Source organism: Paraburkholderia hiiakae (genome assembly GCF_904848665.1).
Lineage (GTDB): Bacteria > Pseudomonadota > Gammaproteobacteria > Burkholderiales > Burkholderiaceae > Paraburkholderia > Paraburkholderia hiiakae.
Genome location: NZ_CAJHCQ010000002.1, coordinates 400,928 through 458,598 on the forward strand (window position 1 = coordinate 400,928; position 57,671 = coordinate 458,598).

Annotated in this window: 52 protein-coding genes (2 of these 52 running past the window's edge); 35 read left to right on the top strand and 17 right to left on the bottom strand. The window is 63.0% G+C overall.

Features of this window, described 5'->3' with window-relative positions:
- Positions 1–255 carry the 3' portion of a GFA family protein gene (locus tag JMY28_RS05740; protein WP_201694918.1) on the top strand. 153 nt of this gene lie to the left of the window's left edge, so the window shows 255 of its 408 coding nt (coding positions 154–408); its start codon lies beyond the left edge, outside the window; it ends in the stop codon at positions 253–255.
- Positions 256–280: 25 nt separating this feature from the next.
- Here JMY28_RS05740 and JMY28_RS05745 read toward each other — a convergent pair whose 3' ends face one another.
- The gene (locus tag JMY28_RS05745) at positions 281–691 is read right to left on the bottom strand and encodes a GFA family protein (protein WP_201694919.1); all 411 of its coding nucleotides are present in this window, start codon (positions 689–691) and stop codon (positions 281–283) included.
- Positions 692–792: 101 nt separating this feature from the next.
- On the opposite strand from JMY28_RS05745, the gene JMY28_RS05750 reads away from it, so the two are divergent.
- Entirely contained in the window at positions 793–1,533 is a 741-nt protein-coding gene (locus JMY28_RS05750) for a class I SAM-dependent methyltransferase (RefSeq protein WP_201694920.1), read from the top strand.
- A gap of 49 nt (positions 1,534–1,582) precedes the next feature.
- Here JMY28_RS05750 and JMY28_RS05755 read toward each other — a convergent pair whose 3' ends face one another.
- A complete protein-coding gene (locus JMY28_RS05755) occupies positions 1,583–2,146 on the bottom strand; it encodes a thioredoxin family protein (protein WP_201694921.1) in 564 nt (187 codons plus the stop codon).
- A 307-nt stretch (positions 2,147–2,453) separates the two neighbouring features.
- Between JMY28_RS05755 and JMY28_RS05760 the strand changes: the two genes are divergently transcribed.
- The 5 genes from JMY28_RS05760 (at position 2,454) to JMY28_RS05780 (ending at position 8,563) form a co-directional block, all read left to right on the top strand.
- A complete protein-coding gene (locus JMY28_RS05760; RefSeq protein WP_201694922.1) occupies positions 2,454–4,328 on the top strand; it encodes a cytochrome c biogenesis protein DipZ in 1,875 nt (624 codons plus the stop codon).
- A 268-nt stretch (positions 4,329–4,596) separates the two neighbouring features.
- Positions 4,597–4,944, top strand: coding sequence for a DUF4148 domain-containing protein (locus tag JMY28_RS05765; protein ID WP_201694923.1), 348 nt, complete (start codon positions 4,597–4,599; stop codon positions 4,942–4,944).
- Between the two features lie 51 nt (positions 4,945–4,995).
- Complete coding sequence (locus JMY28_RS05770) at positions 4,996–5,784, top strand: alpha/beta fold hydrolase (RefSeq protein ID WP_201694924.1); 789 nt, start codon at positions 4,996–4,998, stop codon at positions 5,782–5,784.
- 149 nt (positions 5,785–5,933) lie between these two features.
- Positions 5,934–7,124, top strand: coding sequence for an MFS transporter (locus JMY28_RS05775; RefSeq protein ID WP_201694925.1), 1,191 nt, complete (start codon positions 5,934–5,936; stop codon positions 7,122–7,124).
- A gap of 38 nt (positions 7,125–7,162) precedes the next feature.
- Entirely contained in the window at positions 7,163–8,563 is a 1,401-nt protein-coding gene (locus JMY28_RS05780) for an amidase family protein (protein WP_201694926.1), read from the top strand.
- 58 nt (positions 8,564–8,621) lie between these two features.
- On the opposite strand, the gene JMY28_RS05785 is transcribed toward JMY28_RS05780, so the two are convergent.
- Positions 8,622–9,068, bottom strand: a complete 447-nt coding sequence (locus JMY28_RS05785; protein ID WP_201694927.1) for a winged helix-turn-helix transcriptional regulator — start codon at positions 9,066–9,068, stop codon at positions 8,622–8,624.
- Between the two features lie 119 nt (positions 9,069–9,187).
- Here JMY28_RS05785 and JMY28_RS05790 point away from each other — a divergent pair, with 119 nt between their 5' ends.
- A complete protein-coding gene (locus JMY28_RS05790; RefSeq protein WP_407945469.1) occupies positions 9,188–10,432 on the top strand; it encodes an MFS transporter in 1,245 nt (414 codons plus the stop codon).
- A 37-nt stretch (positions 10,433–10,469) separates the two neighbouring features.
- Entirely contained in the window at positions 10,470–11,834 is a 1,365-nt protein-coding gene (locus JMY28_RS05795) for a pyridoxal phosphate-dependent decarboxylase family protein (protein ID WP_201694928.1), read from the top strand.
- Between the two features lie 72 nt (positions 11,835–11,906).
- On the opposite strand, the gene JMY28_RS05800 is transcribed toward JMY28_RS05795, so the two are convergent.
- Both JMY28_RS05800 and JMY28_RS05805 read right to left on the bottom strand, forming a co-directional pair.
- Positions 11,907–12,293: an MAPEG family protein gene (locus tag JMY28_RS05800; protein ID WP_201694929.1), complete on the bottom strand. Its 387-nt coding sequence runs from the start codon at positions 12,291–12,293 to the stop codon at positions 11,907–11,909.
- Positions 12,294–12,337: 44 nt separating this feature from the next.
- Complete coding sequence (locus JMY28_RS05805) at positions 12,338–13,621, bottom strand: sensor domain-containing diguanylate cyclase (RefSeq protein WP_201694930.1); 1,284 nt, start codon at positions 13,619–13,621, stop codon at positions 12,338–12,340.
- Positions 13,622–14,004: 383 nt separating this feature from the next.
- On the opposite strand from JMY28_RS05805, the gene JMY28_RS05810 reads away from it, so the two are divergent.
- On the top strand, positions 14,005–14,265 hold the full coding sequence (locus tag JMY28_RS05810) for a hypothetical protein (protein WP_201694931.1): 261 nt from the start codon (positions 14,005–14,007) through the stop codon (positions 14,263–14,265).
- A 452-nt stretch (positions 14,266–14,717) separates the two neighbouring features.
- Here the strand turns inward: JMY28_RS05810 and JMY28_RS05815 are convergent, their stop codons facing one another.
- Positions 14,718–15,284, bottom strand: a complete 567-nt coding sequence (locus tag JMY28_RS05815; RefSeq protein WP_236596714.1) for a hypothetical protein — start codon at positions 15,282–15,284, stop codon at positions 14,718–14,720.
- A gap of 42 nt (positions 15,285–15,326) precedes the next feature.
- On the opposite strand from JMY28_RS05815, the gene JMY28_RS05820 reads away from it, so the two are divergent.
- The 3 genes from JMY28_RS05820 to JMY28_RS05830 all read left to right on the top strand — a co-directional run bounded on the left by JMY28_RS05820 (position 15,327) and on the right by JMY28_RS05830 (position 16,980).
- On the top strand, positions 15,327–15,668 hold the full coding sequence (locus JMY28_RS05820; RefSeq protein WP_236596715.1) for a hypothetical protein: 342 nt from the start codon (positions 15,327–15,329) through the stop codon (positions 15,666–15,668).
- 99 nt (positions 15,669–15,767) lie between these two features.
- The gene (locus JMY28_RS05825) at positions 15,768–16,100 is read left to right on the top strand and encodes a hypothetical protein (RefSeq protein WP_201694932.1); all 333 of its coding nucleotides are present in this window, start codon (positions 15,768–15,770) and stop codon (positions 16,098–16,100) included.
- 1 nt (position 16,101) lies between these two features.
- Positions 16,102–16,980: a 4-hydroxy-tetrahydrodipicolinate synthase family protein gene (locus JMY28_RS05830; RefSeq protein WP_201694933.1), complete on the top strand. Its 879-nt coding sequence runs from the start codon at positions 16,102–16,104 to the stop codon at positions 16,978–16,980.
- Positions 16,981–17,139: 159 nt separating this feature from the next.
- Here JMY28_RS05830 and JMY28_RS05835 read toward each other — a convergent pair whose 3' ends face one another.
- From JMY28_RS05835 to JMY28_RS05855, 5 genes are all read right to left on the bottom strand, one after another.
- On the bottom strand, positions 17,140–19,632 hold the full coding sequence (locus JMY28_RS05835; RefSeq protein ID WP_201694934.1) for a CoA transferase: 2,493 nt from the start codon (positions 19,630–19,632) through the stop codon (positions 17,140–17,142).
- Positions 19,633–19,709: 77 nt separating this feature from the next.
- The gene (locus JMY28_RS05840) at positions 19,710–20,555 is read right to left on the bottom strand and encodes a class II aldolase/adducin family protein (protein WP_201694935.1); all 846 of its coding nucleotides are present in this window, start codon (positions 20,553–20,555) and stop codon (positions 19,710–19,712) included.
- Between the two features lie 451 nt (positions 20,556–21,006).
- Positions 21,007–21,717 (bottom strand): hypothetical protein, encoded by a 711-nt coding sequence (locus tag JMY28_RS05845; RefSeq protein ID WP_201694936.1) that lies wholly within the window; start codon positions 21,715–21,717, stop codon positions 21,007–21,009.
- Between the two features lie 461 nt (positions 21,718–22,178).
- Positions 22,179–23,489 carry an Nramp family divalent metal transporter gene (locus tag JMY28_RS05850; protein WP_201694937.1) on the bottom strand — a complete coding sequence of 437 codons (1,311 nt, stop codon included), beginning with the start codon at positions 23,487–23,489 and terminating at the stop codon, positions 22,179–22,181.
- Between the two features lie 118 nt (positions 23,490–23,607).
- Positions 23,608–24,594: a ferritin-like domain-containing protein gene (locus JMY28_RS05855; RefSeq protein ID WP_201694938.1), complete on the bottom strand. Its 987-nt coding sequence runs from the start codon at positions 24,592–24,594 to the stop codon at positions 23,608–23,610.
- 495 nt (positions 24,595–25,089) lie between these two features.
- Between JMY28_RS05855 and JMY28_RS05860 the strand changes: the two genes are divergently transcribed.
- The 6 genes from JMY28_RS05860 to JMY28_RS05885 all read left to right on the top strand — a co-directional run bounded on the left by JMY28_RS05860 (position 25,090) and on the right by JMY28_RS05885 (position 31,019).
- Positions 25,090–25,647, top strand: coding sequence for a sigma-70 family RNA polymerase sigma factor (locus JMY28_RS05860; protein WP_236596716.1), 558 nt, complete (start codon positions 25,090–25,092; stop codon positions 25,645–25,647).
- Positions 25,644–26,366, top strand: coding sequence for an anti-sigma factor (locus JMY28_RS05865; RefSeq protein WP_201694940.1), 723 nt, complete (start codon positions 25,644–25,646; stop codon positions 26,364–26,366). Before JMY28_RS05860 ends, JMY28_RS05865 begins: the two co-directional genes overlap by 4 nt.
- Positions 26,367–26,493: 127 nt before the next feature.
- Positions 26,494–27,075: a fasciclin domain-containing protein gene (locus tag JMY28_RS05870; protein ID WP_201694941.1), complete on the top strand. Its 582-nt coding sequence runs from the start codon at positions 26,494–26,496 to the stop codon at positions 27,073–27,075.
- A 643-nt stretch (positions 27,076–27,718) separates the two neighbouring features.
- On the top strand, positions 27,719–28,471 hold the full coding sequence (locus tag JMY28_RS05875; protein WP_236596717.1) for a GntR family transcriptional regulator: 753 nt from the start codon (positions 27,719–27,721) through the stop codon (positions 28,469–28,471).
- A 224-nt stretch (positions 28,472–28,695) separates the two neighbouring features.
- Entirely contained in the window at positions 28,696–29,754 is a 1,059-nt protein-coding gene (locus JMY28_RS05880; protein WP_201694943.1) for a BKACE family enzyme, read from the top strand.
- A gap of 50 nt (positions 29,755–29,804) precedes the next feature.
- Positions 29,805–31,019, top strand: coding sequence for a CaiB/BaiF CoA transferase family protein (locus tag JMY28_RS05885; protein WP_201694944.1), 1,215 nt, complete (start codon positions 29,805–29,807; stop codon positions 31,017–31,019).
- A gap of 136 nt (positions 31,020–31,155) precedes the next feature.
- Here the strand turns inward: JMY28_RS05885 and JMY28_RS05890 are convergent, their stop codons facing one another.
- Entirely contained in the window at positions 31,156–32,316 is a 1,161-nt protein-coding gene (locus JMY28_RS05890) for a BKACE family enzyme (protein ID WP_201694945.1), read from the bottom strand.
- A 201-nt stretch (positions 32,317–32,517) separates the two neighbouring features.
- Between JMY28_RS05890 and JMY28_RS05895 the strand changes: the two genes are divergently transcribed.
- Positions 32,518–33,888, top strand: a complete 1,371-nt coding sequence (locus JMY28_RS05895; RefSeq protein WP_236596718.1) for an MFS transporter — start codon at positions 32,518–32,520, stop codon at positions 33,886–33,888.
- Complete coding sequence (locus JMY28_RS05900) at positions 33,881–35,272, top strand: MFS transporter (protein ID WP_236596719.1); 1,392 nt, start codon at positions 33,881–33,883, stop codon at positions 35,270–35,272. The genes JMY28_RS05895 and JMY28_RS05900 overlap by 8 nt, the downstream gene beginning before the upstream one ends.
- Positions 35,273–35,291: 19 nt before the next feature.
- Here the strand turns inward: JMY28_RS05900 and JMY28_RS05905 are convergent, their stop codons facing one another.
- On the bottom strand, positions 35,292–36,326 hold the full coding sequence (locus JMY28_RS05905) for an AraC family transcriptional regulator (protein ID WP_201694946.1): 1,035 nt from the start codon (positions 36,324–36,326) through the stop codon (positions 35,292–35,294).
- 273 nt (positions 36,327–36,599) lie between these two features.
- On the opposite strand from JMY28_RS05905, the gene JMY28_RS05910 reads away from it, so the two are divergent.
- The 6 genes from JMY28_RS05910 to JMY28_RS05935 all read left to right on the top strand — a co-directional run bounded on the left by JMY28_RS05910 (position 36,600) and on the right by JMY28_RS05935 (position 42,203).
- A complete protein-coding gene (locus JMY28_RS05910; protein WP_201694947.1) occupies positions 36,600–37,442 on the top strand; it encodes a TauD/TfdA dioxygenase family protein in 843 nt (280 codons plus the stop codon).
- A gap of 88 nt (positions 37,443–37,530) precedes the next feature.
- A complete protein-coding gene (locus tag JMY28_RS05915) occupies positions 37,531–38,511 on the top strand; it encodes a quinone oxidoreductase family protein (RefSeq protein WP_201694948.1) in 981 nt (326 codons plus the stop codon).
- Between the two features lie 12 nt (positions 38,512–38,523).
- A complete protein-coding gene (locus JMY28_RS05920; RefSeq protein WP_201694949.1) occupies positions 38,524–39,141 on the top strand; it encodes an RBBP9/YdeN family alpha/beta hydrolase in 618 nt (205 codons plus the stop codon).
- Between the two features lie 100 nt (positions 39,142–39,241).
- On the top strand, positions 39,242–40,537 hold the full coding sequence (locus JMY28_RS05925) for an MFS transporter (protein ID WP_201694950.1): 1,296 nt from the start codon (positions 39,242–39,244) through the stop codon (positions 40,535–40,537).
- Positions 40,538–40,679: 142 nt separating this feature from the next.
- A complete protein-coding gene (locus JMY28_RS05930; RefSeq protein ID WP_201694951.1) occupies positions 40,680–41,801 on the top strand; it encodes a porin in 1,122 nt (373 codons plus the stop codon).
- Between the two features lie 27 nt (positions 41,802–41,828).
- The gene (locus JMY28_RS05935; RefSeq protein WP_201694952.1) at positions 41,829–42,203 is read left to right on the top strand and encodes a BON domain-containing protein; all 375 of its coding nucleotides are present in this window, start codon (positions 41,829–41,831) and stop codon (positions 42,201–42,203) included.
- 30 nt (positions 42,204–42,233) lie between these two features.
- Here JMY28_RS05935 and JMY28_RS05940 read toward each other — a convergent pair whose 3' ends face one another.
- Positions 42,234–43,562, bottom strand: a complete 1,329-nt coding sequence (locus JMY28_RS05940; RefSeq protein ID WP_201694953.1) for a D-serine ammonia-lyase — start codon at positions 43,560–43,562, stop codon at positions 42,234–42,236.
- Between the two features lie 102 nt (positions 43,563–43,664).
- Here JMY28_RS05940 and JMY28_RS05945 point away from each other — a divergent pair, with 102 nt between their 5' ends.
- From JMY28_RS05945 to JMY28_RS05970, 5 genes are all read left to right on the top strand, one after another.
- Positions 43,665–44,663, top strand: coding sequence for a LysR substrate-binding domain-containing protein (locus JMY28_RS05945; protein WP_201694954.1), 999 nt, complete (start codon positions 43,665–43,667; stop codon positions 44,661–44,663).
- 680 nt (positions 44,664–45,343) lie between these two features.
- Positions 45,344–47,062, top strand: a complete 1,719-nt coding sequence (locus JMY28_RS05955; RefSeq protein ID WP_201694956.1) for a LuxR C-terminal-related transcriptional regulator — start codon at positions 45,344–45,346, stop codon at positions 47,060–47,062.
- 139 nt (positions 47,063–47,201) lie between these two features.
- Entirely contained in the window at positions 47,202–49,787 is a 2,586-nt protein-coding gene (locus JMY28_RS05960; RefSeq protein WP_201694957.1) for an autotransporter outer membrane beta-barrel domain-containing protein, read from the top strand.
- Positions 49,788–49,789: 2 nt separating this feature from the next.
- Positions 49,790–50,497, top strand: a complete 708-nt coding sequence (locus tag JMY28_RS05965; RefSeq protein WP_201694958.1) for an HD-GYP domain-containing protein — start codon at positions 49,790–49,792, stop codon at positions 50,495–50,497.
- Positions 50,498–50,647: 150 nt separating this feature from the next.
- Positions 50,648–50,965, top strand: coding sequence for a hypothetical protein (locus tag JMY28_RS05970; RefSeq protein WP_201694959.1), 318 nt, complete (start codon positions 50,648–50,650; stop codon positions 50,963–50,965).
- Between the two features lie 118 nt (positions 50,966–51,083).
- On the opposite strand, the gene JMY28_RS05975 is transcribed toward JMY28_RS05970, so the two are convergent.
- Positions 51,084–52,220: a VirK/YbjX family protein gene (locus JMY28_RS05975; protein WP_328809376.1), complete on the bottom strand. Its 1,137-nt coding sequence runs from the start codon at positions 52,218–52,220 to the stop codon at positions 51,084–51,086.
- Positions 52,221–52,898: 678 nt separating this feature from the next.
- Here JMY28_RS05975 and JMY28_RS05980 point away from each other — a divergent pair.
- Complete coding sequence (locus tag JMY28_RS05980; RefSeq protein WP_201694961.1) at positions 52,899–54,101, top strand: MFS transporter; 1,203 nt, start codon at positions 52,899–52,901, stop codon at positions 54,099–54,101.
- Between the two features lie 356 nt (positions 54,102–54,457).
- Here the strand turns inward: JMY28_RS05980 and JMY28_RS05985 are convergent, their stop codons facing one another.
- Both JMY28_RS05985 and JMY28_RS05990 read right to left on the bottom strand, forming a co-directional pair.
- The gene (locus tag JMY28_RS05985; protein WP_201694962.1) at positions 54,458–55,078 is read right to left on the bottom strand and encodes a YitT family protein; all 621 of its coding nucleotides are present in this window, start codon (positions 55,076–55,078) and stop codon (positions 54,458–54,460) included.
- 123 nt (positions 55,079–55,201) lie between these two features.
- Positions 55,202–56,161, bottom strand: coding sequence for a GntR family transcriptional regulator (locus tag JMY28_RS05990; RefSeq protein WP_201694963.1), 960 nt, complete (start codon positions 56,159–56,161; stop codon positions 55,202–55,204).
- A gap of 156 nt (positions 56,162–56,317) precedes the next feature.
- On the opposite strand from JMY28_RS05990, the gene JMY28_RS05995 reads away from it, so the two are divergent.
- Both JMY28_RS05995 and JMY28_RS06000 read left to right on the top strand, forming a co-directional pair.
- Positions 56,318–57,082 carry an HpcH/HpaI aldolase family protein gene (locus JMY28_RS05995; RefSeq protein ID WP_201694964.1) on the top strand — a complete coding sequence of 255 codons (765 nt, stop codon included), beginning with the start codon at positions 56,318–56,320 and terminating at the stop codon, positions 57,080–57,082.
- 21 nt (positions 57,083–57,103) lie between these two features.
- On the top strand, positions 57,104–57,671 hold the beginning of the coding sequence (locus tag JMY28_RS06000; RefSeq protein WP_268960620.1) for a pyridoxal phosphate-dependent aminotransferase. It continues 593 nt past the right edge of the window; the window shows 568 of its 1,161 coding nt (coding positions 1–568); the start codon lies at positions 57,104–57,106; the stop codon falls past the right edge of the window.

Here is a 57,671-nt window from a genome sequence, read left to right on the forward strand (position 1 = left end):
CTTTCGGGCGAAAGCGATCTCACGCACTACGAAGGGAAAAACCCGGTCGCCCATCATCCGTTTTGCAAACACTGCGGCGTGCACGTATTCGACCGCGTCGATATGCCGAACGGAACGGGCTACCCCTACATCAACGTGAATATCATGTGTATCGACGACTTCGACTTGAACGAAGCCTTGAATGCACCGATCTCCTATGCCAACGGTCTCGCGAATGACTGGGGCAATCCGCCTCGGGAAACGCGGCATCTTTGAGTGTCTTCAGCGGGGCGGCGCAGCCTCAGGGCGCGCGTCCCGAATATTGAGCGATGCCGGGCTCGCGAGCGTCGAGCTGATGTCGTTCGGACGTGAACTGAACGAATTCGGCATGGAACCGTGAAGGGTCATCTAGCGTTCCCGCGTAGATCGTCACGATATCCGGCGCATGCTGCGGTGTGCCAAAGAGCAGGCTGCCGCAATGCGCACACGAATTTCGCGTGGTCGGCATGCCGCTGCCGCCGGTTATCGTATAAGCGCGGATTTCGCCTTCGAACGAAAATTCGGCGGCACTCACGACAACGACAGGCAAACCGCCCGATCCTGACGCGCGCTGGCAATCTCGGCAGTGACAAATGAGCTGCGTCAGCGCGGCGCCGCGAGCGTGGTAGTGCACCGCGCCACACAGGCAGCGGCCTTTCCAGGCATTCGACATTGGCCTTCTTCCTTTTTCGGGGTTGCGCGGAATATCGCATGGTACGCGCGCATGGTACGCGTATAGTCGCTCACGTCTGTCGAGAACGAGAAGAGGAAAGCATGGCGCAAAACATATACGACGATCCGGAATTCCTCGCCGGCTACAGCCGGATTCCGCGCCAGGTGCTGGGGCTCGAAGGCGCGCCTGAATGGCCAGCCATTCGCGCGCTGCTGCCAGACCTGCGCGGCAAACGCGTGGTCGACCTGGGATGTGGCTTTGGCTGGGCTTCGCGCTGGATGCGCGAGCAGGGCGCGGCGTCAGTGCTTGGTATCGACATTTCGCAGAGCATGATCGCGCGCGCGAGGGCGGATACAGCGGACCCAGCCATCGAATACCGTATCGACGATCTCGACACCCTGAGCCTGCCGGATCAGCGCTTCGACCTCGTGTACAGCGCGCTGGCCTTTCATTATGTGGCCGATTTCGGCCGCCTCGTGCGCACACTTCGCGGCGCGCTCGCGAGCGCTGGCCAACTGGTCTTCACGATCGAGCATCCGATATACATGGCGGCGGCCAACCCGCACTGGATCAGCGGCGAGGCGGCCGACCAGCGCGGCCGCAAGACCTGGCCTGTGAACGGCTACGCAATGGAGGGCGAACGCCGCACCGACTGGTTCGTCAAGGGCGTGCTGAAATACCATCGAACGCTGGCCACCACGCTGAACACGCTGATCGATGCGGGGTTTCGTATCCAGCGCGTGAGTGAATTCGCGCCGACGCCCGGGCAGGTGCAGCAAACGCCGTCATTGGCGGAAGAACTCGAACGCCCGATGCTGCTGCTGGTCTCGGCAAATACATAGCGCTTGCGATCGCCGCCGCCCCAGAATCCGCAGCGGCGGCGCAAGCCGATCATCCTTGCTTGCCCTGAATGCCCAACAGATCGCGAATCTTTTGTTCGGTCTGCGCGTAGTCCCCTTCGCCGAAGTGCGTATAAACGAGCTTGCCGTTCTGGTCGATGAGATATTCCGCCGGCCAGTACTGGTTGCCGTAGGCATTCCACGTCGCGTAACCGTTGTCCTGTGCGACTGGGTACGTAATGCCGTATTGCCTGATCGCCTTCTTCAGGTTGCCGGTGTCGTGCTCGAACGAATACTCGGGCGTGTGCACGCCGACCACCACCAGACCCTTGTCGCGATAGCGCGCGTCCAGCTCCTTGACGTGCGGGATGGTGTGCGCGCAGTTGATGCAGTCGAAGGTCCAGAAGTCGACGAGCACGACCTTGCCGTGCAACTGCTTGAGGTCGAGCGGCGGGCTGTTGAGCCAGTTGTTGATGCCGGTGAAGTTGGGCGCCTGCGCGCCGGTTTGCAGCGCGGCCGAGCCGCCCGAAGGTTCCTCGCTGGAGGCGTAGGCGGCGAGCCCGGCGGTGGCGGCGAGGCCGATGGCAACAGCGGCAATCCTGAGACGAGAGATCATGAGGGTTCTCCTTGTGTGGACGACGAGCGTATTGGAACGCTCCTACGTATCTGGCTCGTGTCCCCGCCGCGGCACTGTTGAAACGTAGTGTGTCGCCGCCGGGGCGCGATACGTAGAGATACAAATCGTTCACCGCTAGTCCACAGCCTCGGGTACGCCGCTGCACGTTTGTATCGTCATGTATCAAACCGCTTTCGCGATACATGACGATGCACGACGCACGCGTTCCAGACATTCCCCGGATACATGCTCGCGCTCAAATACGGCACATGGCAAGTCCGCCGACATTAGTCTGGAGACCGAACTCATGTTACTCATCGTCATCGCATTCGTGGGCGGTGTGTTCACCGTCCTGAGCCCCTGCATCCTGCCGGTTGTGCCGTTCGTGTTCGCGCGTTCCGAAGAGCCTTTCCTGACCGGCCGCCTGCCCATGCTGCTCGGTCTCGCGCTCACGTTCGCGCTGCTCACGGGTCTGGGCGCCGCGGGCCTGAACGGCGCGGAGCAGTTGAGCGAGTACGGCCGCTGGATCGCGCTCGGGCTCTTCGCGCTGTTCGGCGCGGCGCTGCTCTTTCCCGCGCTCTCCACGCGTCTTTCCGGGCCGCTCACGGCGCTTGCCGACCGCTTCATGGCGCGCTCTCAGGACGATGGCGCGTCGCGCCGCATCGGCTCCGCCGCGCTGCTCGGCGCCGCGACGGGGCTGCTCTGGGCGCCGTGCGCCGGGCCGATCCTCGGTCTCATCATCACCGGCGCGGCCCGTCACGGCGTGACCTGGCAGACGTGGGCCGCGCTCGCGGCCTATGCCGTGGGCGCCGCCAGTTCGCTCGCGGTGGTGGCGGGTCTCGGTCATCGCGCGATGGCCGCGCTCAAGCGCTCGCTCGGCGTGGGCGAGCATGTGCGGCGCGCAATGGGCGCGCTCGTGCTCCTCACGGTCGGCGCGATCGCGCTGGGCGTGGATACGCGCTTGCTCGCCCTCGTGCCAGGCGCGCCGACCAACGGCGTGGAAGCGCGCCTCGTCGATTTGCTGGCGGCGCCCGCCGCGAATCAAACGAAAGTGGCGAATCACGCCAAGCGCGCAGAGCCGGCGCCTCGTGTGGAACGAGCGGCGCAGTCGAGTCCGGCCCCGCAGTTGTCCACGCAGTTGGCACAGCAGTCGGCCGATCTGTCTGCCCACATCGTGCGCGTGTCCTTGCCGGCCCGCGCGGCCGCCGCCGATCTGCCGGTGGAAGGCCGCCTGCCGCCGCTCGATGGCGCGACCGCGTGGCTCAATTCCGCGCCGCTCACGCCCGAAGCGCTGCGCGGCAAGGTCGTGCTGGTCAACTTCTGGACCTATTCGTGCATCAACTGCTTGCGAACGTTGCCGTATCTGAAGACGTGGGCCGAGCGCTACCGCAATGACGGCCTCGTCGTGATCGGCGTGCATACGCCCGAATTCGGTTTCGAGCATGACACGGGCAACGTCAAGCGGGCATTGGCCAACCTGAACATCCGCTATCCCGTTGCCGTGGACAGCGATTACCGCATCTGGAACGCCTTCGGCAACCAATACTGGCCGGCGTTCTATCTCGTCGATGCGCAGGGTCGGGTTCGCTATCACCACTTCGGCGAAGGGGACTACGCACAGGCCGAGCAGACGATCCAGCAACTGCTGGCCGACACCGGCCGCGCCACGCCCACGGCCACGCCGCAGGCACCGCAGGCGAGCGGCGCGCTGGCTCCGGCGGACCCGCGCGACATCGGCTCGGGCGAAACCTATGTGGGGTATCGCGAGGCGCAGGGCAATGCGAACGCGGAGCGCGTGCAGGGCGATACGGCCGCGGCCTACACAGTGCCTCGGCGACTCGACGTGAACCAGTGGGCGTTTGGCGGGCAGTGGAACGTGGGCGCCGAGTCCGCCGTGGCGGGGGCGCCGCAGGCGAACATCGCCTATCGCTTCCATGCGCGCGACCTGCATCTGGTGCTCGCACCGGACGCCGACGGCAAGCCCGTGCGCTTTCGCATCAGCATCGACGGCGCGCCGCCGGGCGCCGCGCATGGCGCCGATGTCGCAGCGGACGGCACCGGCGTTGCCACCAGCGCGCGGCTGTATCAGCTCGTGCGCCAGCCCGGCCGCATCGAGGATCACACCTTCGAGATCCGCTTTCTCGACCCGGGCGCGCACGTCTACAGCTTCACCTTCGGCTGATACGCGCAACCTCATGCCACGCCGCCGTGCCCTCGCGGGCCCGGCGGCGTTCGCGTTGTGGCCCGCTCCGCGCTTCATGGGTTTTTTTGTAGTGCAATGTATCTGCGCGCAATCCGGACACGTTGATACGCAAACCGCGCCCCAAATGGAAACACGGCAGATACATCCGGGCGTTCAAATACACCTACGCCAGCTCGATACACCACTCGCGCTGAACGGCAACCCGATTTGAACCCGACTGCTGTCTACCTCATCTTTGGAGAACGTCATGAAAGCCCTCAAGCTCCTCGCCCTTGCTGCTCTCGCCGCCGCACCGGTTCTTTCGTTCGCGCAGTCGAACGAGCCCGTCACCCGCGCACAGGTGCGCGCCGAACTCGTGCAGTTGCAGAAGGCCGGCTACAACCCCGCCGCCGACGAAACCCAATACCCGCGCAACATCCAGGCGGCGCTGGCGCGCGTGGAGGCCTCGCAGGTCGCGCAGCAAGCCACTTCGTCGTCGTATGGCGGTGTGGCGGGCGCGTCGTCCGCTTCGGGCGCGCCCCATCGCGACGCGAACGCCGCGCGCGCCCCGCAGGACGATATCCCGGGCCTCGGCCCGATCTACGCGCATTCGTAATACGCCCTCGCCGACCAACCGAACGACCCGATAAAAGAAGAGAGAAAGACCATGGCTTCGATCAAGCAGATTTTCACTTCCGTGGCGCTCGTCGGCGGCCTCTTCGCGCTGCAAGCCGCGCACGCCGCGCCGCCGCAGGATCTGAAAGGCACCAACGTCGTGCTGGTGCACGGCGCGTTCGCCGACGGCTCCAGCTGGAGCCGCGTGATTCCGCTGCTCGAAGCGCGCGGCCTGCACGTGGTCGCCGTGCAGAATCCGCTCAGCTCGCTGGCCGACGACACGGCCGCGACGCGGCGCGTGATCGAGCAGCAGAAGGGCCCGGTGGTGCTGGTCGGCCATTCGTGGGCGGGCGTTGTGATCAGCGAGGCGGGCAACGACGAGAAGGTGAAGTCGCTCGTGTACGTGGCGGCTTTCGCGCCCGACAACGGCCAGTCGATCGCCGATATCACGCAGGGCCAGCCGGACGCGCCGTGGGCGAGCGAGTTGCAGAAGGACTCGGCGGGCTACCTGACGCTCTCCGACAAGGCGATTCGCCAGGACTTCGCGCCCGACCTGCCGCTCGCGCAGCAGCGTATCGTGGCGGCCACCCAGGGACCGTGGTTCAGCGGCGCGCTCTCGCAGAAGGTCACGCAGGCCGCGTGGCATGACAAGCCGTCGTATTTCGTCGTGACGGCGCGCGATCGCATGATCGACCCCGCACTGCAGGAATCGATGGCGAAGCATATCGGCGCGAAGGTGACGCACGTGAACGGTAGCCACGTCTCGATGCTGAGCCAACCGAAGGCGGTGGCCGACGCGATCATCGACGCAGCGGAGCGTACACAGCAGGGCGCCAGGTAACTCGTCCGCACCGGCCCGGGTTGTGGAAGCGCTTCCACTGCGCGGCTCCCCGCATGCCACCGTCATCGCACCGGAGGAGCACCTGAATGCAGCGCTGGGTACAGGGACTGATAATCTGGACACTTCCGTCATCGTCCGGAAGTGCAGCGGTGCGTCCATTCAGTGCCCTCATCATGCTCGTCGGCGTCCTGCTCGCATCGGCAGGCTATGGCGCGACGTTCCTGTTCTCCATGCGCGTGCACGCTATCGGCGGGAACGACATCAACACCGGCGTGGCGCTCGCGGGCGCCGCCCTCGGCACCTTCGTGGGCGTCTCGCTTACAGGCTGGGTTGCCCAGCATGTGGGCGCGGCGCGCATGGCGGCGTTGGCGGCGCTTTGCGTGGGCGCGGGCGTCGTGAGCTTCGCGCTCGTGGAGCACGTGAGCAGCTTCGATGTCGTGCCGGGCTTCCTCGTGGGCTTCGGCTGGGGCGCGTTTTGCCTCGCCGCGCCCATGGCGCTCGCCGAGCGCACGAACGACGCCGAACGCGGACTCTGGTTCCTGCGCTTCGCCACCATGCAGATGACGGGCATCGGCGCCAGCCCGGCGATTGCGGGGTTTGCGATCCGCTTCTGGCGTATGCCGCTTGGCGGCGTGCTCTACGCGATCGGCGGGATGTGCGTGCTGGCGGCCGTGCTGCTCGAACTATTCGGCCGGCTTGCGCCGCATGTGCGCGCCACTTCCGCGACGCAAGAGCCGGCGTCGCCAGACCCGTGGCTCCTGAAGGTGGGCGTGATCGCCCGCACGCGCGCGGTGTATCCCATTGTCATCATCGCGCTCGGCGGCTGCGTGTTCTCGGGCCTCATGACATTCCAGATGTCGCTCGTGCAAGGCACCGAGGCGAAAGCGACCACCTTCTTCAGCGTGTACACGGTGACGGTCATCGCCACGCGCTGGCTGCTCTCGCGCGTGGTCATCAAGCTGCGCTCCGAAACGGCGACGAAAGTGCTGCTCACGATGATGGTGCTGGGCAGCGCGGCGATGTTCGTCGTGCCGTTTCACGTGCTGTTTCAATCGGCGGCCGCAGTGCTGCTGGGCACCGGGTACGGGCTCGCATACCCGATCGTCCAGCTCCAGGCTGTCAACGACTCCGTAGCCGCGCACCGCCGCGCCGCGCTCACGTGGTTCGTCGCGGCGTACTTCGTCGGCGCCTTCGGGTTTCCGGCCGTCGGCGGCTGGGTGCTGGTGCATGGCGGCCGGGTGGCGCTGCTCGCGCTCATCGCGGCGTGCGGACTCGCGGCGCTCACGCTGGCCGTCCTGCGCGACAGGCAGCGTGCCGAGACGTTATCGGCAAACGCCTGACCGACTCATTCTCAATGTGCTAACGAACCGGAGGGATCGTGACTGAACTATGGCGTTTAACCGCAACTGAACTCGCCAAGCGGGTTCGCGCGCGCGAGGTGTCCGCACGCGAGGCCGCGAAGGCCGCGCTCGAGCGCCTCGAAGCCGTCAATCCGCTCATCAACGCGGTGATCGACTATCGGCCCGAATGGGTCTTCCAACAGGCCGACAGGATCGACGCGGCGATCGCGCGCGGCGAAGATCCGGGGCCGCTGGCGGGCGTGCCCGTCACCACGAAGATCAACATCGACCAGGCGGGCTTCGCCACGACCAACGGCACGCGTCTGCAAAAGGATCTGATCGCGCAGGTGAACAGCCCTGCCGTCGAGAACCTCGTGCGCGCTGGCGCGGTGCTGCTCGGCCGCACCAATTCGCCGACCTTCGCGCTGCGCTGGTTCACGAGCAACCAGGTCCACGGGCATACGAAGAACCCGCGCAATGCGTCGCTCACGCCAGGCGGCTCGAGCGGCGGCGCGGCGGCGGCGGTGACGGCCGGCATCGGGCATATCGCGCTCGGCACCGACATTGGCGGCTCGGTGCGCTACCCCGCGTATGCGTGCGGCGTGCATGGCTTGCGGCCCAGCATCGGGCGTGTGCCGGCGTTCAACGCGTCGTCGCCCGAGCGGCCGATCGGCGCGCAGATGATGTCGGGCGCGGGCCCGATGGCGCGCACGGTCGAGGACCTGCGCCTCGCGCTCGCGGCGCTTGCGGCGCCCGACCTGCGCGACCCCTGGTGGGCACCGGCCCCGCTCATCGGACCCGACGTGCCGCGGCGCGCGGCGCTCTGCCTGCGTCCGGGCGGCATGAGCATCACGAAGGAAGTGGAGGACGCCTTGCTCGACGCCGGCCGCCGGCTCGCCGACGCAGGCTGGACGGTCGAGCAGATCGACGACGTGCCGCTCTTGCGTGACGCCGGCGAAGTGCAGGAGCGCCTGTGGCTCGGCGACGGTTTCCCGGCGCTCGCCGACGCCGTGGCGCGTGACGGCGACCCGGGTGCGCAGGCGGTAGTGGATGGCGTGCGTGCCAAGGTCGCGGCGATGCCCGAGAACGTGGTGGTGCCGTCGCTGGTACGCCGCACGACGCTCACGCGCGCATGGCGCTTGTTCCTTTCGGACTATCCCGTGCTGCTGCTTCCGGTTTCGGGCGAACTGCCGTTCCCCGATAACCTCGACATGCAGGGCGCGGCGGGATTCCAGCGCGTGTGGGAAGCCCAGCTGACCATGCGCGCCTTGCCCGCGATGGGCTTGCCGGGGCTCGTCGTCTCGACGGGCATGGTCAAGGACGTGCCGGTGGGCGTGCAGATCGTCGCCGGGCACTTCCGCGAGGACCTGTGTCTCCTGGCCGGCAACGCGATCGAAGCGCGCGGCGCGCCGCCTTCGCCCATCGACCCGGCCATGTGAGCCGGGCAGGCGCGGCACCTGACCATCCCGTCCGCTTCGACAAATCAGGCGAAGCCCCTCAAGTGGGCTTCTTGACCACGGTGTCGTGAGGTGTGAGCGCGTGCCCCTCGCGGGTCTGCGGAAACATGGAAAGCAACGGCTTGCCCGTTGCTTTGTCGATCAACCACGAATGCCGCTCGCCGCGGTCGAACAAATGGCGCTCGCCCCACTGCTGAAGGGCGACGATAACGGGGAAGAGGCTTTCCCCTTTCTTTGTTAGTACGTACTCCTGATAGGTCGTGCCATCGGAGGCCGGCCGTGTTTCGAGAATGCCAGCCTCGACGAGATGGCTCAAGCGGCCGGACAGAATATTGCGCGCCACGCCCAGATTGCGCTGAATGTCACCGAAGCGGTAAATGCCGTCGAAGACATCGCGCAGGATCATCAGCGACCACCGATCGCCGATCACGTCCACCGAGCGCGCGACCGGGCAGGTCTCCTTCTTCATGGATTTGCGGCTTGCCATGGGGATTTCCTCTCTTTGCCAGTGCGCATCGACGAAACGCGTACGCCTCACGTGGTTGCATTTTAAAACCAGTCGACATACTATTCAATCGGTTTTGTTTTGAAACTGGATTGAAGCTCATGAACGCGGACCCCATTGCGCTTGCACCGCCGGCCAGCGGCGCTTCCGTCTGGCCGCACGCACCGATGCCGAGCGGCCTCGTACTATTGTTCGCGGTGGCTAGCGGCGTGAGTGTCGCCAATGTCTACTATGCGCAGCCTTTGCTGGACGCATTGGCGCGCGACTTCGGGATTACCCGCGCCGCCGTTGGCGGCGTGGTGACGGCGACGCAGGCCGGTTGCGCGCTGGCGTTGCTGCTGCTCGTGCCGCTGGGCGACAGGGTGGAGCGCCGCCGCCTGATGATCGCTCAGGTGCTCGCGCTGGTGGGCGCGTTGGGCGTGGTCAGTCTCGCGCGATCCGTAGCGGTGCTGCTGGTTGGCATGCTCGGTGTGGGCATGCTCGGCACGGCCATGACGCAGGGTTTGATCGCCTATGCGGCCGCCGCCGCCGCGCCCAACGAGCGCGGGCGTGTGGTGGGCGCAGCGGGCAGTGGCGTGTTCATTGGCTTGCTGCTGGCTCGCGTGTTCGCCGGTGGCGTGAGCGATCTTGCTGGTTGGCGTGGCGTATATGGCTGTTCCGCCGCCGTCATGCTCGCGCTTGCCGTGCTGCTGTGGCGTCGGCTTCCCAGACTCGCGCACGGTGCGTCGAGTGCGATGAGTTATGGACAACTGATCGTTTCGATGTTCGCATTGTTGCGCTCGGATCGCGTGCTGCAGACGCGCGGCGTGCTCGCGCTGCTGATGTTCGCGACGCTCAATATCTTCTGGAGCGCGTTGGTGCTGCCATTGAGCGCGCCGCCCTACCATTTTTCTCACACGGCGATCGGGGCCTTCGGCCTGGCCGGGGCGACGGGTGCGCTTGCCGCCGCGCGCGCCGGTCAATGGGCCGACCGGGGTTGGGGCCAGCGCACCAGTGCTGCCGCGCTGGCGCTCTTGTTGCTGGCGTGGTGGCCGCTCTCAATGCTGGGATACTCTCTATGGATGCTGCTGATTGGCATCGTGCTGCTCGATCTTGGCGGCCAGGCGCTGCACGTGACCAATCAAAGCCTGATTTTTCGCAGCAACGCGCAACTGCATAGCCGGCTCGTGAGCCTTTACATGCTGTTCTATGCGGTTGGGAGCGGGGTTGGCGCGATTGGCACGACGGCAACGTATGCCGTGGCGGGCTGGCATGGCGTGTGCAAGCTGGGTGCGGCCGTGAGTATGCTGGCGCTGGTGTTCTGGGTCGTCACTGTGCGAAGTATGCCGCGCGCGCTCGAACATTGAACTGACATATGAATGGAAACCGAACCAGGAGGTCTGGATGGACGAACTGAAACTGCTGGCGGATGCCGACGCACGCGGCCTGCGCTACGTCGAAGGCAACGCCACGCGGCGTGTTTTCCCTTCGAACGAGGCCATCGCGGCGCTCGACGCATTCGACGAGTCGCTGCCCGTAAGCGGATTGCCCGCTGAGGACACGCTGTCATTGCTCGACCGTATCGGCTCGCCGGCGACTACGGCCTCGAACGGCCCGCGCTATTTCGGCTTCGTGATCGGCGCGGCGCTGCCGGCGGCAGCCGCGGTAGAACGGCTCATGCTGGCGTGGGATCAGTGCGCCTCGACGTTCGACAACTCGCCGGTCGCGGCCACGGTGGAACGCGTCGCGAGCCGCTGGGTGCTGGAAGCGCTCGACCTGCCGCGCGAAAGCGCGGTGGGTTTCGGCACCAGCGCCACGGCCTGCACGCTCGGCGCGCTTGCTACCGCCCGGCGCACGCTGCTTGCGCGGCAAGGCTGGGATTTCGACCGCCAGGGGCTGATGGGCGCGCCCGAGATCAAGGTCGTGATCTCGGAACTCGCCCACATCACGGTGAAGAAGGCGCTGCGCATACTCGGCTTCGGGCTGGATCGCATCGTCTATGCGAGCGTCGACAACGATGGGCGTGTGGATGCCGCGCGACTCCCGCCGCTCGACGACCGCACGATCCTCTGCCTGCAGGCTGGCGAGGTAAATACCGGCGAATTCGACCCTTTCGCGCCGATCATTGCGCGTGCGAAGGAGGCCGGCGCGTGGGTGCATGTCGATGGCGCGTTTGGCCTGTGGGCGCGGACCGCATCGGCGGCTGCGTTGAGCGCGTTGTGCGAGGGCATCGAAGGGGCGGATAGCTGGACGACCGATGCGCACAAGTGGCTGAATACGCCGTATGACTGCGCGATGGTCATTTGCCGCGACGCAAAAGCTTTGGCCGTGGCGATGAACAGCGACGCGGCGTATCTGTCCGCGAGTGCGGACGCACAGAAGAACCTCACGCTGGAGTTCTCGCGCCGCGCGCGCGGCATTCCCGTGTGGGCGGCGCTACGCACGCTGGGCAGGGTCGGTGTCGCGGCCATGATCGAGCGTCATCACGCGCAGGCGCGGCGCATCGGCGCGGAACTCGCGCGCCTGGGCTACGAGGTGCTCAACCGGGTCGTGCTGAATCAGGTGCTGTTCCGCTGCGAAACAGACGCGCAAACGCAGGCGCTGCGCAGCGCTGTGCAGGCCTCTGGCGAAACGTGGTTCGGCGGTACGACGTGGCAGGGGCGGCCCGCGTTGCGAATCAGCGTGTCGTCGTGGCGCACGCGGGACGAGGACGTCGAAGCGCTCGTACAACTGCTGGCATCGCTGCGCGGTGACTCGTGTGCGCCGTAGTGGACACCGACGATAGCGTTGCGCGCACAACGAAGGAGGCAGCATTGCCGAGGACGGTTCACCACCCTCGACTCAACGCAGCAACGCAAAACTCAACGCGATGCCGGCAGCATAAGTGCCGAGTGCGCCGAGAAATCGAGCGGGATTGGGCTTCGCCATCGAGGGAAACGCGATCAGCCCGACGACGAGGAGGCACCGGCAGAGGGTCGCCGCCACGATCAGCGCGAGCGTTGCAGGCGAGGGCGAGCGTGCGCCCAGATAGAGAAAGAGCACGGCCAGGAAGGGCACATATTCGGCAGTGTTCGCGTGCGCGCGAACAAACTTGTGCAGCAGGCTAGCCGGGTCTGGCGCGCAACCCGAGAGCGTGCCTTCGCGAAAGCGCAGCAGGGAAATGGTCACGCCGAGGCCAAACAGCAAAAGACCCAGCACGGCCACGCAGGCCAGCGCGATTCTGTCCATTAGAGGCTCCTTGGCGAGAGGGGGCGATGCGCTTGCGGTGCGCGCTAGCCGATTTCCACGCGGTTGCGTCCGTTGTCCTTGGCTCGATACAGCGCGAGGTCCGCGCGTTTGACGAGCGGACCCAGGTCGTGCTCGCCCGGAAGGCGCTCGGTCACGCCAATGCTCACCGTAAACAGAACGGGTTTGCCTAGCCGCCAGGTGTGTTCGAAGTTCTGTTGCTCGATCGCGAGCCGCAACTCTTCGGCTGCCGCCGTTGCCTGCTCGATATCGAAGTCTGGCAGCGCGGCGACGAACTCTTCGCCGCCCCAGCGGGCAAACACGCCGATCCGGCAGTCGGAGTTCATCACGACCTTGGCCAGGACGCGCAGCACTTCGTCGCCAATGTCGTGTCCGTAGTTGTCGTTGATCTTCTTGAAGTAATCGATATCGAGAATGAAGACGGAGAGCGTGTTGTCCGACTCCAGAAGCTTGTCAACCGTGTCAGTGAATTCACGGCGGTTCGGCAGGCCGGTCAACTCGTCGGTTACGGCCTGCTTCTGGAGCAGGTCCATCAATTGAACGCGATCGGTAATATCGCGAATCACGGCGGTGAATTCGATCAGCCCGCCAACGTTGATTTTCGAAATCGCGATTTCAACGGGCAATAGCGACCCATCGCGATGGAGCCCATAAACGCGGTTACGTTCGTCCATTTGCCGGGAACGCACGGGCGAACGCGCGAACTGGTGGACGTATTGCGAATGATTGGCGCGGTAGCGCTCGGGGAGAAGCTCCGTAATGGGCTGCCCGAGCATTTCCGTGGCGGAGTAGCCGAACAGGTTCTCGGCGGCACGGTTGAACAGCGTAATGCAATGCTGCTGATCGATCGTGATGATCGCGTCGTAGGCCGCATCCACGACGGAGCGAAAGCGCGAAGTGCTGACTTCCAGTTCGTGCGTCAGCAGCATTTTCGTCGTGATTTCCAGGCCCGTCACCATGATTTCGAGCACGGCGACTCCGCCTTCGGCGTGCCGTATCGGCTTCAACGACAAGCGCCACCAGTGCGTTCCGTCCCTCAGGTCGTAGGCTTGCTCGAGTTCGCGGGCAACGCCGGATTCAAAGCATTCGGTCAGTTTCTGGCGGAATTCGGTTCTGGCGTAGTTGGGAATGATCGCATCGAACGACGCGGGGAATGACTTGATCGCGTTGCGCCTGCCGCCCGTCATCCGCGTGAAATGATCGTTGCAGGCCGAAACGACGAACTGTCCCCGTTCGTCGCGGCCAATCATGGCCACGCTCGCAGCGATTTCGTCGACGAAATCCCGAATCATGTTTGACCAGTCGGCCATCGAGCCTCCTTTGCCAGGTAGCCCAATACACTGACAATATAGTAGTCCGCATTACACGAGGCGGCAGGGCAATGTCGCGCCGTGCACGTTCTCGAACATGTCGATGTACGCACGCTCTGTGCGGTAGCTCACCAAAGCCGCCCACACTCGTTACGAATCTTCTTGATGTCGTGCTGGCGGATATCTACATTGAATTTACGTGCTGGCGGCGAGAGAGTGCAGCGCGAGAACAACCCGAAAATATGAGGAATCGCATGCGGCGCAAATCTACATGGCTAGGATGGTCCCTGTGCCTTGTCGCCATGCACGCGTTCGGGCAGACCCAGGCTGGCTCCACTGCCCCTTGCGCTACCCCGCGCCAGCACGCGGCGACCGAAGCGCGCGTGACTGCTATCACGCAGGGTTTCGACGCGTATCGCATCGGCAACGATTACTCTTCGGCCGACAATCAGCGGCTCCAGGCGCTGGCCACTGTGCGCCGATGCCAGACGCGCTCGTCGAGCGATCGATGCAGCCGCGAACTCCAGCAGTACACGATTGCCGACCAGCAGTACCGGTACGCGGCGCAGAGTATGGACTCGTACAACTCGGCCGCCGCGACGCAACAAAGGGCACGCGCCGCGGAGTTGCCGGTTTGCCGGTAACAGCGCGTTGACCTCGCGTACGCGTTGCATTCACGTTGCGCTGTGCTGTCGCGCCGCCACGACGCCTCCATGCAATTCCACATGCAGCACGACTAGCCACCGGGCAGGGCAAGCGCTCGACACCCGCACCGCGCGCCCGGGCCGAATGGCGGCCGGCTGAACGAAGCCCGACTCTCGTGCTCGCGACCACGCATGCCGCGCGTCTGAGCGTATCCAGACGGCAAGCAGCGTACAGCACATGAAACAGAAGAATGCTGTCAGGCCCAGAGCGAAATCCGGGTGATTCGAAAACGCGAAGAACGCGAATGCCGAAGTCAAAATAGGATTGATCAGCAGAATGAGCGCGCAGACGCGAAGCAACGCTCGCGTTTGCGGGCTAGTGGCACGGACAGCATGGAACATGCGGCGGATTGGCGTAGAGGGTTTGCGCATTTGTCGAGCGTGATGCGCAGTCAATGCAACAAGGTCACCGGCACGCTGCAAAGGCGCCTGAGCCTTGAGAGCATCATCCATTGGCGCAGGAAGCTGAGATGGCTTGCGTCCACGAGAACGATATCCGCGCCACTGCATTCCACGCAGGCTGCAATGCTGCGTTCTGCGGGCCCCGGAGCGTGCCGCAGCCGGTACGGCACGCCTGCGTCTTTGAGAATCGCGCAGGTGGCGTCGAGCATGTCGCGTGTGCGCCGTCGCCTGCGTGTGCTCGCGGCGTGGTTGCTGGCTGCGCGTTGCGTCGTCTCGACGACCTCGACCTCCACCATGCCGCGTTCGGCGAAAAGAAACGCGCTGTGGCGTGCGGCTTCGGCAGCGCCGTGGTGGTCGAAGACGGGAATGAGGAGTTTCAACACGAAGGGGCCTGATAGATTGTGCAACAGAGTGATCGTAGCGAACGGCGTGTAAATAAGCTGTAAAAGATCGGCCACCGGCGCGTAAATGCGGCGTTTGTTTACGGCATTTTTTCTTGTGCGCGGACGAACGCCACGCCTACACTTGCGCGTCGAATCCGCCCGAGCAATTGCCATGTTTTGTCACCCGCCGTTCAATCCCGTGGTTCTCCGTTAATCATGCCGATGCGCTTTCGAGGCTGGCTGAAGCTCGCGCTTCTCACGTTTTCCGTGGACCAGATACTGACCGCCGTGTTCGGCTACGCTACCCAACAAATCGATCCGGGCATTTCGGACTTCGAGACGGTGATCTTCAGCTGCATTACGTGCTTTCTCGTGAGCAACTGGCTGGTGTCCGATGCGCGGGCCGCATGGACCGCGGCAAAGAAGCAGGGATTTATCGGACCTGCGCGCAGCGGTGGCGCGCATGAAACGCAACTCGAAATTGCCAACGCGTGCCCCCGCCGCTGGCTCGTCGTGCTGCATCTCGAGTTGAATCCCCAGCTCGCACAAAGCATTTGAAATTTACACAACCAGGGCCGCTATTTTTAACACCGGTTTTACGCGTTCGGTAATACGCTGAAGTTGTGTTCACAACCTGCGAATGGCAATTCAAATCTCATGGCTTGCGCAAATCCCATCCCCCGTTTCGAAATCGTGGCGCCGCTTGAGCGCCCGCGTGCGAAGGTCGTCCCGCTGCGGGCCCCGCGTGCCTGGCTCGAAGTCATGCTGAACGCGAATACTGAAGAAGGCGCGCGGGCCCATCTCACCGCGCTGCTTCATTCTCCGCTCGGCGTCTACGTCGCGCAGACCGCCTTCGTGCGTGGCGCCATGCGCGTGCAACTCGATATCGCGCCCGAAGACATCGACTTCACGATGCATACGCTGATCTCCAGCGTCCCGCAGGCCACGATCGGCGCGTTGCGCCCGCGCATCGCCAACAAGGGGGCCTGATATGTTCGAAGGAATCTGGTTGCCCATCATTACGCCGTTGCGCGATGGCGAAGTGGATATCGAGGCGCTGGAGCGCCTCACCGACGAATACGCGAGCCGCGGCGTGACAGGCATCGTTGCGCTCAGCACGACCGGCGAGGCCGCGCTCCTGAGCGACGTAGAACGCGTGAGCGTGCTGCAAGCCATCACGGAGGTGGCGGCGGGCCGCGTGCCGGTGATCGCGGGCTTGGGCGGTAGCGACACGCGTGCGTTCGTGCAGGATCTGCGCGCGCTGGAAAAGTGGAATGTGGCAGGCTTTCTCGTTCCCGCGCCTTCCTATGTGTGCCCGGACCAGGCGGGGCTCGCCTGGCACTTTGGGCAGATCGCGCGTGCCACGTCGAAGCCGTTGGTGCTCTACGACGTTCCGCATCGCACAGGTGTGTCGATCGAAATCGAAACAGTGCGCGAACTGGCGGAAATCGACAATATCGTGGCCATCAAGGCTTGCGCGAGCGAGCGCTTCAAGGCGCTGGGACAATTGCCCATCTCGCTGCTTTGCGGTACGGACGAAGCGTACCTGGAATGTCTCGAAGCGGGTGCCACAGGCGGCATCCTCGCGAGCGCACACATTTGCCCGGACTTGCTGCGCGATGTGCGCTCGCTCGTGAAGGCTGGATACGGCGAGGCGGCGAGCCGGCTTTTCGCGCGCTTCAAGGGAGTGCTGCGCTTGTTGTTCGCCGCGCCGAACCCGAGTGCGATCAAGGCCATGCTGTCGCTCGACGGCACCCTGTCGCCCGAAACGCGCATGCCGATTCGCCCGGCTTCGCCCGCGCTCGTCACGCAACTCGAATTCGCGCGCGCCGTGCTAGACGACCTGCGCGCCGTCGCGCCGTCACCCTGATTTCGCTTCATGGGCGCGCCGCGCGCGGACGTTTTTCCGCTTTTTCGAGCTTTCATCTTGCGGCGCTACTATCCCCCTACCGTGTCATGGGGAATCGCGAAGATGAAGTACGAGAACGCTCTGCAACGAGCGATCAACGGGGGCCTCGAGCGCGCCCGGTCAGAGGGGAAGATAATGATGCAGGACAGACCACCCGTCTCCGGTGATGCCTCGCACCTTCAACGCTGCGATTTCCTCGGGGCCAAATCCGAAATCCCGGAGAACCGCTGGCGTATCGGAACCGGGAAGCGGCGCCGACCGAAGTTGCGCTATGGGAGTGCGAGCGGTCCGATACCACGTAGGCAAAAGCAGTGAGACGGTGTAACCACTGGGATGCTCAAAGTGCTGCATCACGATGGAGCGTGTGTCCGCTGCATCGGGACTCGCTTGAATTCCTTGCTGCTCATAATCCGCGCGAAGCTCGTCCAGCCGTCGAACTGCGACCGCCACGGTGTGGTGGACGCCCGCGACTGCCTCAGCGACTTCCCTCTTGTTGAGTTGCCGAATTCTGGCTGCGATTCCGTCATAAGTCGTGCTGTCGGCCTGCAGCGCGTTGGCAATCGCCGCTATGGACGACTCTCGGCCCCCGAGATAGGTCCAGCCGTCGGCTGCCTGATAAACTGCCTGAGCCGGACCATAGCCGGTTGCCCTCGAAATTTCCGGCTCGTTCAGTTTATTCACGCTGTCGACGACATACGGAAACTGCACGAGCTGGCCGCCCATGCTCAGGGACGTTTCCACATGCGCGCTTCCGCGGCCCAGTTCTCTCGCTACTAGCGACTGAGCAATACCCAGAGCGGACAGGAAACCCGTTATGTAGTCGATACACGACGCGAGCCCGTGCAGGACCGGTTGCTCGGCGGTGCCGTAGCGGGAAGCAATGCCGACGCCGAACTGGACGACCGGGTCGTAGCCGGGGTCGTTCTTGCGAGGACCGCCCAAGGGGCCGCGCCATGCAGTTATCTGGCACGCAATCGCGCGAGGGTTAGCGGCTGCGATCTGGGGGAACGAAATCCCCAGCCTCTGGCTCGACTCGTCGAGAAAGTTCTGGATGACGACGTCGGATTGTTTGACGATCCGGCCTAGCGCCTCGCGGCCTTCTTCGGTCTTCAGGTCGATGATGATGGCGCGCTTGCCCTGGTTGACCTCCATGCCGAACCACATGGTGTGGCGAGGACCGGCAATCGGAGCAGGCGGATCGACGCGAATGACGTCAGCTCCGAATTCAGCCAATACCCGTGCGGCCGCAGGGCCGGCAATCGTATTGGAGATATCCACCACGCGAATACCTTCCAGCACGGTGTTACGCCTGGACTCGACGGCTTTGGGCACGATACGTTCGCCGGACCACCGCGCCGCGAGCGGGTCGTCAATATGGCGGTACGGGCGCAATTCCGGCGAAATGCTTTCACCATTCGCGCCACGGAAGGTGACGAAGCGTCCAGCTTGACGAGTCTCGCCAAAGCGTGGATCAAGCAGTGATGTAACGTTGCCGCCTTCAATTGCAGAAGGGAGCTGGAGCCATTCTTTCGTGGTACGAATGATCGAGACGGGGACGCCAGCGCGCGCAAGCTGCGCTTCCCATTCGGCTGCGGGTCGAGTGGAGAGGCGTTCGGCGATGGCGGTCCGCAATTTTTTCCGCCAACCGACGCTCAGCGTCGCCAGATTGACGTTGTTATCCGCTCCGCTCTCGTCGAACGGGCTGCCAATGACGAGGCCGTCGCCAATCATACGATCGAGCAACCCGAGCGCCTCGAGCAGCACACGGGACTGGTGGACATGTTCCACCGCATTGATGAAGATCTGCCTGCCGTCCGAACAGCGATATGCCGCGAACATCGGCCATGCGAAATCGGACAGATAGCGCTCCAGCGCGGCGCGATGTTCGGCCGTGAGATGCGTCGAGAGGTCCCGCAGAATCGGGAAAGCGACATCCCGCATGGCCTTTTCAACCGGCGGGAAGTCGAATCGCAACGGTTGGTCTTCAATATTGATCGCCAGCAGCGCCATCGCAGACATCACCGCGTCTGCCAGCGGGACTTCAATGTACTGTCCGATTCCGCTGCGCAGTCGGTGGAGATAGCCCATGCTTGCGGCAATCGCTCCATGCACGCCGCCGTATGCCGAAGCCAGCGGAATGGACGTAAAGCGCGGCGCGCCGCCAAGCAGTGGCCCGGCAAGATGGATGTCGGTGTACACGCCGCAGGCGGCGTCGATCACGCCTTCCCAGCCGGGTATGTCGCTTTCCGCGCTCTGTGACGCGAATGCGGGCAGCGAGATGTAGACGACTGCAGGATTGACGGCCTCGATTGCGGCGTAGTCGACACCGAAACTCACGCTTCGGCCGGGGCCGAGGTTGTCGATGATGATGTCCGCGTCCTGGGCGAGTGTGAGGGCGGTGCGCCGGCCCGCGTCCGATTTGAGGTCGAGCGTGATGCCGGTTTTGCCTCGACCCAGCAGTGCGTCTTCCATGGAAGCCCGTCGATTCGGCGGCTCGATCTCGATCACTTCCGCGCCCTGGTCGGCAAGAAGCATTGCGGCAACCCGGCCGGGCCAGGAACTGCCGAGATGGAGGACCCGTATGCCTTTCATCGGGTAAGTGGGTTCGGTCATTCGCTGTCTCCTCGAGTCGTCCGCCTTTTGGCGCCCGCTTGTGCAATCAGACTTGACTGTTGGGTGTGGGCACGGGCTCAGTCCAGCAGGTCCGGTTGTTCCTTGACGATGCGGGAATAAAGGAGTTGGAACTGGAACCAGCCCGCCTGCGCGGAGCCGACAATCGAATGCGACTGGCGCGCTGCGGCATCGGAAATCGTCTTCAGCGGTGCGCCGGTGCGTGCCGCTGCGGCTTCCGCCATCAGTTGCACGTGGCACGAACGCTCCATGGTGATGAACCACCATGCGGCCTCGTCCACCGTCTTACCCACGGTCAGCAAGCCGTGGTTCTGCAGGATGGCCGCCTTGTTCGAACCCAGCGCATTGGCAATGCGCTCGCCTTCGTCCAGTTCCACTGCCACGCCGCCGAATTCATCGTAGACGGCATGGTCGTTGAAGAAGGCGCAGACGTCCTGCGTGATCGGGTCCAGTGGCCGGCCCAGCGTCGACCAGGCCCTGCCGTAGGTGCTGTGCGAATGCGCGGCTGCCATCACGTCGGGACGGGCGTGGTGCACGCGCGAGTGGATCGCAAAGGCCGCTGCGTTGACCGGGAGGTCTCCCTCCACGACATTGCCATGATGGTCGCAGCGGATCAGGTTGGACACCTTCACCTGACTGAAATGCACGCCGAACGGATTGACCCAGAAGGTGTCGCTGTACTCCGGGTCGCGCATCGTGATGTGGCCCGCCGCGCCTTCGTCGAAGCCGAACTTCGAGAACAGCCGGAACGCGGCCGCGAGACGCTGCTTGCCGTGCAGGCGCGCCTGCTCAGGGGAATCGAACTCAGGCGGGCGAGAGACATGCTGGTATCGCGCCTGGAGTTCTTCGGGGAGGCCTTTAGCCAGATCAATGTCGGGCGTTGCTCGCGTTTGCGGGGACGTCATGTGGATTTCGCCTGTCGGGATGTACGAGTGAAGCGATGGACATGCGCGGTCACTGGTGCTGTGCTCTTAGTCAGTGAAACCCACATCCATTCGGCTTGACTACATCCTACGATCGCGCATGTTCGCCGATCTGCAAGATTTCTTACGTTTCCAGCTTGTCGCATGCAGTTTCTGACTCGCCCTGTTCTGCTACCCAACACCGGCAGCTAAGGAGAGGCTGTTGCCGGCACTCGCTCCTGGCAACGTGGACAAGACGATGAGCGCCCGCAGTGAAGGCCATCATCGCTCACTACCTGAAGGTCTACGAGAAGTTGCCACAGCTAACTCCGCAGCGTTGAACAGGTTTGTAGTCTGAGCCGGTTCAGGCCGTCATGCAGCCTGTTGCCGATGGGCATTGCCAGGGCTTTCGTTTCGACCTCTAGCGGAAACCGTCCTTGGCCGTCCGATTCAGTCACTGTGAGTCTGCCTTCGAGTCCAATATCGGTCGGTCCTGAAGTTGTGCCCCCGCCACGGCTGAGGCTGCAGTGGCCACCGTCTCGTCGCCAGCAAGCTTTCTGACCTCGGATGCGCAATCGTCGGACGCTGCAACGTGCGCCTGGGTGAGCAGCAACTGGAGCCCCGCGATCTTCTGCTGATCTTGGGCCAACAGCGATTGGCAAGCGGTTTCCACTTGGTGCAGCCCACTGTGGTCCAGGATCGATTGGAGGTGGGTGGCCATCCGCTCCCGGTCTTCAACCACCGGGGTAGGCTGACCCAGAACGCGTAGGGCCTCCAGCACTGCGGGCTGACACGCACCAGTGTAGGTCAGCACGCGGTCACAGACCGGTGGAAGTACCCACGTGGGCGCGTGCACTGTCTGCTGAGTCCACAGTTCGTTATCGACTGGGTGATGAATGCCCTTCGCACGTGGTGCCCACCCTCCATGGTGGTGGCCATGGTTGCGCATTCTGACGCCGACGCGGTACAGGTGGTGACTGCCGTGTGTGCCGCGAGCGTGATGGACCGCCTGTCCCCCGTGCGCGCGCACCGTGTGTCGGATGTGCTCGGCGTGTTTAGTCGTCTGATGTTGGTGGCCGTGTGCGTCAGCCATGGCGGGGACCAACAGCGTTCCCGCCATGATGGCCGCCACGTTAATGCCTGTTCTTGCGCTGTTGTAGTCCACTACACAATCCTATTAGTCTCGGTCCTCACAGCACACGTTAACGGCAGTCTATGCGGTCTGCTTTACCCCACACAGTCGGGGAGCCTGCCGAAGCTCTGGATGAGTATCTAAAATCTGTTCGATAAGTGTTCAGGCGACGTTAATTTGAAATTTAGAGGTGGTCGCTGCGCGCAGCGTGACTTCAAGTTTTTCCATTCGTACCGGTCGTCCGTGGCATGGGTATCTCGCCGATTGTTGACGCCCATTAGCGGGCCAGTGTCAAGTGCGTCACTGGATTGTTCGCGATCCAGCCTGCAGCATCGAATGTCTCTTCATGGCCGAGGCCGGAAGGCGGCCTTGCGAGCCGGTTGTCGAGAAGTCGAATGTGTCTCCGTCCGCTGGAATACGCAAACCGAAGCGACCGGACGTGCAGGTTAGCCAGAAGCGCTCGGCCGTTTCGAGAGTGCGGGCGCAGCAGGATCTCAAATCAACCCGGAAACGCCTGCGATTTGCAGTAGCAGGATCAGGTTCAGAAGCAGCACAGCGACGGTGCCCGATACCGCCGCGACTATCGTCAAAGGGCTATTGCGATAGCGTCCCATCAGCGCGGTGCGTGACGTGAACCACACCAACGCGCTCATTGGGACCGGCAAGGCGATGCTGATCACGACCTGACTCCATACCAATGCACGGGTCGCATCGGCACCCGAGGCCACGACGACGAATGCAGGCACCATCGTGACGAGTCGCCGTACCCACACCGGAATGCGAAAGCCGACGAACCCTTGCATGATTATCTGTCCAGCAATCGTGCCGACCACCGAGCTTGAAATGCCGGACGCGACAAGCGCGACGAGGAACAAACCTGCCGCGGCGCTGCCTAGCAGCGGCGTTAGCGTGTGCCACGCAGTCTCGATGCTGGCGATCTCCGGATGCGTCTCGTGAAAAGCGCTGGACGCCATGATCACCATGGCCATATTGATCAGGCCTGCGAAACCCAGCGCAACCACCACTTCGATGTTGGAGAATGCGAGCAGTTGTGAGCGCTCGCGCTCGTTGCGTGGCGTCACACGACTCTGCATCAGGCCTGAATGCAGGAACAGAACATGTGGCATGACGGTCGCGCCGACGATGCCGACTGAAATGGTCAATGCGTTGCGGTCCGGAGCGCTCGGCATAAAGGTGTGCCGCAACACCATCGGCCACTGAACCGGCGCGATCCATAGTTCGGCCATGTACGAAAGGCCGATCACGCCGACCAGTCCGGCGATGAACAACTCCAGCGGGCGGAAGCCTTTTCGCTCGAATTGCAGCAGCGCATACGTGACGGCGCCCGTGACCAGCATGCTGACCATCATCGGCAGATGCAGCAGCAACGACACGCCGATCGCCCCGCCCACGAATTCCGCGAGGTCGGTTGCCATCGCGGCGATTTCGCTGGTCAGCCACATGGCAACGACCCACGGAGCCGGCCACGACTCTCGGCATAGTTCGGCGAGATTGCGTCCTGTCACGAGCCCGAGCTTGGCCGACAGAGACTGGAATAGCATCGCCACGACGTTGGCGGCCGCTACCACCCACAGCAGCGCATACCCGTAGCCGGAGCCAGCCTGGATGTTGGTCGCGAAGTTACCGGGGTCCATGTACGCGATCGACGCGACCACCGCGGGCCCCGCAAAGGCGAGCATGACACGTGGCCCGCGGCGTCGACCTGAGAGGCTTTCGCGGATATTGAAACAGGTCTGTTCGGTAAGCGTCTTCGGCACGACGGCCTGACTCACGGCTTCGTTCATGATGCTCCCTGTACAAGGTCTTCGTGACCCGGTCTGCGGCTGGCGGGATGTCTGCCACTGCCCAACGGGTGAGCGCGGCTGCCGCCACGCTCACCTGACCGGTGTTCCGCCGTTGCGTTCAGGCGCTCATGTTGAGCGTACCGTTCACGCCGTTCGGGAAGAAACCGCCTTTGACCGCTGCGGTACTGGTCAAATAGACGATGTTGAGCACGTCGTTGTAGGTGCGACTGAATGCGAGGCCGTTGCTGTCGAGCGGGACGATGTTGGACGTACCCGCGGTGCTGCCGCTGATGCCCTGGTCGTCGTTGCCTACCTGGTCGAGGCTGTCACGTGCGGCAGAGATGGCGTTGGCTGCACTGATCAGGTTTGACATGTCGAGGCCCTTTGCGTACAGCGTGGTGCGCACGAGGCCCGCGTGATAGGCCTCGGCAGCGAGAATGCCTGCGGCAGCCGACAGGAACGTCTTGCTGGCAAGTAGCGGCGCAGCGCCCTTGTAGGCCGTCACGCCGACATCCTCGAAGATGAACGCGCCCAGCAGAAAATTGTTGTCGCTTGCGTACGGACTGAACGCGACACCCGCGCCGACCAGACCTGCTGCGCGCGCAGCAACGGAGAACGCACCATTCGGATTGGTGCCGCTGATATCGATGACGGGTTGTGCAACGGCGGCCGAGCCCAGTGCGCTGCGCAGAAACGCGACGTGCTCGCGCTCGTCGTTGGCAATTTCGTTTGCGTACGCCTGCACCAAAGGATCCTGGAATGGGACTTGCGCTCCGGGGATGACGGCGCCCGGTGTACCAACGCCGCTGAGCATATTCGCAGGCAGGCCGCTACCGGTGGTTGCGTACGTATAGAACTGCGCTTCGAGGTATTCGAGGTTAAGCGCGAAATTCAGGATCTCGTCGTCGGTCGGCGCGCTCGGGGTCGGGTTCGCCGAAGCGGGGGCGCCGGAGCCACCGCCGCAAGCGCTGATAAGGGTCCCGCCGACCAGGCCGAGACCCAGTCCCCCGGCGTTCCTGAAAAACTGCCTGCGTTTCAGGCGCCGTTCGACGCGACGGTCGAACACGTCGATGAGCGCTGCTGAATTGCCTTTCGTATCGGACATAGCCATGCTCCTCATAAAGTTCGCAGGGGACTACCGCAAGACTCGCGGCCCATGCGCGGAGGCAACAGAACGCCATCCGCGAAGCGGTAGCGAGAATCGCAGGCACGAAGACGGGCCATCCTTGAGCGAAGAACAGGAGCAACGACAGGGGGCGGCAAGTCTTCAGATTTCCTTACGGACAGCAAGGATCTGCGGATGCGGGTCGCACACAAAAATATTTCTGGCGGCGGGTGCACACAAAATTTTTTTGTAGCAAGTGCATCCAGCCACGCCTCTGTTCCGTAACTGATAGATTGGCAGCGACTGGCATGGCAGGAATATGCCCGCGGTCCGCCGCGAAAGTGCCTGCGGATGCGATGGAAGCTGCCACAGAAGAAGCGCGTTTCAAGTGGGCATCGCACGGCGGCTTCCCAGCCATGCCAAATTCCGCAAGGGCGATCCAGTGAGAGCACAGACTACATGAGCGGTAACCCGGCAACCGATGGCGGTCAACCGATGGGCGATCCCGAAGCCCGTCGCCGCGACGAACTGAATCTGCTCCTGCTCGACGTTGGAACAGGCGATCGGGCCGCTTTCGGCACACTTTACCGACGCACGTCCGCGAAGCTCTTCGGTGTGTGCCTGAGGATGCTGCGCGATCGCGGCGAAGCCGAAGAGGTGCTGCAGGACGTCTATGTCACCGTATGGCGCCGCGCCGTGACGTTCGACCCGACGCTGGCCAGTGCGATCACGTGGCTTGTCGCGATCGCGCGCAACCGGGCCATTGACCGCCTGCGGCGGCACCGCGAAGAACCACTGGACGAATCGATCGGGGATGAGGTTGCCGATGAAGGTCCTTCGCCTGCCGCGATCGTCGAACATAGCGAGGAGCGGCGACGTCTGGAGCGTTGTCTGGAAGGACTGCCGGCCCAGAAGGGTAGTGTCATTCGGGAAGCCTTCTTCACGGGCGCGACGTATGCCGAACTGGCGGAGCGCTTGAGCGTACCGCTGGGTACCATGAAAAGCTGGATCCGGCGCAGTCTGCTCCAGCTCAAAGCATGTCTCGAACAATGAATACGCCCCTATCCAGCCCTGATGACCTGCGGTGCGCCGAATACGTACTGGGCGTTCTCGACGCGGCTGGGCGCAGACATTTCGAACAGGCATTGCAGCGCGATTCCCAACTGGCCGCAAGCGTCGCAGGCTGGCAGAACCGCTTGATGCCGCTTAACGAAGATATCGACGAGATCGCGCCCGCGCCGTATGTGTGGGCGCGCATCCAGTCCGAACTGGGCTTCGCGCCCATCGAGACGTCGCGGCCTCGCGTCAGACTCTGGGATGACATTCGCTTGTGGAGGTGGATCGGCATTGGTTCGAGTCTCGCAGCCATGGCGCTCGTCATTCTTTCCGTCCTGCCGGTTCGCGATCGCTCCATCGCTGGGCCGGGCCACGATGCCTACAAGGTGGCCAGTCTGGTACGGGACGGAGGCGGCGCAGGATGGGCCGCGATCGTCGACGTCGAGCGTGCCCGCATGGTGATCGTCCCGGCAAACGGTACTCCGGTTGCGGCAGACCGCTCCACCGAACTGTGGCTGATTCCGCCGGGCGCGCAACCTTTGTCGCTCGGCGTGATCGCAGGAGACCGCCCGACCATCGTCTCGTTGCCGCAGACCCGGCTCGCGCTGCTGAACGCGCGAGCGACCCTCGCCGTATCGCTGGAGCCGCGTGGCGGATCGCCGACCGGACAACCGACCGGGCCGGTGCTGGCGAAAGGCGTCGTGGGTGGCGCATGAGCGCGCGACACGATTCATGCGCTTGCCGCTCAACAGGTGCGCGACAAGGCGTGCATCCACAGCTTCGTTTGACCCGTATCTTCGCTAGCTTCCAGTCCGGAAGCATCGATCTTTCGGGAGAACGCAGATGGAATCGTGCAACAAGATGAAGGCGGTCGGCGCAGGGCTGGCGCTTGCTCTGGTGCTGGGAACGACGACCGCCGCAATGGCCGGTTCGATGTCCGCTGACGACACCGTGGAGGTCGGCGGCGCCGCCATGTATCCGTCAAGGAACATCATCCAGAACGCGGTGAATTCGAACGACCACACGACGCTGGTCGCCGCGGTGAAGGCCGGCGGGCTGGTCAATACGCTATCAGGCAACGGTCCCTTCACGGTCTTCGCGCCGACCAACGAGGCGTTCGCCGCGTTGCCCGCCGGCACGGTTCAGACGCTGCTCAAACCCGAGAACAAGGCCATGCTCGTGAAGGTGCTCACGTATCACGTGGTGCCGGGGCGCCTCACGGCGAACGATCTCGCCATGGCGGTTGACCAGGGCGGTGGCAAGGCGATCCTGAAGACCGTGGAAGGCGATTCGCTGATCGTCAGCAAGGACGCCAAAGGCTGGGCCATCACCGACGACAAGGGGGATGTCGCGCACGTGACGATCGGCGACGTCATGCAGTCCAATGGCGTCATTCATGTTGTCGACACCGTGCTGTTGCCCTGATGTCGAATGGAAAACCGGGAACGAGCGGCCTTACGCCAACGAGGTGAAACCTCGCGTGTGCTCGTTCCCGGCGTGTCATTTGGATTCGCTTCCGCTGGCGCGATCGCCGACTCCTCCACCTCCTCCACCTGGCTTAACGCACAAATCGTTGACAGTTCGTTCATGTAAGGCGAACGGCTCCTTCTGGCTAGTGCCCGCGGTCGGCGCTACTTGGTCGAGCCGCCGCTTCTGCAAAGGCAGGAATTTGACTGTAACGGCCATTCAGTAACCGTCATTCGCAGGACAACCTGCCGGAAAGAGGCAGATCACGTCAGTTAGCGCGCTGATCATTCCATTGCGTCGCGCACCGCTTCGAATATTTCAGCGGGTATGGATTGTCGGTTCAAGTGGGGGTTTCGCAGAACCGTATGCTCGAAGAGTTCGCCCTTGTTCAATCCGAGTGCAAGAAGCCAGCACTACGCGCCGCGAATCGCCAGCTATATGCCGAGAGGGCCTACCACTGCGAAACATGTTAATGTCGACAATAACAAAATCGACAGAGCCGAATGGTATACTTGCTGTAGTGACATCAGGCGCAACTTTCCCGACTGGACATTCCGATATGGCAAGACAGAAAACACAAGAACTTCCGGATCTCGGAACCTTGCTCAAGCCGAGGGACCAACTGATGCTGGCGGTGGAGGATGCCGTGTTGCGGGGCAATGAATGGGCGCGGGCGTCCATGCCCGTGGCGGCACAGATCGCGGCCCGCATCGCGGGTGCCATCACGCTCAATCACATCGAAGCCGGCAAGCGGCTCCTGGAGGGCGACATCGGCGAGGTTCTGCACGTCAGCCGTGCGCCGGTGCGCGAAGCACTGCGCATTCTCGAACGCGACCGCCTGGTCGCGTTCGAGGCACGCCGTGGCGCGATCGTGACGCAACCGGACGCGCGTGAACTGCGCGACATTTTCGCGGTGCGCACCGTGCTGTATTCGGCCCTCATCGAGGAGTTGCTCGCCGAGTGTCCGGAGGAGCTCGGCAAAGTATTCGACGAGCACGTGAAGGCGCTCGAGCGCACCATGAACGAATCGCTCGATGCCTACGTGCTCGAAGGCTTCCTGCTGAATTTCGCCGTGTTCGACCTGAGCAGCAATCTCGTGCTCGCGGACATGCTGAAGTCCATCTCGTTGCGCGTCCTGCGCTACAACCGGTTGGCGTTCGCCACGCATCCCGAGAGCATTGCGCAGTCGATTCGGGGCTGGCGCGATCTGCGCCGCGCGGTGGCGTCGCGCGATCTGGCGCGCGTGCTCAAGTGCGTGCGGGCGCGCATGGACACTTCGCGCGACAACGCTATCCGCGCGGTCGAAAAGCCCGAGGGCGGCACGCCTGCGCGACGCAAGGCACGCGCCGCCTGAGCGCCGCGCCGCTGCGCCCGGGCGCCGGTTGCGGCAGGCCGTTGGGCCGTTTTGCGGCGGTGTACGGTCGCGTGGCGCGCAGGCGTCCTGCTTTCTCGACGTCTGTCCCGTATAGGCAAATGGTTGTCGTGGATTATCAAGCGGGGGAGTGAACTGGACAGGACAATGGGCCGATTGCAGTCGAGCCGGTAGCGCCGACCGCAGTTTCCCTTTGGAGATCCAGCATGAACTTTCTCGACGGCCATCTCTTCCCGGAGAACCAGCAGCCCCTGATCATCACGGCAGCACCCTACGCCCCCGGCTGGTTGCCCGCGGACTTCCCTGAGGATATCCCGGTCACCATGGAGGACCAGATCCAGAAGGCGGTGGACTGCTACAACGCGGGCGCCACGGTGCTGCACCTGCACGTGCGCGAACTGGACGGCAAGGGCAGCAAGCGCTTGTCAAAATTCAACGAGCTGATCGCCGGCGTGCGCAAGGCCGTGCCGGAGATGGTCATCCAGGTGGGCGGATCGATCTCCTTTGCGCCCGAGAACGAGGGGCAGGCGGCGAAGTGGCTGTCCGACGACACACGCCATATGCTGGCCGATCTCGAACCCACACCGGACCAGGTCACGGTGACGGTCAACACCTCGCAGATGAACGTCACGGACCAGGCCGAAGACGCGGACTTCCGGGGCACTTCGCGCGAGAATCCGGCCATTTTCAACGCCTATAAGGAAATGTCGGTGCCTGCGCAACCGGGCTGGGTGGAGGAACACGTGCGCCGCCTCACGGCAAGGGGCATCCAGAGCGCGTTCCAGTGCTATAACCTCAACAGCTTCGAGTCGGTGGAGCGTCTGATGCGCCGCGGCTTCTACAGAGGCCCGCTGGTCATGAACTGGGTGGCCATCGCGGGCGGCATGGATACGCCGAGCGTCTACAGCCTCGCCAACTTCATTCGCGCCGTGCCCGATGGTGCGGTCGTGACCGTGGAGAGCAACGTGCGCAATGTGTTGCCCGTCAATATGATGGGGATCGCGATGGGCCTGCACGTGCGTTGCGGCACTGAGGACTGCCTGTGGAACCAGTCGCGCACGGAGAAGATGAGCACCGTGAAGCAGATCGAGCAGCTCGTGCGCATCTCGCGCGAGTTCGGCCGCGAGATCGCCACGGCGCGTGAGGCGCGCGAGATCTCGAAGATCGGTGTGTTCTACGACACGGCAGAGGAGTCGCTTCACGCGAACGGCTTCGCGCCCAACCGCAACGGCGGCAATCAGGGCTTTCTGCGCAAGACGGCCTGAGTGAACCCTTAGGTCTACTTCGCTCTTCAACGAACCGAAAGGGTCTGCTGATGCATACCGACAACAGGGGCCTGCCGCTGGCAGGCGTGCGCGTGCTCGACTTCTCGCGGATTCTGGCTGGGCCGTGGAGCGCCATGGTGCTTGGCGACCTGGGCGCAGAGGTCATCAAGGTCGAGCACCCGGAGCGGGGCGACGACACGCGCGATTGGGGCCTGCGCATTGGGCGGACCGAGACTGCCTACTTCAACAGCGTGAATCGCAACAAGCGCTCGATCGCGCTGGATCTGCAGACGCCCGAGGGCCAGCGCATCGCGCAGGATCTCGCGAAGACCTGCGACGTCGTGATCCAGAATTTCAAGTTCGGCGGGGCCGAAAAGCTCGGGCTAGGCTACGAACAACTGAGCCGCGAGAGCTCGCGTCTCATCTATTGCTCGATCTCGGGCTACGACCGCGCTGGCCCCGAGGCCGCGCGGCCCGGCTACGACCTCGTCGTGCAGGGCGAAGCGGGCCTCATGGCGCTGAACGGCGAAACGGAGCAGCCGCCGCTGAAGTTTGGCGTTGCGGCCGTCGATCTGTTCACCGGCATGTACTCGGCGCAGGCGATGCTCGCGGCGCTGTTCGAGCGCGAGCGCACCGGTCGCGGACGCCACATCGAAATGGCCCTGTTCGACTGCGGGCTGATGATTACCGCCTACTACGGGCTGGAGGCGCTAGCGATGGGCGAAGACCCGCCGCGCTACGGCAACGCGCATCCGTCGATTGTGCCTTATGGCGTGTTCGACGCAGCGGACGGCCCACTCGTCATTACCGTGGGCAACAACAGCCAGTTCGAACGCTTCTGCCGGGAGGTGATCGAGCGGCCCGACCTGGCCGACGACGCGCGTTTCAAGACGAACATCCTGCGTTCGCAGAACCGAAAGATCCTGCTTCCCGAACTCACGCGCGAACTGGGGAGCCGGCCGCGTGTGTGGCTGCTCGAACGGCTCGCTAGCGCGAGCATTCCGTGCGGCGAAGTGGCGGGGTTGCGCGAGGCGCTGCTCTCGAAGCGCACGATGGAAGCAGGCCTCGTGACCGAGCAACCGCATCCGCATACGGCAAGCGGCAAGACGTACGTGCTCGCGCCGCCGTGGCGCTTCGACGGTGAACGCTTGCCGGTGCGTCGACCGCCCCCGCGACTTGGCGAAGGTACGTACGACGTTCTGCATGGCGAGCTCGGTGTGTCGGATCAGGAGTTGGTGGCGCTGCGAGAGAAGGGCGTCATCTGATAAGTAGTCCGGTCGATGCCACGGGCGGGATGTCTGTGGCATCCAGCGCGCGAGCCTGCAGGCACTGTACAAGCAACGGAATGGCCGCAGGCGGCTCGCGAGAACCGCCTGCAAGTGCTACCGGAAACCGAACAAGTCATGCCGCAGTCGCTGCTTTCCAGTCACCGCGAGCGAGCGCATCGAGGCGCCGCTGGATCTCCGCCTGATGTTCGGCCTCCGCCGCACGCTGGCTTTCGCCCGGGAAGTAGGCGCCGTCGTACAACAGGAAGCCGCGCTGTCCGCGCTTGCGCAACGGCGGATAGCCGTTTTTGGCCAACGTTTCTTCGATGCTGCCGTAACTTGTGCCGATCTGGTAAATGCGTTTGGCTTCCTCGCCGGTGGCGATTTCGCGGTTCAGTTCGCGCGAGATGCGCACCATTTTTTCGACCTGCTTCACGGAGGGAATGCGCTCGCCGAGGTCGTCCTGCAGCGTGTCCTCGATACCGCACCGCACGTGCATGCCGAGGCAGATGCCCATGGTGGTCAGCGGCCAGTGAGGACGGTTGGTGCCTTCGATGGTCAGCACGGCACCGTCCGGAACATGATTGATGAACTCCATCATGGCGCGCGGATTCGGGCCATCCATGCCGCCGCCGATGGCCACCCAGTTCAACACCAGCGGGCCCATGTACTTGCCGCGGCGGATCATGCGCCCCAGCGTTTCGAGCTGCGCGAGGTGGCCGATCTGGAAGTGAGGCTGAATACCATTGGCCACGAGGCGGCGGATGTGCTCGTCCACGAAAGCCGGACCGGCGGGAATGGTCATCTCGCGGTACGGACTGTTCTCCAGGTCTTCCCACGATGTGTGCAGGACGTCTGTGTGTACCTTCAACTCCGCCGTGTTCATCTGGCTGGTGTTGATGGCGACCGTCACCTGGTCCGGGCGCGGGTTCAACTCGGCCAAACCGTGGCGCGTGTCGTCGTTCAGCCAGCGGGCAATGTCGCCTTCGCTTTCGGGTGCAAACGAAATCGAGCCGCCCACTTGCAGGACCATTTTCGGCACGGCGGAGCGCAGACGGTCGAGCATCTCGTTGAACATCGAGAGGCGCTTGGAGCCCTTACCGTCGGCTTCGCGCACGTGCACGTGCAAAACGGTCGCGCCGGCGTTGTAGCAGTCCACGGCCTTTTGCACCTGCTCGGCCATCGTTACGGGCACATCGTTCGAATCGCCGGGCAACCATTGCGGGCCATAGGGCGCGGCTTGAATGACGAGGGGCTGCTGGTTCTCGGGCAGCAGGGAGTCATCGATGAAATGCATGCGGATCTCCTGTAGACGTCTTCGAGTTTCGACCCACCGCGCGGGAGTGCGGGATCAGGTTGGAGGCAGTGTAGCATCGCGAAATAATTAATGTCGACAAAAATAAGAATTCTCTGGGGACGATATGCCGATGCGTACACCGCCGTGCGTATCGAGGGCACTCGGTATAAACATTAATGTCGACATTAAATAAACTGGCCGATGATGGATGACATCAGCACCACGCCGGCTCCGGCGGAAACCGGCGGCGCAGGTGAATTTTTGGAGGAGGCAGCGTTGAACCTTTCTACGAGTAATGTCCTGCCGGCCGGATCGATTTCGATTTCCCGCAGCGCCCGAGCCTACGCATGGCTGGTTTTCGCGTTGATGTTCTGCCTCCTGTTGTCCGACTACATGTCACGGCAGGCGCTCAACGCGTTATTCCCGATCCTGAAAGCGCAGTGGGGCGTCTCCGATACGCAACTGGGTTCGATCAGCAGCATCGTGCCGCTGGCGGTCGGCGTGCTGACGCTGCCATTTTCCGTGGTGGCGGATCGCTGGGGGCGCGTCAAAAGTATTGCCCTGATGGCTGGGTTATGGAGCGTTGCCACGATTGGCTGCGCGGTTGCCGCGAACTATCACGAGATGTTCGTTGCCCGCTTGTTCGTCGGCGTCGGCGAGGCAGCCTACGGAAGTGTCGGGCTGGCGATGCTCGTGAGCCTCTTTCCACGGCATATGCGCTCTAGTATCGTCGGCGGCTTCACGTCCGCGGCGGCCTTCGGGTCCGTGCTCGGTGTTTCGTTTTCGGGCCTCATCGCTGCGCACTTCGGCTGGCGCTGGTCGATGGGCGTCATGGCGATATTTGGCCTCCTGCTGGTCATCATTTACTGTTTCGTCGTCACGGAAAACAGGATCGCGCGCGCCCATCCGGACGAAGCGGGCGCGAGCCCCGCGCAAGGCCGCGCCACGCTGACACTTCGGGCCCTCTTCCTTGGACTGTTTCCGTCACGCTCGGTGTTTTGCGCATATCTTGGCAGCGCCCTTCAGGTCTTCATTCAGGGCACGCTATTCGTGTGGCTGCCCAGCTACCTGAATCGCTACTGGGGTATGCCTGTCAGCAAGGCTGCCGTCGTGGCGGCCGGCCTGGTACTGGTGAGCGGCATCGGCCAGTTCCTGTGCGGCGTGGCGACCGACTGGATCTGCCGGGAATCGTCGCTCAAGCGGTGGAGTATGGCGATCGTGTATTGCCTCGCGCTAGGTGTCTTGCTGGCGATTGCATTGCGCATGCCGACGGGCAACCTGCAACTCGGACTGCTTGCAGCCGCGGTGCTCTTTCTTGCCAGTTCGTTCGGCACCTGCGGTGCGATCATCGCCACGGCTACGCCACCGGCGTTTCATGGATCGGCCTTTGCCACGCTGACGCTGTTCAACAATGTACTGGGCCTTGCAGCCGGTCCCTTCGTCACTGGCGTGATATCGGACGCTGTGGGCCTTCAGGCCGCCCTTCGTTGGCTTCCATGCGCGGCCGTGCTGCCCTTGACGGTCTATCTCATCGGCCGCTGGTGCTGTCTGGAGGAGGCACGCCGTGGTTGAGCGCAGGACAGTCATTGCCGGTTCGATGAAAAGGAATATCAACATGCTGCCCCAACGCCCCGACTCCAGCCACAACGACAATTACCTGACGAGCCCGCGAGAGGCGTGGTTCGCCTTCGTGATGACGTTCGCACTCATGTTCTTCGATTTCGTCGATCGACAGGTGATCGTCTCGCTCTTTCCTCACATCAGAAGCGCATGGCACCTAAGTGACAAGCAGTTGGGCTCGCTGGTATCCGTCATTTCCGTAGTCGTGGGCGCGGGCGGCATACCCGTTGCGCTGGTGGCGGACCGCATGGGCCGCGTGAAGAGCATTGTTGCGATGGCGCTCGCGTGGAGCCTCGCCACGATCTCGTGCATGTTCACGGCCAACTACGGCCAGTTGTTTGCCGCGCGCGCGGTGGTGGGGATCGGCGAAGCAGGCTATGGATCGGTCGGCGTCGCCCTCATCTCGACACTGTTTCCGGGGCGTATGCGCAGCGCGGTGCTCGGGGCCTTCTATGCCGCTCCGTCGTTGGGTTCGGTGCTTGGCGTGGTGCTCGGCGGCGCCATCGCGGCTAAATGGGGCTGGCAAGCGGCCTTTGGCGTGGTCGGCGTGCCGGGGCTCGTGCTGGCCCTGCTTTATCTGCGCGTGCGCGACTACCGGACGCCCGCGCTGACGTTCGACTCGAAACAACCAACACGGTCGCTGGCCCAGACGCTCAAGCCTGTGTTCGGGACCATGGCACGCACACGGACGCTGCTATGGGTCTGCGCCGGCGCTGCCGCCCAGTTGATTACGGTGTCGGCCATCTGGTCCTGGCTGCCGAGCTACCTGAACCGCTTCCACGGCATGGCGCCGGACGCCGCGGCCAGGTCGGCGGCGGTGGTTGTGCTGGTCGGTGCCGTCAGCAGCACGGTCTGGGGCATCGTGGTGGGGCGCCTCGCCGTTCGCAGGCCCCGCAACAAGCTGCTCGCGCTGGCCGTGTTGTGCCTGATGACGTGGGCAGTTTTTGCCGTCGCGTTCGGCGGTACGTATAGCGGAGACGCGCAGTTCAGGATGATCCTGCTGGGGGCCTTTTTCATGAACTGTACGGTGGGCGTGGTGGCGGGCATTGCGATGGACATCATTCACCCGGGGGTGCGTTCTACGGGTGCCGCCGTGGTTTCCCTGTTTCAGAACGTCTGCGGGCTGGCGACGGGGCCGTTCCTGGCCGGCATCCTGTCCGACCAGTGGGGGCTGCAGCGGGCATTCGCGGTCACGCCGCTGTGCAGCATCATGGCCTCGGTGTGCTTCGTCGTCGCCATGCGCAGCTACGATTCGGATGTTGCCCGGATCTCGAGCGGGACGCCGGACATGGCGCCAGTCGCCGCCGATGCGGTGAGTCAGGGCACTGCGGTCTGAGGCCTAGGCCACGGCACGTTCATTGTCCGCGCTGGACCGTCCCGGCGAGCATCTGCGTGACGTGCTCGTTGCGCCACACGCTCGGCGGCCTGCCGAATTCGGCGCTGAACCAGCGCGAGAACGCACTGAGTTCTGAAAAGCCCAGCAGGTTGCCGATATCGGACATCGAATGACGTGGCTGCTCCAGGTATCGCACCGCGAGTGATGCACGGACCTCGTTCAGGAGAGCTGAGAATCGCTGCCCGGACTGTTCGAGCTGGCGCTGCAGCGTACGAGGCGTGCGGCCAAGCCGAAGGCTCACAGGTTCGATCGCGCCTTGCCCGCGCGGCAACAGGACATGAATGGTGCGGCGCACATTGTCGGCGAGCGATTCCGTGCTGTAGCGCGGCTGCAGGTCGAGCAGATCCTTCGCGTAGCGCGCGAGATGCATGTCTGCCAGCGGGTTCGCGCGATCGAGATCCTGCCGCGCCAGCACGATGCTGTCGAACTCGCTATCGAATTCCACGTTTCGCCCGAAGAAGCGGCGATGCACCGCGAGGCTGGCCGGCGCCGCATGCGAGAAATGCACGCTGCGGGGCGCGTAATTCGAGCCGAGTATCGAGCGCATGAGACTGAACACCACGCCGACTGTCAGCTCCACCATTTCCGGTCCCGGATGGGGCCGCCCGGTCACGAGCCCGACGTGCACGAGCGCGACATCCCCAGTTTCCTCGACGTGAATGACCACCGAATCGCTCAGCAGATGGCGGTAGCTCTCGATCTGCGCCAGCACCTGGCGCAGCGTCGGCTGATGCTGCAGATACAGACTCAACGGGCCGAAATCGGAGAGCCGCCACGCTTCGCCGACGCGCACGCCGAGTGAGCCGCAACCGGCCTGGCGCGCCGCGCCCTCGATCACCTGTGCAAGGCCCGATTCCGGAATGCGCAGATCGGGGGTCGCGAGGCACGACGGATCGAGCCCCGCGTCGCGCAGCGTGCGAACCGGATCGATGCCCGTGCTTCGGGCGATCTCCGAAAACTTGGCGAGAGAGGCGGCTCGAACCAGGAGAGGCATGGCTTCACGCACAGACGGTAATTTTCAGAGGGTAATGTTTGTGCAGTGCGGCGTCTGTCGGGACTAACCATGAACGTGCAGCGTGTCGCGTGTTGTCAGATCGTGTCGCGCAGCGTCAAGCGCGCGAGTGACGCATTTCCCACAATGCCTCTTCATGGCGGTGCGTCACTAGCGGCATCAGCAAAAGGGACGCAACGAGCCAGGCGGGCAGGCGGCATACGCGAGCATCCCTGCCGCCCTCCACGCAAGCCCCTTCTTCACTGGAATCAGTCCATGCGAATCGAACGATTGACCTGCACCATCGGCGCCGAAATCTCCGGCGTTCATCTGGGCGATGCTGCGCGCGATGACGCGCTGTTCGCCGAAATCAAGGCGCTCCTGCTCAAGCACAAGGTGCTGTTTCTGCGCGACCAGAACATTACGCGCGCGGAGCATGTCACATTTGCACGGCGCTTTGGCGAACTGGAGGACCATCCTGTCGCCGGCAGCGATCCGGATCATCCGGGGCTCGTGCAGATCTATCGCAGCGACAAGAAGGAGAATTACGAAAACAGCTATCACACCGACGGCTCCTGGCGGCCATGCCCTTCGATGGGCGCGGTGTTGCGCTGTGTCGAGTGTCCGGAAGTCGGCGGCGACACCATCTGGGTCGACATGGGGGCGGCGTACCGCAATCTGCCCGATGAGATCAAGCAGCGCATCGACGGGCTGCGCGCGAAACACAGCATCGAGCATTCCTTCGGCGCGGCAATGGCGCCCGAGGCAAGAGCGAAGCTGGCCGAAGACAATCCGATGGTCGAGCATCCGGTGGTGCGCACGCATCCCGAAACAGGCGAAAGGGTGCTGTACGTGAACGGCTTCACCACGCACTTCGCGAACTTCCACACGCCCGAAAACGTGCGCTACGGGCAGGACAAAACGCCCGGTGCAAGCCATCTCCTCAACTACCTGATCAGCCAGGCCTATATCCCCGAGTTCCAGGTGCGTTTTCGCTGGAAGCCCAACAGCGTGGCCATCTGGGACAATCGCGCCACGCAGCACTACGCCGTGCACGACTACTGGCCCGAGCCGCGCAAGATGGAACGCGCCGGCATCATCGGCGACCGGCCGTTTTGACGCGCACGCACTGCCCCCGCATTGGCGAATGGTTAGCAGAACGACATAACAGACAGGGACGTACGAGCTGGAAATCAGGAGACGCAACATGGCACACGCAATCAGGATGTACGAGACCGGCGCGCCGGAAGTCATGCGCTGGGAGGAAATGGCAGTCGGCCAGCCCGGCCCCGGCGAGGTGCGGCTACGCCACGAGGCGGTGGGTCTGAACTTTGCCGACACCTACTTCCGCACCGGCCTCTACCCAGTTCCGTTGCCGGCGGGCCTGGGCGTGGAAGCGGCGGGCGTGGTTGAGGCAGTGGGCGCAGGCGTGACCAATCTGGCGCCCGGCGACCGCGTGACCTACACGGGGTTCGTGAATACGCTAGGCGCGTACAGTACCGAGCGGCTGATTCAGGCGGCCCCGCTTATCCGGCTGCCGGAAGGCATCGCGTGCGAAACGGCGGCGGCCATGACGATGCGCGGCCTCACGTCGGCCTATCTGATGCGGCGGATCTGGCCGCTGCAGGCTGGCGAAACGATACTCGTGCACGCCGCTGCAGGCGGCGTCGGTCTCATTCTTTGCCAGTGGGCGAAGCTGCTGGGGCTGACGGTGATCGGCACCGTGTCGAGCGAGGAGAAGGCGGAGATCGCACGCAAGCACGGCTGCGATCAAGTGATCTACTACATGCGCGAGGACGTGGCGCAGCGTGTGCGGGAGTTGACTGGCGGCACAGGCGTATCCGTGGTCTACGACAGCGTGGGCAAGGACACGTTCGCGGCATCGCTCGATTCGCTCAAGCGCCGTGGCTTGCTGGTCTGTGTCGGCACCGCATCCGGCCCGGCGCCCGCGTTCGAGCCGCAGATTCTTGCGCGCAAAGGTTCAGTCTTCGTCACGCGCCCGGCGCTCGCCGACTATATTGCCGATCCGCTCGAGAAGGCCGAGCTTGCCGCCGAGATCTTCGGTCACGTCGCTGCGGGACACATCAAGATCGAGATCAACCAGCGCTACGCGCTCGAGGACGCCATCCACGCACATCGGGATCTCGAAGCACGCAGGACGACGGGTTCGTCCATCTTCACGGTCTGAGGGGGAGAAACCATGAACCGGACCGGCAAAGCGCCGACTGTCGTCATCGTGCCAGGGCTGCGCGATCACGTCGAACAGCACTGGCAGACGCGACTCGAAGCGCATCTGCGTGCGCAGAACCGGCCCGTTCTCGCGGTGCCTCCGATGGGGCGCGCCGAGCTCGATTGCGCATCACGCATCGAGGCGATCGAAAAAGCCGTGGAGGCCGCTGACTCGCCCGTCATCGTCGTCGCCCATAGCGCCGGCTGCATCATGGTGGCCCACTGGGCCCGGCGCTATCCGCGGGCGATCGGGGGCGCGCTGCTCGCCGCGCCGCCGGACTTCGAAACGCCGATGCCCGAAGGCTACCCGGACCTCGATGCGCTCGGTGCCAATGGATGGCTGCCCGTACCGCGCGAGCCGTTGCCATTTGCCTCGATCGTCGCTGCGAGCCGAAACGACCCGCTTGCCCGTTACCAGCGCGTGGTCGAGATCGCACGCGAGTGGCGCAGTGAACTGGTGGACTTTGGCAATGTAGGTCACCTGAATCCGGCCAGCGGCTTCGGCGAATGGCCGGCCGCCGTCGGGCTGATCGAGTCGCTGGCGCGCCGACGGGCAGCGGGAGCAACCACCGCACTGTGGCACGCCTGACCGGATCGCGGCGCACAGACGAGAGCGAACGCTACGTAGCAAAGGGGCAGAAACCCGGCGCGTGCCGCTCAAGGAAATAATCAAGGAGACGATTGTGGGAATGCAAGCGACTGCCGCCATGGGCGACCCCTACGCGCAAAGGCCGACTGTATCCAGGTCCTACGCCTGGTGTGTCTTTGCGCTGACCTTCGGACTCCTGCTCGCCGACTACATGTCGCGGCAGGTGCTCAACGCCGTGTTTCCGCTGCTCAAGGCGCAATGGTCGCTCACGGATACGCAGCTGGGCTCGCTCAGCGGCATCGTCTCGCTGATGGTTGGGCTGTTGGCGTTTCCGGTCTCGATCCTGGCCGACCGCTGGGGACGCGTGAGGAGCCTGTTCCTGATGGCCATGCTGTGGAGCCTCGCCACGCTGGGCTGCGCGGTTTCGGCAAACTACGGCCAGATGTTCGCGGCGCGCCTGTTCATCGGCGTCGGCGAGGCTGCCTATGGCAGCGTCGGCCTTGCTGTCGTGCTCAGCGTGTTCCCTGCTCACCTGCGCGCGACGCTGTCGGGCTCGTTCCTCGCGGGTGGTTCGTTTGGCTCGATGCTTGGCATGGCGCTGAGCGGCATCGTGGCTGCGCACTTCGGCTGGCGTTGGTCGTTTGCCACCATGGCGGTGTTCGGCTTCGTGCTTGCACTGATCTATCGCGCCGTGGTGACCGAGGAACGCATTGCGCGTTGCCGGACGGCTGTTTCGGGCGCCTCGCCCACAGGCACGCGGCCGCGCTTCACGCCGCGCGAACTGGCACGCGCGCTGTTCGCCTCGAAGTCTGTCGCGTTCGCATACCTCGGTTGCGGCGTGCAGCTGATTCTACCGGGCGCGCTGTTCGTCTGGCTGCCTAGCTACCTCCTGCGCGCCTATCGTCTGCCGCTCGACCGCGCGAGCGTGCTGGCCGCCATTTTCGTGCTGACCTCGGGCGTGGGGCTGATCCTGTGCGGCATGCTGACCGACCGCATCAGCCGTGGCCACCGGGCCCGCAAGTGGATGATGGCCATTGTGTACTGCGCGCTTTCGGGTGCCGCGTTCGCAGGGGCTTTTCAATTGCCGGCGGGGCATCTGCAGTTGGGGCTGATCGGTCTCGGCATGCTGCTCGGCTCGGGCGTGTGCGGCCCGACCGGCGCGCTTGTGGCTGAGCTTACGCCAGCACCGATCCACGCGAGCGCCATGGCGATCTGGGCGCTGGCCAACAACCTGCTCGGCCTCGCTGCGGGTCCCGTCATCACGGGCATGCTCGCGGACCGCATCGGACTGCACGCGGCGCTCGAACTGATTCCATTCGCGACTGTTGTCTCGACGCTTCTTTTCGTCGTGGGCAGGTGGCGCTATCCGCGTGACGTTGCGCGCCTTGCAGGCTAGTTCCGGGACTCGTGGGAGCGACACACTGCCAGGTAGTAAGCAGTGCGAACAGGAAAACAGAAAGCATCAGGTGGTGCCTCATGACGCAGGCAAACAACGCGCTGGCCAGAACCTGATGCCACAGGAGATCTGAGGAGACGAAATGAAACTGAAACTGGGTGCAGTTGCCGTGCTTGCGACCGTGGCAGGTGCTGCACACGCGCAATCATCGGTGACGCTTTACGGTGCGATCGACACGGGCCTGCTCTATCAGAGCACGTCGGCGGCGTCGTACGCGGGGAACGCGAAAAACCTGGGGCATGTCTTTTCGCTGAAGGACGCGGGTATCTACGCGAGCTTCTGGGGTATCAGGGGGACCGAAGATCTTGGCGGCGGCTACAAGGCTAATTTCCGGCTACAAGGCGTGTTCAATAGCGGCACCGGCAAGTTTGGTCTGGCCGATGCGACGGGCGCGACCGCCATCTTCAACATGCAGTCGACAGTGGGCATTTCCGGACCATTCGGCTCTGTCGACTTCGGGCGACAGTACGCGCCGATGATCTTTGCACTGGCCGATACCGATGTGCGCTCGGCGCAGTACTTCGGCAGCGTACTGGGGGCATGGCTCGGCCTGAACCAGGCGGCACACTGGACCGGTACCAACACCAACGTGCCGATCGGCGCGCTGTACGACGATAACGCGATCGTCTATCAGTCGCCAAAGTTCTACGGCGCCTGGCTCGCGCTGGAGTACGCGCCCGGTGGCGTGGCGGGACAATTTCAGGGCGGCACGCGCGAGTCCGCCGTGCTGCGGTACTCGAACTACGGTCTGAATCTCGCGGCGGTGTACTACAGCGGGCATGACACCAATCTTGCTGCCGCCACACCCACTGGCCTCGAGAACAACCGCTTCTACTATTTTGGCGGAAAGTACACGTTCCATGCTCTGAGCGTTTCGGTTGGCTATGGAGTCGGGCAAGATCCGTCGAACCTGAAGTCGGCCGACCTCGAACTCGTTTCGGCTGGGCTCGGCTATCAATTCACGCCATTCTTCAAGGTCACCTCGGGCTTTTACTATATGAAAGACCGAAACGACTCGGCGAATCATTCCAGCGAATTTGCCCTCGGGGCGGAGTACAACTTGTCGAGCCGCACGCTGCTCTACGCACAGGTGGGCCATGTCAACAACCGCGGAACCATGAATCAGGCCATCACCTATGGCGCACCGGTCGCGCCAGGCGTTTCGACGACGGCGGCGAACATCGGCATCCGCCATACCTTCTGAAGACATCAAACGTAAGCGGAGCAAGCCATGGAAAGAAGGGGAATCCTGAGAACTTCGGCCTGCGTGTCGATTATCGCGTTGCTGGCGGCCCTGAGCACCAATACGAGCGCGCAGGCCAGCGGGGCCGAGGCTGCTTCGGCGATGGCACCCGCCGCGCCGACGGCAAGGGAAGTGAGGAGGGCCAACCGAGCGTTGAGCCGCAAGGTCTACGCGGCGCTCGCGAAGCACAAGGAAATCGACGCCGGTAGCATCAGCATCGTCGCGAGAAGCGGTGCGGTTACCCTCAACGGCACCGTCACTGAGTCGTCCCAAATCGGCATGGTGGCGGAGATTGCTAAGGGAGTACCCGGTGTGACGTCCGTGACGAACCGGCTTTCGGTTCAACGGCCCTTCGGCGAATAGAAGGGCGCGGCGCCTTGGACGGCCGTTGCGCTATCCGTGAATCCCCGCGAATGCGCCGAGACTTTCAGCGTGAGCCCGAAACCGTCGATGTTCTTCTTGAGGGACAAGCGAGCCGCCGGTTGTCCAGATGACGTGGGTCGCGCTGCGCATGTCGAGTCCATGTTGATGCGCGTACGCTCTTCCCGCAGCCGATTCGCACAGCCACAGCGGGCCTCCGATGGCAGCAGCGGCCGACGGCTCGATTTCCACCTCTAGCGATGCCTTCAGCGCCAGTAGATGTGCGTAGAGCCGATCGTCGGAAACGGTAAGGACACCGGACAGTTGGCTGGCCATCAACGGACTGACGAGCATGGAGGCCTGTGCCACCGCGAGGCCGTCGGCAGCGGTGCGGTTATCGAGCCCGATGTCGTACACGGACAGCGGTGCGGTGCTGCCGGATGCCAGTTGGACAAGAACGCAGGGTGACGCAACGGGCTCGGCGAAAAAGCAGTGCACGTGCTCGCCAAACAGCGCCTTGAGCCCGAAGGTGATGCCGCCGGGCGCGCCACCCACGCCGCACGGCAGATAAACGAATAGTGGATGCGATGCGTCGACGACTCGTCCTGCATCGGAAAGCTGGCGTGCCAGATAGCGCGCAGCGGCGGCGTACCCGAAAAAAAGCCGCTCGGAGCGCTCGTCGTCAACGAAGTAGCAGCGCGGCGATTCGAGCGCCTCCCTGCGCCCAGCGGCCACCGCTTCGGCGTAGTCGCCCGCGTGCTCGACGACGCGCACGCCACGCTTGCGCAGACGCTCCTTCTTCCACGCCTTCGCATCCGCGGACATGTGGACGACCGCATCGAATCCGAGGGCTGCGGCCATCACGCCGATGCTCAACCCCAGATTGCCGGTACTGCCCACGCTTACCGAATATTGCGCGAACAGGTTGCGTGCCCGCGCTCCGGAACGGATACGGAGGTCTGCATCAGAATCGAGCACGCCATGTTCGATGGCAATCGACTCGGCGAGCGCCTGGATCTCGTGGAAGCCGCCGCGTGCCTTGATCGATCCAGCCACGGGGAGCGCGTCGTCGCGTTTGATGAACCATGCGCCCTTGGCGCTGCTGTCTGCGCCCAGCGCATGTCGAAGCGGATCAGCCGGCATCAGTTGCGACTCAACGTGGCCGCCAGTGGACGCCAGTTCCGGAAACAGCGTTGCCATCAGCGGTGCAAACCGCGCGAGCCGTGCCTCGGCATCGGCGATCAGTGCGGTCGGCGGGGCCGCAGCGGGAAACGCCTGACCAAGCTTTGGGTTCAGCCAGAGCAGGGGCTGCCGTGATTGAACTTCGTGTAGCAGAGCTGGGTCGAGGGGTACGGTTTCCATAAGGCTGGGTTATCCATGTTGTTATCGGGAATGACGTTCATTCTGGCGATAAAATGACCGCCAAAACAGCGATCATTCCTAACGCAAACATTAGCCAGACTTATGCAAACGAAGATTGATGCATCTCTGCTCGGCGCCTTGCGCTGTTTCGAAGCGGCGGGCCGCCTGCTCAGTTTCACCCGGGCGGCCGAGTCGCTGAACCTGTCGCAGAGTGCGGTGAGCCAGCAGATGCGTCATCTGGAGGACCGGCTCGGATATCCGTTGTTCGTGCGCGAGGCGCGCAGCCTCAAGCTCACCCGCGAGGGCGATGCGCTGCTGAAGACCACGGCTCGCGCACTCGACGACATCCGGCAGACGATCCATCGGCTTGCCGTGTCGCAGGCACCGCTGCAGGTCAATTGCCTGCCATCGTTCGCCATGCAGTGGCTCATGCCGCGTCTGAGCGCATTCCTTCAGCAACAGCCCGACGTGCAGGTGCGCCTGATGGCCGAATTTCAGGCGCTCGATCGCCGAGCGATGGATGAAGGCAATATCGATGTGGCGGTGCGTTACGACCCGGTTCAGTACCGGCATGTGCAGTCCGAGGTGCTGATGGACGAATACCTGATACCGGTCGCGACACCCGAATACCTCGAGCAGCATCCGGACTTTGCGAAGGGCGCGTCGCTCGACGGTGTCGTGTTGCTTCACGACGCCTCGCCGTGGACGGGTTCGCGCGAGTTCGACGAATGGCGCATGTGGCTGGAAGCGTTCCATCCCGCCTGGCTCGCCCATCTCGAGGGGCCGCAGTTCAACTTCTCCAGTCTCGCCATCAGCGCGGCATTGAGCCATCAGGGCGTGGCAATGGGACGTACGGCGCTCGTCCACGACGAGATCCGGAACGGGCGACTCGTGGATGTCTTTGGCAAGCACGTGCGCGCATCGGCGCGTTACGTGCTGCTCACGCGGCGGCCCGAGGATCGTCGCGCGGTCGCGTTTGCCACGTGGCTCAGAGGCGAATGCGGCCGGTTCGAAACGGCCCGCACGGCGCTGCTGGTGCCGCACCGGAGAGGGCGTCGCCAGAGCCAGCATGTGTCGTCAGGCAGGGAGGATTCTGCGTAGCGTAGCGACGGGCAGACAAATACCCGGAAAATGCCAAGTTGCGGGTATCGGACTATCTGATCGAAGATGGGCAGATTCGCGTTGATTCGTATTTGCGGCCGGAGATTGCGTTCAACGGTAAGGCTAGGCCGCTCGTCTGGGCAAACGTCAAAACGTGCAGTGCGGTCGTACGCTTTGGCACACCTCGGCTGGACCCAGGTAGCATTCGCTGAATATTCGGGGTATGACCGCCGCACCATCGGTCGATGGATGAGCGGAGCGTCGGTCATTCCGTTGCTTGTTGAGCGGCACCGCGATCTGTTGCTCGCTATTCGTGACCGCTTGCCTTGAAGGCTTGGCCGGCGGCCTCTGGAAGTTTGATCTGTAATGTCAAGATTCGCTAGGTGAACATTTCGGTAAGCGCGCCGGCGCTGCAGTATCCGGCGCCAAGGCCAATGTCCCGTATATGCGAATGGGTCATATCGACCCGCTGCCGCCGGTCGCACTGTCAGGGATTCAAGGGCAGCTAACGGAGTGGTCCGATCATCCAAGCCGACTTCTCAGGGGACGGCAGTTCGGCAAGAGCCGACGCTCGCGGTTGGGAACCCCTGCGGCACCCGTCCGCCGGTTCAGTACAATCGTCCCACTGGGTTCGGTTACTCTTTGAAGCCCAATCTGAGGCGGACCGTTGGAGGTTTGCGATGGCGCGCATGGTGGTGGCGAGCGTTGAACCCCTAACGCGGATGGCGCTGAGTCAGTGGCTCGTCGATGCCGGGCATGAAGTCGTTGGTGAAGCCGAGGACGGCTACAAGGCATATCAGCTTGCGCGCGGGGTTGCCGCCGACGTCATGCTGCTCGACCTCGATCTACCCCGGCTCAGCGGGTTGGAGGTGCTCAAGCGGATCCGCACGCGAAAACTACCGGTTAAGGTAATCATCCTGGGCGCCAGCGCCGCGGAAGCGCTCGTGCAACGCTGCATGGACGCCGACGCGGATGCCCTCGTCCCTCGGAATCAGGACCCGGCAGTACTACACCGCGCAATCGCAGACGCATTGGCGGGCCAGCGTTATTTCCCGCTGCCCGATTCCGCCACGCTCGCCGCCCCGGCCAGCAAGTCACCGTTTGCGCTGCTTTCGGACCGGGAGCTAACCATCCTCAAATACCTCGCGCGCGGCATCCCGAACAACGCGATTGCGCGTGAACTGTCGATCAGCGAAAAAACCGTGAGCGCGCATCGCAGCCATCTGCGGCGCAAGCTGCATGCACGTTCGCTGGTGGACCTTCTGGAGATTGCCAGACAGCACGGGCTCATGGAAAGCGTTGCGCCGGCAAGTGTGAAGCCGTCGCCAGAAATCGATCTTTCGGCGGCCGACATCGATGCCATGCACGGCATGCTCGACGGCGCGCCGCTGCCGCTGCATATCCGCGACCTAGAAGGACGGTTGATCGCCTGCAACGCGGCGTTTCTGGAACTGCACGGCACGACATTCGAAGCGGTCGTCGGCAAACGCATGACAGACGTGGACTGGTTTCCTCCTCATATCGCGCAGTCGTTGCATGCGCGCTATATGAACCGGCTGGCCTCCGGTAGCGCCATGCAGGCGGACGTCGAGATCACGCGCCATGGACAGCGGGTCATCCTGCATACATGGGCCCATCCGTTCCGGAATGCACAAGGCGAACTGCTCGGCGTAGCGTGCGGGTCGGTCGACGTAACCGGCCGCTCCGACATGGCCCGCGCGCTTTGGCTCCAACGCGAGGAAGCGGAATCGGCGAGCCGGCGCAAGAGCGCGCTTTTCCTTGAGATCTGCGCCCAGATGCGTCCTGCCGTGGGCGTGCTATCCGACATGCTGGCCGAATTGCGTGACCGCGGTTCACCCCCTACGTCGAACGAACGCATAGGGGCTGCGGCGGAGGTGATCCATCGACTGAGTGGATTGATCGACGGTATCGAAGACATGATGCGGCTCGAAGAAGGCGAACTGAGTCTGTCGCCACGGTCGACAAACGTTGGTGCCCTGATCGACGATACAGTGACATCACTGACTGAGTACGCGTCCCATCTCGGCGTCGCCTTGCGGTCGCGGACGGATCTGCCTGAGGAGGACATGATGGTCGACCCCGTACATGTCGGACGTCTGCTGCGCGCACTGCTACGTCAGTGCGTCGTCGGCCATCCTGGGGGCGAAGTCGCGATGTCCGCCATGACGGTCACGCGCAGTGACGGCCAGCGTGATATTGCCGTCCAGTTCGACGCCAAACACGGCGACAAGCGCGTAGACCCTCTCGCGGCCCCGGCAATCGAACTCAATCTGTCTTTATGCCGCGCAGCCGTCGAACTGCTCAAAGGCTCCATGCAGCATCGCGCGCCAAGCGCCTTATCCACATCGATCACGCTGCGGATACCCGTACACAAATAAACGTTTCCAGGCGGTCCAGGTGGGCCGCAGTATTTTCCTATGCTAGCCGCAGTGTTCGCCTATAGAACGCTGCCGGTCGCACTCCTATTCTGAACTCGCCGGCCCTTGCGGCCCAGTCAATTGAGCTCAGGAGTGCATCATGACCGCCCGCTTCAACCTTCGCCCACTCACCTTCTGCATCCTGGCCAGTCTTGGCGCCGTCACTTTGCAGGCGCTTGCGCAAACAGATGCGAGTTATATCGCGCACCCCATCAGCACGAATGTGACCGACTGGTCATCCGATAGACAGGCACCGTATGGAAACCTGATCAATATCGGTCAATACGAGGGCCGCGGCAACGTGCTCACGTTCGGCATCGACCCGCCCGCGTCAGTGCATTCGTTCTACAACTGGCAAGGCTATAACACGAGTACGCACGCGGCCGCCGGCAACAGCTTCATCGGTGGCGACCTGTGGGTCAATCCGGCGTGGCAAACGGGCAGCAGTACAGACTATGTCCGCACGGGCATGTGGGGTGCCGCCATGCCTTCGGATACTGTGGCCAGCGGCAAATACGTGGATAGCAAAACGTCCATGCCGATCATGAGCTTCACCAACAAGGATGGCGTCGGACGACTCGAGGTATGGGACACCACGGTCAATCCCGACAGCGGCTGGGTCGATCTGCCCGATACGGCCGGGCTGATCCACTACGGGTCATGGAATGCAATCGACATGCGGCTGCTTCCCGGTGAGGGCAAGATCGAGTATTACCTCAACGGCTCGCTGGTCTATACGTGGGCCAACCCCTCCGGCGATGACGGCAGCCTGCCGCAGCAGTTCTGGAAGATGTATCTGCAGGGACGCAACAACGGTGTGACTTCGTTTCAGACCTACTGGGCGGATCTCGCCTCAGGTGAGCTGATCCAGAGCGGCCAGACGATCGGCAGCACGGGCGGCAACGTGGTTGCGGTGTCCAGCGCCAGCACGCCGCGTACACCCACGCTGGTGGCGGCGGGCGCGCAGATTGGTGGCTCGCTGTCCGCGAAAGGCACGGCCGAAAATCCCGCCGTCGTTGCCTTCCAGGGCGACACGACGATCGGACAATCGGTCGGCGGATCGAACGCCGTGCTGGGCTTTAGCGCCGATCCGTCCCACACGACGCAGATTGGCGCAGACGTATCGCTCGTGCAGTCGACCACGACGGGCGGTTCGGTCGCCAACCCGATCAAGGTCGGCGGCAATGTCAGCGCGGACGCGCATTCTGACATGGGCGGCAACTGGCGCATCGCCGGCGATCTTGTCAGCAGCGGCAATCTGAGCCCCGGCAATTCAATCGGCGTGATCGGCGTAGGTCGCAATTTGACGCTGTCGCCGAGTTCGATGTATGGCGTCGAAGTCACGGCGGCGGGCGCGTCCGACCGCGTGGCTGTCGGCGGCGTGGCGACACTGGCAGGCGGCGTGCGCGTCAGCGCATCCGATGCCTACAAGCTCGGCCACCCCTATCTGATCGTGACGGCCTCCGGCGGATTCGGCGGCACGATGTTCGACGCGTCGCAGGTAACGTGGGATCGCCCCGACTATCTGTTCCTCGCACCGCGCCTGAGCTATGGATTGAACGACGTGAACCTGATCATCGACCGCAACGGCACCTCATACGCGGTTGCCGCGCAGACGGCCAACCAGGCGGCGACCGCGCAGGCGCTCGACACGCTGACATTCGACAACGCCGCGTATGAATCGGTGGCTCGCGCCACCAGCGCGGCGAGCGCCGCACAGGCGTTCGACCAGCTTTCCGGCGAGGCCTACGCAACGGCTAGAACCGCGATGATCGAAGACAGCCGCTTCGTGCGCGACGCGATGAACCAGCGTTTGCGCGACACGGCAGCCCGTTCCGGTAAGGCGACACCTGCCGCCGCCACGCCTGTCGAGGTCTGGACACAAGCGTTTGGCGACTGGGGCAGCATGAGCGGCGGCAACGGCGCCGCGGCGGCGGACACATCGGGGAGCGGCGTATTCATCGGTGCCGACGGCACGATCCGCGACGCCGTCACGATCGGCGTCATGGGCGGTTACAGCCACTCGACGCTCGATCTGAAGACCCGCGCATCCGGCGCGAACAGCGACAACTACCATGTCGGCATCTATGCAGGAACGGACCTGGGCAAGCTCGGCATTCGCGGCGGCGCGGCTTATACGTGGCATCAACTTGCAATGGACCGGTCCGTCGTCCTGCCAGGTTATGCCGACGCGCTCCGTGGCCATTACGGCGGTGCTACCGCGCAGGTCTTTGGCGATGTCAGCTACAAGCTCGGCGCCGGGCCCGTCGTGATCGAGCCATTTGCCAACGTGGCGCTCGTGAACCTGCACACCGATGCGTTCCGTGAAAGCGGAGGCGCCGCGGCGCTGTCTGGTCAGTCCAGCAGCAGCAACACCGCGTTCTCGACGCTAGGCCTGCGCGGCGCATCGGACTTCGCGATCGGCCCGAGCATGTTGACCACCACGGGCACGCTCGGCTGGCGTCATGCGTACGGGACGCTCGTACCCGCGCAAACGATGGTGTTCGCGGGCGGCGCGCCGTACATCGTCACGGGCGTCCCGATCGCCCGCAACGCAGCCGTCGTCGAGGCGAACATCGACGCAATCATCGGGAAGAATGCCAAGGTCGGCGTCGGGTATAGCGGACAGATCGGCGGGGGCAACCAAAGCCATGGCGTCAAGGCCCGCTTCCTCTACCGGTTCTGATCATGGAAACCGTCAGCGAACTCAGATCCGCGCATGAGGCTCTGCGGACTGCAGTGCTCGACATTGCAAACAGACGGGCGGCTTGCCTGAACGAGCTGCCTGTCCGGCGGCGCGCAGCCGCGATTGAAATGTTCGAGCACGGACTCCGATGCGGTCTTTACATGCGTGCCTTTGCGAAAGCCGTACGCGACTGTACCGGCTTGCCCATCGAAGTGAACAACCTCGTCTTTGCGGCCGTCTACCATGACATCGGAAAATTATGCGTCCCTGCCGAACTGCTACTTGCACCCCGCCCATTGACCCCAGACGAGCGAACCATCGTTCAGTCCCATGTCACCTGGGGCCGTGTGCTGGCGCGTCGAGCCTTACGGGCCATGCGTGTACCTGAACCTGCATTGCGGTGTGCAGTTGAAGTGGCCGCGCTCCATCACGAACGATGGGACGGCCTCGGATACGCCCATGCGCTGGTCGGCCAATCGATTCCGTTGGCGGCACGCATGATGGCGATAGTGGACTGCTACGACGTTATCGTCAGCCCCAGGCCGTACAAATCTGCCGGCAGCCACAGCCACGCCTGCGGGATCATTGAAGCCGAAGCAGGGACTGCATTTGAACCTTCACTAGTGGAGATCTTCCTTTCGATTGAACACGAGGTAGAACTCACGAATTCGGCATGGTGGCATTTCCCAAGGGTGGTCCGTGGCCAATGATGACGTATGTTAATTCTGCTACCCGTGTGTGCAGAGGCGCTTGGCGAAGGGCATCCGGCAGGTTGAATCCGCAGAGTAAAGCGGACGGTCGCGGGATGAAATCGTTGGCCCGTACTCGGCCATAACTGCTGCTCGCCACGCTCCACTTACATGACCGCAAGAAGCTGCGAACCGATCGGAGCCGCGTTGGCAGATGTCCTGAAGCGGCTCTGGGTGTTTGTGTTGCGCATCGTTGTGATGGCGACGTTTCCCGTTTCGACCTGGCTGGTCGCCGCGCTCCAGCGCAAGATCAGAGACGATGCGCTGGTGGCGAGGTTGCAGGCCGAGCGGGAGTCTTGCCAGCGGCTACGTCAGCTGAGCCAACAGGCGACACGATCAAGGACGTTCAGTTCGTCGCTTAGCGGCAAAAGGGACCCGCCGTTCGCGGCCAACATCTTGGACAGTCGCATAGACAGCAAACCTGCCTGATGCCCTCTGCGTCGAGTGTGCCTCCAACATACCCACGCTGTAGCGGAAGGCGGATAACAAGGCCCGTTCACCAGCCATACCAGTGCCTCAAACTGCTCATGTCACCATGACGGGGCGGTCAGGCCGGCTCCGGGTCCAGATAGTTGGTTACCGGAACAACAGCAGGTTCCGGCAGATGGTTGTCGGCCTTCGAGCGACTCGAATCAGTCCGCTTCATATCTTCAGTCAGTCGCGCGTCCAGTGCAGTAGCGATCTGCGCGAGCAATTCGGTTATCAGCGTCTGCCGCCTGCGAAATTCAGCACGCCGGTTTGAGGGCACCTCGCTGATGTCGCGATGATGTGGACGAAGCGGCAACACGAACCGCCCATCGACCTCAACGCCACCTGATTCACGCCAGAAGCCGTTATAGTCCGCACTAAACTGAACGGCGGTTGCGGCGGAAACGTGCGTCTCCTTCGTCACACCGGTGAGCGTGTCTACCGCTGCCATCGTGCAGAGTTCGCCAACGGCTTCCATGACAGCGGCCTTCGGTCTCAACCCATGGCATGCGCGCGTAGCGTCGCGCACACGCTCCCGATCCGCCCCGGCTGGCCCTTGCAGGCCGCCGATCAACGCCCCCCGTTTGCCTGAACCGGCGTGCTTTTCGAAACTGATAGTCGCCCACGCAAGATCGACCTGCTCGAATGTGTCGCGCCAGGCGACGGTAAGCAACCCTTCGCGCCAGCAGCGGACCGGCTCGCTCACGACGAGCGCAAACCTTCCACTCGACGCCAAAGTTACGTGTTCCGAATTCAGGTAGAGCCTGCGAACCAGGTCTTCACCAAACAGTTCCCGGACGACTCGGAAATGTCCGCATAGGAGTTTCGCCCGCGAGAAAGCGCGCATATCGGACTGTGCAAAGCAATGAAAGGGACGCTCGAGAAATCGCCTGTTACGGGCAGCAATATCCGCAAGGAGGGAGTTCGTCACCAGTGCCCGCAACCAGATGCGGGCCGCACGTGGATAGAGCAGTGCGTACATGAGTACGCGGACCTGCCGGAAGAGGGCATGAGGAGTCCGCTCTGGGATAGACCTGGACAGCAGGTGGAAAATATCAGCGATCGACACTATTAACCATGACCGATTTTTCGTTTTTATGAATGCCCCAAATACGGAGGCAGCTGCGGAAAATATGGAAGTCTCCGCCGGCGAACTTGTTGCAAGGGCTAACTCCAGGAAAATCCCTGATGCGTCTGAAGAAGTGCCCGACGCCACCGCGCGCAGTACGTCGTGTGGAGTGCCGGCGCTTCAATTCGCGACCAGGGCGCACCCGAATGTCGACGCTGTATCTGTGGATCGGACTATCGATTGAATAGCATTCCTTATCAATAAGGTCGCCTTAGCTGCCGAGTTTCGACAAGCGCTTCGGCTGGATGTCATCGCCCGTCCTTCGGTCAGCGAACGCGAGCGTTCTTCCGAGGATTCGACCGGCTTTGTTTGGTTACAAAAGTTTTCTAAACGTTACGCGATATTACTGGATATTTCATCGAACGCCTAGTATCTGACGAAGATAGTAAACGTCTCACCGAGGAACGCGCCGCGTCATGGAGGGACGGATTGGTGATCGGCTACCAGCCTTTTCTGCCGCGCTCCTGGGCGCCGAACGCAACGCTGCCGCCGGTCCAGTTTCTGGCGGAGTCGAGAGGCAGCAGAGCAGTCAATCAAGCTCGTCAGGATTCACCTTTAGGCACAGTCCTTTGCTGTCACATGCCGAGCGTCCGTTGATGAACGGCGATTCGCCAGGAGGATGAACAAGCCCGGACGCCGTCAGGCGGCGGCAATTACATACGACGCGCAGCAGCGGTATCCGCAAATGAAAAGCAAGAAACGGGACGCACTGACCGTCGATAAATCTGATCATGGCCTCCACACGTAACCAAAAAGGATACAGACATGGAAGCCTCCAAGGTCAGCAGCGGCGGTGACACAACCCTATGTAACGCTTCGACGCGCGGGTGGCTTTCAGTCGCCGCCGTTTCGTTCGGTACATTCGCTCTCGTCACGAGCGAGCTAATGCCAATCGGGCTTCTACCGAAGATCGCGGCCGGCGTGCGTGCGGTCGAAGGCAATGTGGGTCTCACGATCACCATTCCGGGATTGGTGGCAGCGTTCGCCGCCCCTGCTTTGATCGTCGCCTCACGGCGTCTTGATCGGCGTGGGTTGCTTTGGCTGACCACCACGATGTTGATCTTCTCCAATCTGATTGTCGCCTCGGCCGCCCGTCTTTCTACGTTGCTGGCCGGACGTGTTTTGCTTGGGATCGCCATTGGCGGCTTCTGGGCCATCGGCGCAGCAGTGGCGAGGCGACTGGTGCCGCCGGAATCCGCCGGCCGCGCAACGGCGCTGGTGTTCTCCGGTATTTCCGCGGGCACGGTAATCGGATTACCCGCGGGGACGTTGCTCGGGGAACTGTGTGGTTGGCGCATCGCGTTCTCGGGAGCGGCTACCCTCGGCGGCATAGCGCTCGCGGCACAACTCTGTCTGCTGCCGAGATTGGCCGCAACGGACGCCGTCGGTCTGCGGCAATTGCCTGCGGTTGCCCGCATCCCGCGAGCGAGGGTAGCGCTCGTCGCCGTCGCGTTGGTGATAGGCGGTCATTTCATGGCTTATACGTATCTCGCGTCTTTCCTCGAACAGCGGGCAGCGGTCTCGCCGGGAGTGGTTTCCGCTGTGTTTCTGGCCTACGGCCTGGCCGGTTTGGCTGGAAATACCATTGCTGGAGAACTGGTTCAGCGCGACGTACGCAGGGTTCTAACGGGCGCGGGACTGTTGGTGGCAGCGACGATTCTTCTTCTTTCGCTGGTCGGCTCCCGCCCGCTTATCGCCATAGCACTGGTCATTATCTGGGGGTTCGGATTTGGCGCGGTGCCGGTCTCTCTGCAAACGTTGATGTTCATGGCTGCGCCCGCACTCCAGGAAGGCGGTAGTGCGCTATTCGTTTCGACTTTTCAGTTGGCTCTCGCGAGTGGAGCGTTCCTCGGCGGCCTCGCCGTGAGTTCGGGAGGTATTACGGTGGCCACGCTGCTGGGAGGGGCAGCCGTTCTTACGATGCCTGCCACGATCTGGATCTTTGGTAAGTCCGTTTCGCCACGGTAACGATCGTTAGCGCGGGGTGCGTTCGGTCGACAGGACGCCGGTATCGAGGTGATCTGCCATGCAGCCATTTGTAGCTGCACTCATCCATCATTCAGAACAGCATTGAAACGGCACCCGATTGGGCAGTAGTTGGGTCGATTCGTGCCTGAAGCAGTCGGCTCAAGTCGACTGTGGATTCAACCGGTCGAGCGGCGAGCGTGGGGTCGTGCACAATCAAACTAGCGCGGGCATGAATGGCATATCTGCCAGTGAGCCTTCAGGCGCTGCAAGAAGCGCTTGCAGGCGAAGCACTCGTGGAATCGAAGCTGAACACGCGTGGTCGCCGTTTTCTCATCAGGTTCCCTTTTCGTTGTTACTCACCGGGCTGCCAGCGGCCTTCTCATAGCCATCACCCAGTCGACTCCCTTGCCTGCGAGGAAGATCGCGATCAGCGTGGCAAGCATACTTGCCCAGCCGAGGAACGCCCCCGAAACCAGGACCACGAGTGTGTTCAAGAGAAATGAAAGCTGGCCAAAGCTAAAGCGCGGGTACCTGCGAGACAGCACCACACAGACGATATCCATTCCGCCCGTGGATCCCCGGCACATCAGAATGACGGCGATGGCGGCCCCGTTCAACAAGCCTCCGACCAGGGTTCCGAGCACGAGCCCGTGAATGCCCGGCATCGCGCTGAACAGCTTGAGAAAAACCGATATGGCCAAGGTGCCTGCGAGGCTCAGCATCAGGAAACGTAACCCGACTACGCGGAATCCAACGAGGAACAGAGGGATATTGACCGCGAAATAGACGATATCGAATGGCAGGGCAAATTGACGCGATGCGAATGCCAACAGTCCGCCCAGACCGGGAGGCAAAATCTGGTTCGGCTGTAGCAGCACGTAATAGTTAAGGGCGATAACGGCCGATCCGAGTATCACCACGGCTGTCTCGAATCCCGTTCGCCACCAGGTTCCTTGCTCCAGGATCGGCTTATTCATCGCTCGGGTTCGCCAATGGGCGTTCCATATTTAGTTATCCTGTCATCTAGAGGCCGCGCGCACAGGCGGCCCGCATCGCAGTGGGAATGTGGCCGGATAAAGCGCGTGCGCGCCTTATTTCGATCACTGATCCTGGCCGTCTATCAGGACGAAATAGCGCTGTTCAGCGTTGAGAATGAATTCGAGCATGACGGTTCTTGCGCGCTTCGCATCGCGCTCGAGGAAGCTTTCCAGCAAGTCATGCATTCCGCCCAATGCGATCTTCTGGGTGGACGCGTCGGTTAGCGTGAGCGATCTGACTTGTTGCGCGTGGTCCGCAAAACGTCTGATCGTGTCCTGCAACCGACTGTTCTGCACGGCTGAGAGCCAAACATCGCGAAACTCCACGTTGGCAGTGATCATCGCAGCGCGGTCCTGCTTTTCGCAGGCTCGCACGGCTTTCTGGTAAGCACGCTTCAGCGCGCCGTGCTGTTCGTCCGTTAGCGCCGCCGTTGCGCCAGCAGCTGCGCTCGGTTCGAGCAGTCTGCGGACTTCAAAAATCTCATGAATGTCGTCGTTCGTGAGTCTGGGCATGACAAAGCCACGCGTTGTGCCGACCAGGTATCCCTCGTTGACCAGTCGGACAAGCGCCTGGCGAACAGGCATGCGCGTGCAGCCGAAGTCGTCGGCGATTTCATAGTCGAGAATGCGCTCGTTCGTCCCAATATCTCCGCGCTGCAGCCGCGCGCGGACCTCCTGGTAGATCGTCTCAGTCAGCGTCGTCTGTTTGAGCGCAGTTCTAGTGGGCGCTTTCGCAATCTTTTCAACCAGCGTCGTCATGATGGCCGCTTTATAAACTGGATTCAGAATTCGTTCTTTATTCTCGTCCGCTCCAGTCTGGATTGTCAAGGCAGCCGAGAAGCCGGAGAGGCCGACGTCAAACAGCGTTGCGATGTGGTCCCGAAACGCTTGCGGTAAGCCCACCCCATTATTGTTGTTGAGGCAACTTGTTGTGAGCAGATTTCGCCCGTTTTGGCCTGAAAACGGGCGCGTGGTATCAGTGAAAACCCATCCCGGTAAAACCCCGAGTTCGTTATGGATCAAGGCTCTGCCGCGAGTTGGTGCCAGTCCCGGAGCACAGTTCGTTGACATCAAAATATATCCACAGTAATGTTCTTCTCAACCACAAAACTGAATTCAGTTTATGAATTGTCTGAACAATTACGGCTTGACGGATAACCTTGAGCGAGGCGCAAATCCATGCTCTTTCGCTCGCTGAAACCGCTCCTGGCCTGTGACGCGCCAGTTCATTTGATCTGGCTGGCGCTGGGAAGCGTACCGATGGTGGAGTTTGCCGCTCATGCGAAGCCTGGCGCACTCGTTCTCGATCTCCAGCACGGCTTGTGGGAGCGCGGCACGCTTGAATCGGCAATTGGCGCGGTTGGTGCGCAGATCCCGGTGATTGCCCGCTGCGCGGAGAATTCGCACGGCGCCATCGCACAGGCGCTGGACGCAGGCGCCGCTTCCGTACTGGTGCCGCTCGTCGAAACCACGGACGACGCGCGCAGGGCCGTACTCGCGGGACGTTACCCGCCAATGGGAAAGCGCTCTGCCGGCGGCGTGCGGCCATTGCTGGCGGGTCTCGAAGCGATGCGGGCCGCCGATCGCGACGTGGCAATCGGACTGATGATCGAAACGGCCGAGGGAGTCGAAAACGTCGAAGCCATCGCGGCCATTGAGGGCGTCGATTATCTGTTCATCGGCACGGGCGATCTTGCTCTTTCGCGCGGCACCCACGATAGCCAGGTCATCAACCGCGACTGCGAGCGCGTGCTGCGTGCCGCCGCGGCAAACCGTTTGCCGTGCGGCATCTTCACCGGCAACGCACGTGCAGCAAGTCAGGCTGTCGAGAGCGGATACCCGATGGTCGTCTGCGCCAACGACATTGACCTGGTAAAGCTAGGTTTCCTCGCGGCACGAGAAGAAGCGTGCCGCTCGTCGGACGACCGAAGCCATTCATTTTGATCGGACTCCAAAGGGATGACGATGAATATCACGAGCCCAACGATCTTGGCGATGCCTGATTCGCCCATTATCGACGTCTGGCGTCTAGGAATCGGCCGGAATGACGTCATAGGTCTGTGGGCGGGCGAGAGTGATCTGCCGACGCCGCAGGCGTTTTGTGACGCGGCAAGTCGCGCGCTGGCAGCCGGAAAGACTTTTTACTCGGCCAATCGCGGCATTTCTGAACTGCGAGATGCGATTCGCGCGTACTACACCCGGTTGTGCGCAATAGACGTCGAAGACGAGCGAATCGCCGCCACTTGCGGCGGCATGAATGCAGTCATGCTTGTCGCGCAAGCGATCATTGAGCCGGGCGACAACGTGGTGTGCGTGACGCCGTCGTGGCCCAATATTCTGCGCGCCGTGACGATCGCCGGTGGCGACGTTCGTAGCGTGCCGCTCGACTACAGCGATGATGGATGGCATCTCGACCTGCAGCGGCTGATCGACGCTTGCGACGCTCGCACGAAGGCAATCTACTACGCGTCGCCGGGCAACCCGACGGGCTGGATGATGGAACGCGACCAGCAGCGGCAGTTGCTCGAATTCA

Coding starts and splice junctions, on each gene's coding strand:
- JMY28_RS05745 (WP_201694919.1), bottom strand. CDS start 691: ATGTCGAATGCCTGGAAAGGCCGCTGCCTGTGTGGCGCGGTGCACTAC.
- JMY28_RS05750 (WP_201694920.1), top strand. CDS start 793: ATGGCGCAAAACATATACGACGATCCGGAATTCCTCGCCGGCTACAGC.
- JMY28_RS05755 (WP_201694921.1), bottom strand. CDS start 2,146: ATGATCTCTCGTCTCAGGATTGCCGCTGTTGCCATCGGCCTCGCCGCC.
- JMY28_RS05760 (WP_201694922.1), top strand. CDS start 2,454: ATGTTACTCATCGTCATCGCATTCGTGGGCGGTGTGTTCACCGTCCTG.
- JMY28_RS05765 (WP_201694923.1), top strand. CDS start 4,597: ATGAAAGCCCTCAAGCTCCTCGCCCTTGCTGCTCTCGCCGCCGCACCG.
- JMY28_RS05770 (WP_201694924.1), top strand. CDS start 4,996: ATGGCTTCGATCAAGCAGATTTTCACTTCCGTGGCGCTCGTCGGCGGC.
- JMY28_RS05785 (WP_201694927.1), bottom strand. CDS start 9,068: ATGGCAAGCCGCAAATCCATGAAGAAGGAGACCTGCCCGGTCGCGCGC.
- JMY28_RS05790 (WP_407945469.1), top strand. CDS start 9,188: ATGAACGCGGACCCCATTGCGCTTGCACCGCCGGCCAGCGGCGCTTCC.
- JMY28_RS05795 (WP_201694928.1), top strand. CDS start 10,470: ATGGACGAACTGAAACTGCTGGCGGATGCCGACGCACGCGGCCTGCGC.
- JMY28_RS05800 (WP_201694929.1), bottom strand. CDS start 12,293: ATGGACAGAATCGCGCTGGCCTGCGTGGCCGTGCTGGGTCTTTTGCTG.
- JMY28_RS05805 (WP_201694930.1), bottom strand. CDS start 13,621: ATGGCCGACTGGTCAAACATGATTCGGGATTTCGTCGACGAAATCGCT.
- JMY28_RS05815 (WP_236596714.1), bottom strand. CDS start 15,284: ATGGCAATTGCTCGGGCGGATTCGACGCGCAAGTGTAGGCGTGGCGTT.
- JMY28_RS05820 (WP_236596715.1), top strand. CDS start 15,327: ATGCCGATGCGCTTTCGAGGCTGGCTGAAGCTCGCGCTTCTCACGTTT.
- JMY28_RS05825 (WP_201694932.1), top strand. CDS start 15,768: ATGGCTTGCGCAAATCCCATCCCCCGTTTCGAAATCGTGGCGCCGCTT.
- JMY28_RS05830 (WP_201694933.1), top strand. CDS start 16,102: ATGTTCGAAGGAATCTGGTTGCCCATCATTACGCCGTTGCGCGATGGC.
- JMY28_RS05835 (WP_201694934.1), bottom strand. CDS start 19,632: ATGACCGAACCCACTTACCCGATGAAAGGCATACGGGTCCTCCATCTC.
- JMY28_RS05840 (WP_201694935.1), bottom strand. CDS start 20,555: ATGACGTCCCCGCAAACGCGAGCAACGCCCGACATTGATCTGGCTAAA.
- JMY28_RS05850 (WP_201694937.1), bottom strand. CDS start 23,489: ATGAACGAAGCCGTGAGTCAGGCCGTCGTGCCGAAGACGCTTACCGAA.
- JMY28_RS05855 (WP_201694938.1), bottom strand. CDS start 24,594: ATGTCCGATACGAAAGGCAATTCAGCAGCGCTCATCGACGTGTTCGAC.
- JMY28_RS05860 (WP_236596716.1), top strand. CDS start 25,090: ATGGGCGATCCCGAAGCCCGTCGCCGCGACGAACTGAATCTGCTCCTG.
- JMY28_RS05865 (WP_201694940.1), top strand. CDS start 25,644: ATGAATACGCCCCTATCCAGCCCTGATGACCTGCGGTGCGCCGAATAC.
- JMY28_RS05870 (WP_201694941.1), top strand. CDS start 26,494: ATGGAATCGTGCAACAAGATGAAGGCGGTCGGCGCAGGGCTGGCGCTT.
- JMY28_RS05880 (WP_201694943.1), top strand. CDS start 28,696: ATGAACTTTCTCGACGGCCATCTCTTCCCGGAGAACCAGCAGCCCCTG.
- JMY28_RS05885 (WP_201694944.1), top strand. CDS start 29,805: ATGCATACCGACAACAGGGGCCTGCCGCTGGCAGGCGTGCGCGTGCTC.
- JMY28_RS05890 (WP_201694945.1), bottom strand. CDS start 32,316: ATGCATTTCATCGATGACTCCCTGCTGCCCGAGAACCAGCAGCCCCTC.
- JMY28_RS05895 (WP_236596718.1), top strand. CDS start 32,518: ATGATGGATGACATCAGCACCACGCCGGCTCCGGCGGAAACCGGCGGC.
- JMY28_RS05905 (WP_201694946.1), bottom strand. CDS start 36,326: ATGCCTCTCCTGGTTCGAGCCGCCTCTCTCGCCAAGTTTTCGGAGATC.
- JMY28_RS05910 (WP_201694947.1), top strand. CDS start 36,600: ATGCGAATCGAACGATTGACCTGCACCATCGGCGCCGAAATCTCCGGC.
- JMY28_RS05915 (WP_201694948.1), top strand. CDS start 37,531: ATGGCACACGCAATCAGGATGTACGAGACCGGCGCGCCGGAAGTCATG.
- JMY28_RS05920 (WP_201694949.1), top strand. CDS start 38,524: ATGAACCGGACCGGCAAAGCGCCGACTGTCGTCATCGTGCCAGGGCTG.
- JMY28_RS05925 (WP_201694950.1), top strand. CDS start 39,242: ATGCAAGCGACTGCCGCCATGGGCGACCCCTACGCGCAAAGGCCGACT.
- JMY28_RS05930 (WP_201694951.1), top strand. CDS start 40,680: ATGAAACTGAAACTGGGTGCAGTTGCCGTGCTTGCGACCGTGGCAGGT.
- JMY28_RS05935 (WP_201694952.1), top strand. CDS start 41,829: ATGGAAAGAAGGGGAATCCTGAGAACTTCGGCCTGCGTGTCGATTATC.
- JMY28_RS05940 (WP_201694953.1), bottom strand. CDS start 43,562: ATGGAAACCGTACCCCTCGACCCAGCTCTGCTACACGAAGTTCAATCA.
- JMY28_RS05945 (WP_201694954.1), top strand. CDS start 43,665: ATGCAAACGAAGATTGATGCATCTCTGCTCGGCGCCTTGCGCTGTTTC.
- JMY28_RS05955 (WP_201694956.1), top strand. CDS start 45,344: ATGGCGCGCATGGTGGTGGCGAGCGTTGAACCCCTAACGCGGATGGCG.
- JMY28_RS05960 (WP_201694957.1), top strand. CDS start 47,202: ATGACCGCCCGCTTCAACCTTCGCCCACTCACCTTCTGCATCCTGGCC.
- JMY28_RS05965 (WP_201694958.1), top strand. CDS start 49,790: ATGGAAACCGTCAGCGAACTCAGATCCGCGCATGAGGCTCTGCGGACT.
- JMY28_RS05970 (WP_201694959.1), top strand. CDS start 50,648: ATGACCGCAAGAAGCTGCGAACCGATCGGAGCCGCGTTGGCAGATGTC.
- JMY28_RS05980 (WP_201694961.1), top strand. CDS start 52,899: ATGGAAGCCTCCAAGGTCAGCAGCGGCGGTGACACAACCCTATGTAAC.
- JMY28_RS05985 (WP_201694962.1), bottom strand. CDS start 55,078: ATGAATAAGCCGATCCTGGAGCAAGGAACCTGGTGGCGAACGGGATTC.
- JMY28_RS05995 (WP_201694964.1), top strand. CDS start 56,318: ATGCTCTTTCGCTCGCTGAAACCGCTCCTGGCCTGTGACGCGCCAGTT.